Raw genomic sequence first — 57,671 nt, 5'->3', positions numbered from 1 at the left:
TCGATAATCTCCTTATAATTTTATTCATGATACAATGTCGGCGTATCCGGCAGGATACGCGGTGTCCCAATATGAGACTTTCTGAAAGCCAAGATGGCTGTAATATTGTTCCAGCTGCGTCTCAGCACAGTCAAGTACAGGGGTCTTGCCCTGAAGGTAGGCTTCCATACAAAGACGTGTTACCATCTTTCGGGCATAACCTTTGCCTCGGTGTTCAGTCAGGGTACAGATGTTAAAGATCAGTCCGTAATCTCCTTCATCGGGCAGCAGAATAGCTCCAACACATACCGGAGCTCCGTCCTCTCCCGGAATCTCGAAAAATTTTGCGCCGCCCCGCTTGGAAAACAGCATCCTTGCAGTGTATTCATCACGGCTCACCCGCTTGAGCATTTCTGGTTTTGCACTGGCAAGGATATCGTAGATGGAAAACAGGCTGGTGCTTTCCTGAACACTGTCTTCCTCCATCGCTTCGGGCAGGCGGGTGCTGATCATCCTTGGAAAAGGGATACTCTGATTTGGATGGGGCAGTTTACAGGCAGGGGAGGGGAAACGCTCCTGATATTGTGCAATCATCTGACTGTCGGCGATCAGTTTGGATTTTGGAGCCTGAATGGACAGAAAGGAGTACAGTTCCTCCCAGCGTTGTTTGGAATGTGGTTTTCCGACAATGTGGAAGGTTTGTCCCAGACGGCACAGGACGTACTGTGCATTTTTGTTCTGGGCATCGGAAGTCCCCATCCAGATATCACAGTACTGCCAATCAGCATTGTAAACATCAGCACATTTGGACTGGAATGCCGAGAGGATGGTTGTCCCGTCCCACGCATCTTTTTTACAGAGCCGGACGAGAGCAGATTGATCTTCGATGGTGGCAAGACGGATCATAGTTTTCCCTCCCTTTATAGTAGAGTAATTTAGTTTGCCGGAATAGGAAGTTCCGACCAATAACCGCAGGTGTAAAATCCAAAGCGGCTGTAATACCGTTCCAGCTGTTCAGAATCACAGTCCAGAATCGGTGTCTTTTGGGTAGCAAGCGCTTCTTTGCACAGTCGGGAAACGACCTGTGCTGCATAACCATGCCCCCGTTCATAAGGCATAGTATAGATGTCGGTAATCAAAGCGCAGGGGAATTCCTCAAAAAGAATCATGATTCCCTGAGTGACAGGCTTTTCATTCTTTCGAAGTTCAAATACCTGATTGTTGCCCAAAACAGAAAAGTTCATGACACGAATGTTTTCTTCTCTGCTGACGTGAGAGGCAAATCCCGGACTTTGTGCAGCACGCACATCGTAGGATTCCCCAAAATCAGTGCAGATTCCTACCTCATCCATACCTGATACCAAAACAGGATTTTCACAAACCATGCGGACATATTTGGAAAGCGGCTGCTGCATGGAAAAAATGCGGGAATACTCCTCTAAAACAGAATATTCTGCGGTTAGACAACCCTGCGGGAGAGTTGTAAGAAAGTTATGCAGCTCCTGCCAGGACTTTGACGAAGCTGGTTTTCCAATAAGTCTATAAAGAGCAGCATGGCGGCAGAGAAGATAGCAGGGAATTTCCAGATTGCTGTCTTCAAATCCCAGCCAGATATCACAGTATCCCCAGGTGTCAGCACCTTTTTGTTTTGCCGTGAAATCGGACCACACAGCAGTTCCATCCCAGGCATCTGTTTGGCAGAGAGATAGAACGGAGGCAGAATCATTTTCTTGTACAGGACGAATGATGGGAAGTTCCTCCTTTCTTGAAGTTGAAGCAGCAAAGCCGAACAGAAGTTTTTGGTAGTTGAAAACTTGTTTTCAACTTACTTTTCTACAAAAAGTTCGTGGAGGTACGGGGGGCAAAGCCCCTGTGACACTCAGTATAGAAAATAAAAATTGATCGGGGCATAGTCCCTGTTCGAGGCTGTCGCACGTCAGTTTACATCTGCACGCATCTGTGCAGATGTAAACCAGAGCTAGTTCCAGTCGTCAAAATCATCCACCGGATAATTTTTGAGATTGGCTACTACTATTAATCGGTTCTTGGAACCCTTTTCTCTTGCAAAAGGGTTCCAAACCTCCTCAAATGCGCCTGACGATAAAAGGTTTTCACACTCTGCGGAGTGCGCCCAAAGGCTCTGCCTTTGGAAACCGCCACCTTTTGGAAAAGGTGGACGAAAACTTCTATTTTTATGGCAGCCTACCTATATTTGTGCGAAGCGCTCCACCATAGCAGAAAGCAGTTTTGCCGAAGGCTCCAGATCCTTTGGATTAAATACAGAGGATGGGGAGTGGATGTAGCGGGTCGGTACCGCAACAGCCAAGGTACGGCATCCGGAAGCAGCCTTACCCATGCCTGCAGCATCGGTTGCACCGATGACCTGATTTTTGATCTGATATGGAATATCCTGCTCTTTGCAGATTTCCTTTGCAACGCAGAACAGTTCACGATCAGAGAATCCACCCTTGTCCTGGAAGGTGAGGACCGGACCTTTGCCCAGTGCGCAGACATTCTTGGAAGGGGAGACTCCCGGAACATCTGCAGCAGTGTTGGTGTCAACTGCAACAGCAATGTCCGGTTTTACTGCAAAGGCAGCATTGCCGGCAGCACCGCCAATCTCTTCCTGAACGGTGAATACTGCGGTGATATCATATGGCAGATCTTCGTTTAACAGTTCGAGCAGAAGCAGACAGCCGATACGGTTGTCCAGAGCTTTTGCACAGATACAGCTGCCCATCTGAGTAAACTGTGGACGGAAAGTTGCAAAGTCACCCAGAGATACAAACTGTTCTGCTTCTTCGCGGCTCTTGGTGCCGATGTCAATGTAAAGCTCAGAGTATTTCAGAGTAGCTTCACGCTCATCTGCACTTTGCAGATGGATCGGTTTTGCACCGACTACACCCTCTTTTCCGCTTTCGAGTCTTACCGGCTTGCCCACAACCACGCGGGTGTCAATTCCACCAACCGCGTCAAAGCGGATCAGACCACTTTCTTCAATATAGGTTACGATAAAGCCAACCTCATCCATGTGTGCAGCAAACATCAGCTTGTTTTTAGGAGTCTGTTTTCCCTTTTTCTCGCAGATGAGGTTTCCTCTTGCGTCTGTATATGCGGTGCAGTCAGCAGGAAGGTGAGATTTGATCCACTGAGCAACTTTTCCCTCACAGCCAGATACACCATCAATAGCACAAAGTTCTTTTAAAAGATTAAGTCTGTTTGTCTGTTCCATACCATCACGCCTCCTATCTTGCAAGTTCCGAAATTGCATAAGCAGCAATCAGTTTAGCGGTGTTGTCCACATCGACAGTGGAGATGGTTTCGATTGGGGTGTGCATATAGCGAAGCGGAACCGAAACACAGCAGGTCTCGATGCCGGCACCAACCTTGACAATACCGTCCGCATTGGTTCCGGTATGACCTCCGCCCATGACTTCAACCTGATATGGAATGTTCTGTTCTTTGCCGACCTCGATGAGTTTTCTTGCCATGCGGCGGCTTAAAGTAGCGCCCATACCGATCATAGCACCTTTGTTGAGGTCGCCGCAGTGTTTGTCAGCGATCTCCGGTGTGGTACCGAAGGTAACGTCCACTACGATTGCCTGGGTTGGGTCTGTTTCAAAGGAAGCGGTCTGTGCGCCAAGTCCGCCGGTTTCTTCCTGAGCGCTGAGCAGAACGGTGAGGCTGATCGGTTCCAGATGGTGTTCTTCCCAGTAAGCTTTGATCTGTTCTGCTGCCTTGATGATAGCAACACAGCAGCAGCGGTCATCGTGCGCTTTGCTGGATACCAGATTGTTTTCCATTTCGGTGAATGGGCCGACGAAGCTGATTTTATCGCCAAGTTCGATCTGTGCCTTTGCTTCTTCTCCGCTCATGCCGACATCAATCCAGATTTCGTCAATCTTTGGATTTTTCTTTTCTCCACTCTGGATATGCGGAGGAACACTGCCGATTACACCGGAGAGATCTCCTTTTGCGGTATGTACTACAACAGGGGAAGCCATTACCAGACGACGGTCAACTCCACCGCACTGAGCGACGCGAAGGAAACCGTTATCCTCAATGTGAGTGACAGTAAGGCCGATTTCATCAATATGAGCATCCAGCAGCAGGTGAGCTGCGCCTTCTTTTCCCTTCATTACCTCACAGATCAGCGAGTTGTGTACGGTGCGTCTGCATGGTCCAAGATCTTTGCAGATTGTTTCTGCCGCAGTCAGGGCACCATCTTCACATCCAGCGACGCCGTTTGCCTGACAAAGCGTTTTGAGCATCTGTATTGTTTCCATAAAAACCCTCTCTTTCTTTCGGTTTATGAAAAACCAGTTTTATATAAACCGGTTTGCCATAAAGCGGTTATTTTCCCGATAAATCCTATTCTATCACATTTTTTCTCATTTTTCACTTCCTTCCATGAAAAACCTTTTCAAATTGCAAATCCTTTGCAAAGTTGCTATAATGAGAAAAAATAACTGGGAGGGATTTTTACAGGATGCAGCTTTTAAATCTGTTGCAGCAGGTGCAGGCAGGGGAAGTTTCCCCCGAGAATGCACAGGAAATGTTAAAAAGTCTTCCGTATGAGGATTTGGGGTTTGCAAAACTTGACCATCACCGCAAGGTTCGCTCCGGATTTGGCGAGGTGATTTACTGCGCGGGAAAATCAGACGAGCACCTGGTTTCCATCTACCAGACCTTTGCAAAGGAAGGTACAGCTGTTATGGGGACTAGAGCCAGCAAGGAACAGGCGCAGGTGGTACAGGCAGCTGTACCGCAGGTAATTTATGATCCGGTGTCCCGTATCCTGCGGCTGGGAGAACATGAAAATCAGCCGGTTGGAAAGGTTGCAGTCTGCACCGCAGGAACTTCAGACATTGCAGTTGCGGAGGAAGCAGCACAGACAGCAGAATTTCTGGGAGCAAATGTTGAGCGCTTCTATGATGTGGGGGTAGCGGGCATCCATCGACTGTTTGCTCGTCTTCCTGATATTCAGTCAGCAAACTGCATTGTAGCTGCTGCCGGAATGGAAGGAGCGCTTGCCGGTGTGCTGGCAGGACTGGTGGACAAACCAGTCATCGCTCTGCCTACTTCGGTGGGATATGGGGCAAACTTTCACGGACTTTCTGCACTGCTCACCATGCTTAACTCCTGTGCGGAAGGAATTGCAGTGGTAAACATCGACAACGGTTTTGGCGCAGGCTATCTTGCAGCGCAGATCAACCGTCTTGTCTGCAAAAATAATGATTAGGAAGGGAATGTTTTTATGCCAAACAAACTTTATCTGGAATGTTACTCCGGCATCAGCGGAGATATGACCGTTGCAGCACTGCTTGACCTGGGGGCAGACCAGCAGGTGTTGCTGGAAGGACTGGAAAGTTTAAATCTGCCTGGTTACCAGCTGAAAATCGGTAGAGTAAAGAAAAATGGTATCGATGCCTGCGATTTTGACGTTATTCTGGATGAGCCGGAGCATCATCATGACCATGATCACGAGCACCATCACGACCATGATCATGAGCATCATCACGACCACGAACATGACCACGAACATGAGCATCATCATGACCATGATCACGAGCACCATCATGACCATGATCACGAGCATCATCACGACCACGATCATGAGCACCATCATCACCATGATCATGTACACCGGAATATTGGGGATATCTTTGCCATCATCGACCAGTCGAAAATCAGCGATCGGGCAAAACAGACAGCGAAAGATATTTTCCGAATCATTGCAGCTGCTGAATCCAAGGCACATGGAATTGCAGAGGATCAGGTTCACTTCCATGAAGTGGGTGCAGTTGACTCGATTGTAGATATTGTTTCGGCAGCTATTTGCTTGGATAATCTGGATATTACCGAGGCGGTTGTATCTGATCTGTATGAAGGCTGCGGCTATGTTCACTGCCAGCATGGATTGATGCCGGTACCGGTTCCTGCCGTAGTCAACATCGCAGCAGACAATGCACTGCGCCTGCGTCTTACTCAGACCCGCGGTGAGATGATTACCCCGACTGGAGCTGCTATCGCGGCATATCTGTCCAAAGGCGGCAAACTGCCAGAATCTTTTGTCATTGAAAAGATTGGCCTGGGAGCAGGCAAGAAAGATTTTGCCACCGCAAATATCCTCCGCGCTTTCCTCATCCGCGACTAGTCTGTAACAGGAGGAATCTTTTTGAAACCATTATCTATTTGTCAGCAATATCTTCTGTGCATTCTCAATGAAAAGGGAGTGCTCAAAGGCTACACCGCAGAGAAGAGAGTCTGCCTGCTTGCTGCCTGTGTTCTGGAAATGCGTCTGGATGGCTGCATCAAGGTGGAACAGAAACAAATCCGGGTGGTAAAACCATTGCCGGAAAGACTTTCTTACTTTAAGCCTCTATATGACTTTCTGTATGAAAAAAGCCCGATCAAAATCATCAAAATGCTTGATGCGTACAACATCTCTTTAACCGACAAAAAATTTCAGGAGCTTTTCTGTTCACTGGGTGATAGCCTTTGTGAAAAGGAAGTTGCTGAGCGCTGCAAAGCAGGACTGCTTTCCAAAAAAGGATATCGTCCGGATCGTGAAGCAGTGGATACCATCATAGAAAAGATGAAAAAAGAGTTTAACGGCAAGGGAAAACTCAGTGATAACTCCGCAGCGCTCCTGACCTTGCTTGACCGTAGTCATCATTTGGGAGAGTATGTGGAAAAGGAAGAACAAAAACGTATGCTGGATTACCTGAATACTGCAAGTGAGGCAGTTAATGGTCAGACACTGCGTCAGCAGATTGTTTATATCCAACAGGTTCTGTCCACACTTTCTCTGACATCCGCCGTTCCTAAAAAATAAGAATATAAAAAACTCCAGCCCTACTGACAGGGCTGGAGTTTTTTTATGCAGAAAAATTATTTTTCAATGTAAGTGTTAAAGGAAAATGCCAAGCAGTACAGAGAAAGGATGAATGCCAGCAGCACATCGAAGACAGGCAGGCTCATCGAAGAAAATGCGGCAATCTCGCCGGCAGTCATGGTAAGTCCGAACAGTGCAGCACACATGCCAAAAGCATTAATCCAGCGAACTCCCTTGATAAAGTCGACATCGCTCAAGATGCGGCTCTGACCCATCAGGAAGAGGGTAAAGCTCAGCAGACACAGCAGATAAAGGGTACGTTCTGGCATACCGGCAATCTGTGGATAGTCGCGGAACATCTCAACACAGGCAATGAGCGCCCAGACAAGTGGGAACAAAAAGGTAAGAGATCCGCGGTTGGAAATGTTTTCTTTAAAGTAGCAGATACCGAGATGCAAAAAAACAATTCCGCTCAGAGCCGCCATTACAATCTGAAGGGCAGTAATAATCAGGGTAGAGAACATGACAGCGGAGAAAGCGGATGAGAGCAGATTCATCAGATGAATCACACCGCTTGCAATCATCAAAGCGCCCATTAAAAGGGACAGGACACCGAGCATTCTGGAATTTGAGATGGAAAAAGCAAAACGTTTCTGGATTACAGTAGAAAGCAGAATAATCAGCACCGGAACTGCAATTAACACTCCGTAAAAGACAGTGGTGAGCAGGTTGCTGGAACTAAAAAATCCAGTGGTCGGGTCCAGATTGGTGATACACAAAAATCCATATAAAGGCAGGCAGACAATAGCGCCGATGACAAAAAGAATTTTGGAAATATTCAAAGCAGTAAAACCTCTTTCCGTTTGATATCAGTAATTGCCCTTTATAAAGCAGGACAACGCTTTTGTTATTTTACCATGTTTTTGATTTTTTGTATAGGGTGTTTTCGGGAGTGAAAGCAACCAAAAAGTAAAACAGGGAGCATAAAGAGAAGCAAGTGCCACATATACTGGATGCAGAGATTATAACGGAAAGGAGAATCCAAGATGCGAGGGAGGATTATCTGGATTGTTTTGGAAACTTTGTGCCTGATGTTTTGTCTGATTGTGCTGCCTGTTTTGTTTCATCGGGAGGAGCAGGATTATACACCGTCTGCGATGGAACAGTCGCAACAGATGCAGCCGGTTATACCTGAAGAAGAAAAAGAAGAGACAGAGCAGCAGGAAGCTGAGCAGACCGATTGGGAACCCTTTCGGATTTTAAATCGGACGACCGGTGAGATCGAGACGGTTCCGGTAAAAGAATATGTGACCGGAGCACTTTGCTCTGAGATGCCCGCAACCTTTGATTCAGAAGCACTCAAGGCACAGGCAGTCAGCGCACACACCTGGGCCCTCTACTGCCAGCAGGCAGCAAAACAGAGCGGACAGGCCTATGATTTTTCCGCTGATCCGCAAAACTGGCAGGGCTATGTGACCGAAGAACAGGCAAAAGAACGGTTTGGCGACTATTTTACCGAGTACTGGACGAAAATCAGCCGCGCTGCCGAAGAGGTGTGGCAGGAGATCATGGTGGATAGCCAAAATCAACCGATTGTGGCAGCCTATCATGCAATCAGTTCCGGCACCACCGAATCTGCGGAAAACGTCTGGGGAAATGAACTGTCCTATCTGGTTCCAGTGGACAGCTCCGGAGATATTCATGCCCAGGGTTATCAGAAAACAGTTACTTTTTCAAAAGATGAGCTTAAAAAGCTGCTGGAAACCTATCAGCCGACGCCAAATCTTTCGCAGGACCCTTCTGGATGGCTGAGTATTCTGGAACGCTCCGGCTCCGGATATGTGACTTTGATGCGGGTGGGAGATGCTCAAATGAGTGGGATTGAATTTCGGGAGTTGTTGGGGCTGCGTTCTTCTGATTTTGATTTTTCCTTTGATGGAGAAACCTTTACCTTCACGACGACAGGATATGGACACGGTGTTGGTTTGAGCCAGTACGGCGCAGATTATCTTGCACGTCAGGGAAAAACATATCAGGAGATTTTAGAGCACTATTACAGCGGTGCAACTTTAGTCGAGAGGGCATGATAAAAAGAGGCACAGGATAACTGTGCCTCTTTTTGTTAGGGAAGATGATGTTTTCTCAAAAAGCATATTGACAGGAAAGGGGAACTGTGCTATCCTGATACCAGAAACATATGAATAACTGTTCATATGTTAGCAGAAAGCGGACTCAACCACTTCAAAAGCAAAAAAACAGGAAAACATCTGGAAGAGATTGTGCAGAAATATCGATTGATTTTTTCTATAAAATAGGATATGATAGACTCAAACATATGAATGATTGCTCATATATTGAGCGGGATTTCCAGAACAGAAAGGAAAAAACAATGCGAAATATTTCTGAAAAACAATCGATAGAAGAAGTTGAAGTATGCGAAGGTAACCATCAGCACCAGTTGGAATATCTGAAAAATCGGATGCCGACCCAGCAGGAGATGGAAACCGCCGCAGAGCTGTTTAAAATGTTTGGAGACCCGACCCGTTTAAAGCTGCTGGCAGCTTTACTTGGTCAGGAAGTGTGTGTATGTGATCTCAGCGATCTGCTTGGCATTTCCCAGTCGGCGGTATCTCACCAGCTTCGCCTGCTTCGTGCAAGCCATCTGGTTAAAAACCGCAGGGAAGGAAAATCGGTTTTCTACTCGCTGGACGATGAACACGTTGCTACCATTTTAGCACAGGGTATGGAGCACGTTCGCCACCAGTAGGATTCTTTGGAGGGAATTGTGCGATGAAGGAGAACAATCGGGGAAACAAGAAAGAGGAAGGCTGCGGCTGTGCAATGTGCCAGCTGGAAGGCATATTAGGAGTAGGAAAAGAAAAAACAGAACACAGCGATAAAGAACATCATGAAGCTTGCGGTTGTGGACACGATCACGAGCATACCCACGAAGCTTGCGGCTGCGGGCACGACCACGAACATACCCGCGAAAACTGCGGTTGTGGACACGAAAACGACCACGAACATACCCACGAAGCTTGTAGCTGTGGACACGACCACGAACATACCCACGAAGCTTGTGGTTGTGGACATGACCATGAACACACCCACGAAGGCTGCGGTTGTGGACACGATCACGAGCATACCCACGAAGCTTGTAGCTGTGGACACGACCACGAACATACCCACGAAGCTTGTGGTTGTGGACATGACCATGAACACACCCACGAAGGCTGCGGTTGTGGACATGATCACGAACACACCCACGAAGGTTGTGGTTGTGGACATAACCATGAACACACCCACGAAGGTTGCGGCTGTGGACACGATCACGAGCATACTCACGAAAACTGCGCTTGTGGACATGAGCATGAGCATACCCACGAAGGCTGTGGTTGTGGACATAACCATGAACATACCCACGAAGCTTGCAGCTGTGGGCACGACCATGGTCATGAAAAACACCATCATCACGATGGAGAAAGCTGCGGCTGTGCAATGTGTCAGCTGGAAGATGTTTTGGGTGGACATTCTCACAAAGGTGGACATGAGCATGGGGAGCATCATCACCATGATGGAGAAAGTTGTGGCTGCGCAATGTGCCAGCTGGAAAATCCATCGGCTTCCCATCATGAAGAGGAAGAAGAGCCGACAGAAGAAAAGAGCGGAAAATGGAAAACTGTTGGTAAAATTGTTCTGGCAGCAGCGGCATTGCTCTCCTCTGAGTTGCTCGAAGTTCCGATGTGGGCAGCATTTTGTATCAGTCTCATTACCATTCTGGCATGGGGCTGGGATCTGATCTGCAAAGCCGGTAAGAGTTTAAAGAGAAAGAGTCTGGATGAAAATGTCCTGATGGCGATTGCAGTAGTAGCGGCATTTTTACTGGGTGAATATTTTGAAGCAGTAATGGTTGTTGTCCTGTATTCTCTGGGTGAGATTCTGGAAGAAAAAGCAGTCAAGAAGAGCCGTCACGATATTGCAGAAGTTGTGAACATCCGTCCGCAGAAGGCAAATCTCCTCATGGAAGACGGAAGCACCAAGGAAATTCCTTCTTCCCGCATCCGTCCGGGCAATCTGCTTCTGGTACGTGTGGGTGATCGTATTCCAGTCGATGGTATCATTGAAGATGGCGAAAGCTCGATGGACCAGTCTGCTTTGACCGGTGAGGCAATTGCAGTTGGTGTTCGTCCAGGTGATACCGTTCTTTCCGGTTCGGTAAACCTGTCTGCAGTGCTGAAGATTCGCGCAAAATCTGCCTTTGAGGACTCTACTGCCAGCCGTATGATCCGTCTGGTGGAAGAATCCTCTGCACAAAAAGGTCACACTGAAAAACTGATTACCCGATTTGCAAAGGTTTATACTCCTTTAGTGGTAGTGTGTGCAGTTCTGGTTGCTTTTTTGCCTCCAATTCTGGGAGTTGGTACTCTGAAGGAATGGATTATGCGTTCTCTGGTATTTCTGGTTGCGTCCTGTCCATGTGCGCTGGTCATCTCGGTTCCTCTGGGGCTGTATTCTGGTGTAGGGGCAATTTCCAAACAGGGTGTTTTGGTAAAAGGAACCAAGTTCTTGGAGCCCCTTGCAAAGGCAAAAGCAGTTGTACTGGATAAAACCGGAACACTGACAACCGGAGAGCTGGAAGTTTCCAGTGCACAGGCATTGATTCCAGAAGAACAGCAGCAGTTTGAGCAGCTTACCGCTCTTGCGGAAGGTTACAGTGCACATCCGATTGCACAGGCTGTTTTAAAAGCGCTTCCAAAAGTTTCTCAAACAGAGCAGGCAGCAGACGTGAAGGAGATTGCAGGAAAGGGAATCCGGATGACCTATCAGGAAAAGACCTTGCTTTGCGGTTCCCTGCGTCTGTTGGAAGAAGATGGAATTGATACTTCCAATCTGCCAAAAGCAAACGTTTATACCGCATATGACGGAAAAGTTCTTGGCTATGTTATTTTGTCTGACCGTCCAAGAGAGGAAGCAGCAAAAGCAATTGCGCAGTGGAAACAGTCCGGTATCGAAAAAACAGTTATGCTTACCGGAGACAGCGCTCTGTCTGCCCAGAGAGTGAAAGAAAAATGTGGCGTAGACGAGATGCGCACCGATCTGCTTCCTCAGGATAAGCTGACCGAATTGCAGAAGCTCAAAGCACAAGGCAATAAGGTAATTTTTGTTGGTGATGGAATCAACGATGCACCGGTTCTTGCAGCCGCAGATGTCGGTATTGCGATGGGAATGGGAACTGATGCAGCCATCGAAGCAGCAGACGCCGTTTTGATGGGCGAAAAGCTTACTTCTCTGACCAGTGCAATCAAGATCAGCCGAAGAGCATTGTCGGTAGTTCACTTCAACATCTGGTTTATTCTGATTATCAAGCTGGCAGTATTTGCACTTGGTATCGCAGGATTTGCCAATATGTGGATGGCAGTGTTTGCAGATGTCGGTGTATCCATTATTACCGTACTCAACGCTGTACGTATTTTAAGATTTAAAGATTAGTTTGTAAAAATCTCTCCGGAATTTTATCCGGAGGGATTTTTTATTATTTTTTGAAAAAACATATTGACTTTTTTTAGAAGCTGTGGTAAAATAATTTTCGTTGCTAGATGGAGAGGTGTCCGAGTGGTTTAAGGAGCTAGTCTTGAAAACTAGTGACTCGCAAGAGCCGTGGGTTCGAATCCCACCCTCTCCGCCAAAGTTTTCTTTAGCGGGTGAGAGTGAGAGGATTTAGCACAAAACCGCTCTAAAAATAGAATAAGCGTAAGCCGCTTACCAATCTGGAGAAGTACTCAAGTTGGTGACGAGGCGCCCCTGCTAAGGGCGTAGGCCGGCCTAAAACTGGCGCGAGGGTTCGAGTCCCTCCTTCTCCGCCAAAAAACGATCCTGTGAAAACAGGGTCGTTTTTTTTATTTTAATCGGAGAAGAGGGAGTCGATTGAGCCGCCATAAAAATTTTAATTTTTATGGAAAAACAGTCCGGGGGACTGTTTTTAGGCGAGGGGTAACGGAGTGAGTCCCTCCTTCTCCGCCCAAAAGACAGTTCCGAATTTCGGAGCTGTCTTTTTTTGTCTTCGAAGCCGATTTGTTCGTCGCCAAAGGCTCGAACAAACCGTCGAGGGACACTCGCAGGCAAAGTCTGCCACTGGCAGACTTTGTTTTTCCTGCTCGACTCCTTCTCCGCCAAAAAGATTTTGGGGAGATGTAAGGTCTTTATGAAACGAGTGAGTGTGCTAACACGAACGATTGTCGTGTGCTGAAAGTATCAGTTTGCAGGAAAGCGAAGCGCGAAACAGTGTGCAGGCTCAGCCTGCCTGCCACTGGCAGACTTTGTTTTTTCTGCTCGACTCCTTCTCCGCCAAAAAACTTTGGGGAGATGTAAGGTCTTTATGAAACAAGTGAGTGTGCTAACACGAACAATTGTCGTGTGCTGAAAGCATCAGTTTGCAGGAAACCAAAGCGCGAAACAGGGTGCAGATTCAATCTGCCGAGAAACAGTGTCTAGTCTCAAGCTGATTTTTGCTTTGATGCAGGGATATCCTTGGAGTGATCTATTGGGGATATTCATATTCGAAAGAAGCGGACATTGTTTCAAATGAGAAAAGAGTATGATGATTCTGTTTAAAGCAGTAGGATGCCCGACAGCAGGCACTTTCGTGTATGGTCCGTTTCATAGCGCCGCTGACAGGTGCAAGAAGAGGATGATGATTTTGTTCAAGCAATTTAACGGATAGAGTGAGGCTGCCTTGCCGGATTATCAGTTCGCCGTTTTTTATTTTTATCACTTTTGCCCCAAGGTAGGTAGCAAGACGATATTCTCTGCCATGATAATGAATAATACCGATGATGCCAGTAAAGGAAAATAATCCGAATGGAATATCTGCTACACACAAAACAAGAGATCCACCCTCGAAGAAACACTGTGTCCAGGCATATTCTTTGGGAAAAGAATATCCTCGGTCTCCTTCCAGATATCCGTTTGCATTGGAGAAAGAATAATCCACACCATTTATACATATATTTCCGGTAACACTGTGTTTCATGCTTAAAATACTGTGTCGACACTGCAAAAAGGGGATAAATTGGAAGGGTCCCATAATGTCATAGCGAATGGGAGAGAAAGCACCAAACAGAAGTGACCCCTCAACCGAACAGTCTTTTGTATGCAGGGACAGCTTCATGCCATCCTTGCTGAAGTGGTTATTGCCAAGCGTAATCTGAAATTTATTTTTATCTTGGAAAAACTGGTGATAGGAAAAAGGAATATTCCAAGCATTATGATTCGTAATGAATTGAATGGAAGCAGATGATCCTTCTTTTGATTGGTGAAAAGCAGGGATAACGGCCAGTGTTTGTGTATTGGACTGACATTTAAAATACCAGCCACAAAAGTAGTTGTGCATAAAGATCCTCCTGTCCAAAATCAGATAATGTTATTTTGGAAAAATAGAGATCGAATTATGCTTTAACAGTGTATTTTTGCCAGCAAATACCTTTTGATTTTTTCATACTCAGTCAAAAAAGTATGACAAAAAGAAAACAATATGATATTTTTAAAAGTAATTGCTTTTATTTTAGCTTCCTGCTATAATATGGGCAGAACAGAGCATACGGAAAAATAACCGAATGCTCTTAGAAGAACGGAGAAAAAGTGAGGGAAAAATGATGAAAAAGCCACTGATTGGAATTGCTGCAAATCTTTCTTATGTTGATATGGGAAACAGAGGCAGCTCGGCACGTAACTATGTTGGTACAACTTATGTAAAGAGCGTGGAAATGGCTGGTGGTGTACCGGTGATCCTGCCAAATCTTCAGGATGCAGCATTGCTGGAACGTCAGGTTGAAATGCTCGACGGCGTTATTTTGTCCGGAGGAGCAGACTTGGACCCACGCTTATATGGAGAACAGCCAATCGATGAACTTGGCTTTGTTAATCTGGAAGTAGACCAGTTCTATCTGGATCTGATCCACACCTGTGAAAAACTGGGTAAACCGGTTCTGGGTATCTGCAAAGGCTGTCAGGCAGTCAATGTAGCATACGGCGGAACCCTTTATCAGGACCTGAAAGCACAGGGAGCAACCAAATTTAAACATGTTGGAGATGCTCCAGGCAGATATCCATGTCATATGGCAAAAATCAGCGAGGAAAGCAAATTCCTTTCTTTCCTGCCTCAGCAGGTAGATGTTAACAGCTTCCATCATCAGGCAGTAAAACAGGTTGCAGACGGATTTACTGTTGCAGCAACTGCACATGATGGTGTCATCGAAGCAATTGAAAGAATGGAACCAACACCAGTGATCGGAATTCAGTGGCATCCAGAAGCAATGACAGCTGGCGGCAACGAGCAGATGAAGAGTCTGTTTGAACATTTCTTTGCTCTGTGCAGCAAATAAACTAAGAATGAAAAAGGTGGAAAATCTGATCTTCAGATTTTCCACCTTTTTTGTGTGAAATATTTATCCATACGAAGTGCTGTGCTATAATAAAAATATCGGGAGGGTGATGGAAAGTGGAATGGTTTGAGGAAGTAAAAGCAAAACAAAAGCGGAAAAATAAAGTTTTGTTTTCAAAGGAAAGCTCCTGTTTGCAGGAATTGAGCTGGCTTCTAACCCGGCAAAACCGCAGGGTAGTGGTTTTGTGGGGAATGGAGCTTGCTTCTCAGGGAGTACAGGTTTTGACCAATCGCTATCCAGAAGACCTCCGCCCAGAACAGATGATAGAGCTGTGCAGTCTGTGGTCAGAGGGGAAGATCAAAATGCCGCAGGCAAAACAGGCAATCCTGCAGGTGCATGCGATGGCGAAGGAGCTGAACAGCCCGGAAGAGATCGCTTTGTGTCATGCAGCAGCACAGGGATGTTCGGTGATTCATACGCCAGGACATGCGCTGGGATATCCCATTTATGAACTGACGGCATTGGTACATCGATATGGTATCGAACATTGTATTCAGCCGGTGGAAAAGCGTTGTGCAGAATATGTCCAGCGGCTGTTATTCTGGGAACAGCAGGAACCAACCCTCCAGAGAGAGTGGGCATCCTTTTTAAAATAAGGAGGAAAAAAGATGAGACGGGTATTTTCTATAATCACAGCGGCTATCGTCCTTGCAGGTGTGGCCGGATGTTTTTCAGGATGTGGACAATCGGTGCAGGGAACAGATGAAAAGGTTGTTGTCGCCCAAAGCAATCAGGAAAATAATACAGTGCTTTCTTTCCCAGCTTATGATGAGGAAACATATCAGGAAAAGTTTGGTATCGAGCCGTTTGAGATTTCCCTTGCTTTGCCTGAAGGCTGGGAGATAAAAAATCCGGAAGATAAGGAAAAGAGAGAACAGGAAAGTTATGGCATGCTGATTTCGACAGTGGAGCTGTACGCAGATGGGCAATATGCAGGTGTGATTGCCTGCAATACCTATGAACCAATGGAGAATGTACCGGAAGAGGATTATTACAAGGTAGTTTATTCCGGAATCCGTTTGGGCAGTCTTTACGCATGGGAGATGGACCCATATACTCCGATTGCTTCCGGAGAAACATGGGAAACCGCCCTTGCAACGGTGCGATATAAAGATCCAGAGCAGATGAATAGTGGAAAATCTGCTGCCGAAATCCCGGATATCGAAGTGCCGGGCATTGTTTCCTATGACGACAGCCGTCATGTTTATATTGCCATCCAGTTTGCAGAAAACAGTGCTTCCTCAGAGGAAATAGAAGAAATTGCAAAAAGTATTGTATTTGAGTAAATAAGAAAAGGGATTTCACCAGTTCGGTGAAATCCCTTTTGCATTACAGGATAATATTTTTCTGATTTCCAGAAAGGAAAGCTTCAATGTTGTCGAACACAATATCAGCTCTTGCAATCATCGACTCAGCAGAAGCAAAAGCAACGTGTGGGGTAACAATGGTGTTTTTGCTGTGCAGCAGAGGATGATCGGTATCGAGTGGTGGTTCTTTTTCGAATACATCGATTCCGGCACCGGAGAGATAACCGTTGTTCAATGCATCTGCCAGAGCCTGAGAATCTACGACTGGTCCGCGGGCTGTGTTGATCAAATATGCACCTTTCTTCATCTTGGAGATGGTCTGCGCATTGACGAGGTGTTTGGAGTCTTCGTTGATTGGACAGTGAAGGGATACGATGTCCGAGCGGGAAAGCAGCTCATCCAAGGAAACAAATTCGATAAAGGAAGGTTCGTCCCCTTTTACATGGCGTTTGTATCCCAGTACCTTGCAGCCGAAAGCATGGCAAAGTTCAGCAGTGCGGCATCCGATAGCACCGGCACCTACAATTCCAACCGTTTTGCCGCGAAGCTCACAGCCGACCAGACCATCTTTGGTTTTGCCTTCCCGGCATCTTTCTTCCACCTGCGGAATGTTGCGCAGCAGAGAAAGCATCATACACAGTGCAATTTCGGCAACTGCCTGAGTGGAATATCCGGCAGCATTGCTTACCTTAACTCCCATTTCCTTGGCAGCAGCAAGGTCGACGTGGTCAACACCAGTAAAGGCGACATCGATGAATTTTAAGTTTTTGCAGGCGCGGATGACTTCTCCGGACAGAGGCATATTTGCGATCATCAGGATGTCGGCATCTTTGGCGTGCTCAATCTGCACCTTAGGGTCGGTATCCTTAGGATAATTTTCAAAGGTATGACCCTTTGCTTTAAGCTTCTGAGCATATTGATCGAGTATTTCCTGGGAAATACCCAGAGATTCCAGCAGAACAATTTTCATTGAGATCCCTCCGTAACATTGATATAAAAGCTGTTGATTGTTTTCATTATAGTTCGTTTTGTATGGAATGTAAATATGAAGCAGAAAAAAGGGGATTGACTTCCAAGGATTTTTCTGTTACAATCAACAGGCATTATCAGGATGCTTCGTTTGGTACATTATCGCTAACAAGTGTATAACTTGTTGGCGATTTTTTTATGCCAAAATTGAAGGAAATAGAAGATTAGGAGGATTTTTTGTTTATGTCAAAACAGGAAAGATATCAGGAAAACAGTTTTCTTTCCGGTCCGATTGCGGCCCCACTCATCTATTTTGCACTTCCACTGATGCTTTCACTGCTGCTGCAGGCTTTGTACGGCGGGGTGGATCTGGCAGTAGTAGGACGTTTTTCTCCGACCGAAAGTGTTTCGGCGGTTGCAACCGGAAGTCAGGTGATGCAGTCGGCAACAGTAATTGTAACGGGCTTAACTATGGGTGTTACAGTACTTCTGGGAAAAGCAATGGGAGCACAGAAGCCAGAAGAAGCCGGTGATATCGTAGCAGGACAGATTAAATTGTTTGCGCTGCTTGCAATTTTTATGACAGCGTTTATGATTTTGTTTGCTCCGCAGGCTACAAAGTTGATGAATGTTCCGGCAGAAGCAGTGGATGAAACAGTTCGCTATATCCGTATCTGTTCAGGCGGAATGATCTTTATCACAGCCTACAATGGAATCAGCGGTATTTTCCGTGGAATCGGAAATTCCCGCTCGCCATTTTTGTTTGTACTGATTGCATGTATTGTCAATATTGTTCTCGATTTGCTGTTTGTCGGTGTATTTGACATGAAGGCATCGGGAGCAGCATTTGCGACGGTAATTGCACAGGCAGTCAGTGTAGCGTTTTCGATTGCCTTTATCCGAAAAAATCCGCTGCCATTTACAGTAGAGAAGGAAAATTTCCAGAGAGAACACAAAATCAAATCCATTTTGAAGGTCGGAAGCCCGATTGCTTTACAGGACTTTCTAGTCAATATTTCCTTTTTGATCATTACCAGCATTGTAAATTCTCTGGGGCTGGTTGCTTCCGCTGGAATCGGCGTGTCGGAGAAGCTGTATGTCTTTTTGTCTATCGTACCGATGGCATTTATGTCGGCGCTCTCTGCCTTTGTTGCACAAAATATCGGTGCAGAACAGCCAGAACGAGCAACACGTTCACTGTTTATCGCACAGAGAATTTCGCTGCTCTTTGGTGTGGGAATGTTCCTGCTGACCTTCTTCCAGGGAGGACTTTTAGGTTCCTTGTTTGCAGATGATCCAGCAGTTATAGCGGCAACCGCAGAGTATCTGCATGGAAGCTCCTTTGAGTATCTGATGATCCCGCTGACCTTCTGCTTCCTGGGTTATTTTAACGGCAGGGAACACACCACCTTTGTTATGGCACAGGGACTGGCAGCGGCATTTCTAGTTCGAGTTCCGTTATCCTATCTTTTCAGCCGTTTGCCGAATACCGGAATGTTTTTAATCAGCCTTGCAGTTCCGATTTCTGCAGTGGCAAATCTGCTGTTGTGTGTTGGATATTTCCTGATATTAAAAAGGCAGGATGCTCGTAAGGAAAAATTAACCTGATAAAAATTGAAAAAGAAGCACTGCCTTTTTGGCAGTGCTTCTTTTGTTAGGCTTTATTTAAAAACCGTACAGCGAGAGGACAAATCGTAAGGTACATAATCAGGGAAAACATATCGGGAAGTATGCCAAGGTAGGGAAAAGGAAGCAGAGAAAATATAACACGACTCAGCCACAGAACAGGAATAGGAAGCAGAAGCCACATATTTTTTGCAAACCATCGGCGAAGCATCCGATTTTTGCTCTGAGAAAGATCGAAGCAATGCCAAACCCCTACTGCAAGTACAAGGGCAAGAAGCTGAAGAATTAATCCGGGAAGGAGCATGATGTACCTTTGATACTCTTTCCATAATAATGCAGAGAGGAGAAGTCCCACAGCATCCAGAAAGGTTGCAAGGAGAAAAAATTCTGTGATGTGACGGCTTTCTTTCTTTTTAGGATTGTTTTCAAAAGAAGTTTTGCCACAAGAAACAGGTGAAGCAATCTCCGTTACAGAATCATCGATCAGATAATCGGTCGTCACTGAAAATATTTTTGCAAGTTTTAGTATTTTATCAAGTTCCGGTTGAGATTCATCCCGCTCCCAAAGGGAAACTGCCTGGCGGGAAACGGAGAGCTTTTCTGCCAGTGTTTCCTGTGACCAGTTTTGCTTTTTTCGCAGCAGCTGTATTTTTTCGCCCATTGTCATAAAGAACACCTCTTGTCTTTTGGTTTAAGCAGAGTATATCAAACCTATCACCTAAAAACAACAAAGAGTTCCTTCCTTTTACCGCAAGCATTGCTTGCAGCGTAAAAAATCGCAGGATAAAGCCGATTTTATTAGTTTAATACCCAAATACCGAGATTTAAATATCCGGCAAAAACCAGCCATAAAAGATAGGGAATCTGCAAGTAGGCAGCGGTGTGACTGATCCGTTCAAAGGAGCGAATCATTTTGTATACAAGAAAGATTAACAGGAGCAGCCAGAAAAAAGCAAACAGATACCAGGCAAAGCGGAAAAACAGAATGGACCAGAAGAAGTTTACCAAAAGCTGAGCAAAATAAAGCAAAAGCGGAGTGGAGAGCAAAGCTCCTTTAATCGAAAAGGTCTGAGTCAGTTCTTTTAAGATAAGCCAGGACGAAATTGCCATCAAAAAGAACAGGATTCCCCACACAATTGGAAAGACAATTCCGGGAGGAGCAAGCGGCGGCTTTGCCAGATTGGGATAACTTTCCATGCCGTTTTTGGAAAGCAGGGAAGAAAGTCCGCTGGTCAAAAAGACCAGAGCAAGGCTTGCAATCAACGAAATAATGGATTGTTTTTTAGTCATAATCTTCACCTCGAATAAAATTTAAAAAGGACTCAAAGAAATCTTTGGCTTTTCTTGCAGTATTATTTATAGTATAATAAAGGAAATTTATGACAGAGGTGAAAGTATGGCAAGAGAAGATTTTTTAAAGCGCCAGATGGAAGGCTTGATTCGGGTTTATGCAAAATTGCTTTTCAATAAAGAGTATAAGGGTGAGGAGTGGGAAGAACTAGTTCCAACCACGCCGCAGGGGGAACCGATTTCTTTGCAGGATGATCTGGACCGGATGCTCTCGTTAGGGGAGATCGGTCAGGCGGAAGACCTGCTGTTTGAGGTGTTGGAAGAAGCGGTTGAAGAAAAGGTCAGCCGCAGAGAATGTGAGGAGCTGGTCACCTGGTTTTATGAACAGCTGACCAGAATGAGTGACGAGGAGCTGCATCGTGGAGACTTTAGCAGAGAGGAAATCATCGACGGACAGGCGCAGGCACTCTTCCTGTGTATCCAGACGGAGTATTGATCGTCCGATTTTATATAGCTGCATCTCCTTTTTAGGATTTACGGCGTTGTTTCTGCCGCTGTATGACAGATTGCTGAAAAACATTCCTTTGGCACAGACGCGCTGTCTTGTTGTAGGGGGTATCCTGCTTGGAATTTTGCTTTTGATACAGCTGGTACGATTTGTCTTTCGGAAAAAAAGAAAGATCATGGCTGTTTTGTCATTGAGCCTTTTGACCGGATGTGTCTCCATTTTGTGTCATTTTGCTTCTCTGGAACAGCTCCTTCCAAACATTCAACCATTTGATGGGCAGAAGGTGGAAATCTGTGCCGAGGTGCTGGAATGGGATGTTACAGACTATGGAAGCAAATATCTGATCCGGACAAGGGAAGGAAGTGCTGTTCCAAAGGGAGTCAAAGCAAGGCTGTACAGCTTTCTGGAACCGGTTGCGGATGAAGGGGATGTTGTCCGGTTTTGTGTGCCGCTTGAAACCGAAATAAAGAATTATGATCGAAGCCGGGGAATTTTCTTTTATGCCTTTGGTGGAGCAGAGCCAATTGAACGAATACAGGAACGGGAAACGATACGCGGAAAGATTATCAGCAAGACAGAACAGCTTTATCAAAGTCCAGTGTTGGGTGTTGTGGAAGGCGTTTTGTTTGGAGAAAAACAAAATCTGGAGGAACCAATCCGCCAGATGATGGAAGGGGCAGGTTTGGTTCATATTCTCGCAGTTTCCGGTATCCATATCAGTCTGATGGCACTGTCCTGTACCAAGTTTTTGGAAATTTTTCGTTTGCCCAAAAGATACATTAAAATCTTGGTTCTGCTTCCAGTCTGGGGATATGTCGCATTGGCACAGTTTTCTCCTTCTGCGGTTCGTGCCGGCATCATGGCCTCCATTGCATCACTGGGGTGGCTTTTACAGCGGGATTCGGACAACCTCTGTGCTCTGGCAGCGGCAGCTATGGGAATTGTTGCAGTGTCTCCGTTTGCGCTTTACTCGGTTTCGTATCAGCTTTCCTTTGTGGTAACGCTGGGAATCATCCTGTGCACCTCACCGCTGTCTTTTATGTTACAGCAAACAAAAATCATGAGCTTTCTGCTGGGACGCTCTGCCAAACGAATGGAGCGGTTCTGGATGGGAGTCTGTTCGACGCTGGCAGCGTCAACAGCTGCAACCGTATTTGCCATGCCGGTTATGCTGTGGTATTTCCACTACACCGCAATTTGGGGAATTTTTGGATCATTATTTGCTTTATGGGCAGTTTCCCCCTTGATGATTTTGTCGATGCTTTCTATCCTGTTTGGAATGCTAGGGGATATAAGCGTTTTTGTGCTTGTTTCCAAAGTGACGGCGGGATTGGCAGGATTGTTTGCACGGTGGATTTTGCTGGTCAGTAAGGGAATTTCCCTGTTGCCGGGTGCATTGTTTTATTCCCATGCAGTCGAGCTTTTTCTGTGCGGCATTGTGGTGGCAGTGCTGTTTACCATGATGGCATATCGATTTGATGCTCTGTCATTTTTAAGAAAAAAGCAAAGGATGAAAAGCTTTTTTGTATGTGCAGTATTTTGTCTGTGCAGTGTAGGAGCAGTTTTGAAGCTCTCTTCCTATCATCAGCTTACTGTTTTCCGAACGGATCATGCCATGATTTTAACTAGAAATAATCAGGCTGCAGTTGTAGGGGATATTTGCAGCAGTTATGAAGCGGATGAAATCGAAACTATTCTGCGCTGTGAAGGTATTGGCCAACTGGAACTAATGTTGTGTGACAGCAAAGATACGGATGAAAGTCAGGGAATTGACCTTCTGCTGCAAAAGTTTCCGGTGAAAGTAGCGGCAATTCCGTCAGAAGGCAGTTTTAGCGCCCACATTGAAAAAGCACTGGGAAAACAGCCCATTGATCCGCAGAATCTGCAGGCGACTTTGCTGGGGAATGTCCAGATTTACAGCGGAGAAAATGGTGTGGAGATTGTTGCCGGAGAGAAAAAGCTGTTAAAACAGACAGGAAAATATGATATAATAAAACAGGATGCTCAAAATAGAGCAGATGTTGTGATGGAACAAGAGAATTGGCTGCTGTTGAGCCCAGAAGATAAAAATCTTGGAATTTTCAAGACACTGGAAGAATATCCGGTTGTAAAAATCAGAGTGCAGTAAGGAAAGGCAGGGATGCAGGATGATATTAAAAGAGGAAAGCCAGCTTTTACAAAATATTAAACTGGGACACCTTTATCGGGTATACCTGCTTTATGGGGAGGAAAAATATCTCAAGGAGATGTACCGGAAAAAGCTGGTTAAGCTTGCCTCTCCAGAAAACTTTGAGGAATTTAACTTTCACCAGTTTGACGGAAACGAACTTTCTGTGGACAGCCTGATTGAATCATGTGAAGCCATGCCGTTTTTGGCAGAGCAAAAGTGTGTTGTGGTTGATTCCTTTGATTTTGAGGGATTGAGTGCATCGGACAAAGAGAAGATTACGGCACTTTTGGAAGACCCTGTACCTACAACCGTATTGATTTTAGTGGTGGATAAGGAAGAATTTCTGCCGAAAAAGAGCGCAGGTGCAAAAAAACTGGTTGCATTGTGCGACAAAGCTGGCGCTGTGCTGGAATTAAAAAAGAGAGAGACCTCGGATCTGGTTCGATTTGTCCGTTCAAAACTGGAATCCAGAGGATGCACCATCACCAAGGATTGCTGTGACCTGCTGATTGAGCGCTGCGAAAAGGATATGCTTACCTTAAATGCGGAGATTGAAAAACTGGGTGCTTATGCAAGAGGAAGTGTGCAGCAGGATGATGGACAGCCAGTCGCAATTACTGTACAGATGATTGAAACGGTGACTTGCAAAACGGTCAGCGGATCGGTGTACGACCTTGCAAAGGCCATCCTTGCGGACCGATTTGAAAAGGCGATGCGAATTGTGGAGGATTTACTCTATCTTCGTTATCAGCCAACGGTTATTCTGGCGGCACTTTCCGGTGCTTATCTGGATCTTTATATTGCAAAGACAGCAAAAGCATCGGGAGCAGGTGAAGCGGAAATCAAGCAGAACTTTTCCTATAAGGGAAGAGATTTTGTAGTGCGAAACAGTCTTCGCGACTGTGGAAAGTACCCGCTTTCGACATTAAGGGAATCGGTGATTTATCTTGCCCAAACCGATCATAGAATGAAGAGCAGCCGTGCAGACAATGGGCTGCTTTTGGAACAGGCAGTGACCGAGCTGTTTTCGATTGCATCAAAGCATCGGAGCTAAAAAGAACAAAAGGAAGAGAAATTTATGATACATACCGACCGCGCAATAGTGGTGGAAGGAAAATATGATAAAATAAAGCTTAGTTCAATGGTGGATGGGGTTATCATCTGTACCGGAGGATTTCGGGTATACAAGGATAAAGAGATGCAGGCAATGCTTCGGGCACTGGCAAAAAAACAGGGCCTTGCGGTCCTGACCGATTCGGATACTGCTGGCTTTAAGATCAGAGGATTTCTGCGCAGTATCTGCGGAAAAGAAAATATTGTGGATGTTTATATCCCTGATCTTTATGGAAAAGAAAAACGCAAGGATCATCCTTCAAAAGAGGGAAAACTCGGCGTAGAAGGAGTTCCAGAAGAGGTTTTGCAGAAAGCATTTGCTGATGCTGGAATTGGTGCAGAACTTGTTTTGCAAAAGAAAGACCCCATTACCAAGATGGATCTGTTCGAGCTGGGACTCAGCGGCAGAGCAGAAAGTGCTCTGCGAAGAAAGCGGCTGATGAAGCACTTAACACTGCCGGAACACCTGACAACCAATGCTCTGGTGACAGTACTGGATGCGTTGATGAGCCGGGAAGAACTATTTTTAACTTGTGGGGAACTTTTTGAGGAAGAATAAAGACCATACTTTAAAGAGATCAAAGAAAGGGGAAGGTGCTGTTGGGACTTGATACGCTGACCTTTCTGTTTTTGTTTTTACCGGCATCCATGCTGGTATTTTATCTTTGTCCGTCTAAATATAAAAACGCCTCTCTGGCGGTTATGTCCTTATTGTTTTACGCTTCAAACGATTGGAAGAACCTTCCAATCCTTCTTTTATCCCTGCTTTTTGATTATCTGGTCTGCTCAAAGCTGGTTCGGTTTGGCAGTAACCAAAAAGGACGCAGGACAATTTTCTGGTCCAGTATCCTCAAAAATATTCTGCTGATGGTACTGGCAATGGCGATGATGGAGCTTGGCTGGATCACAATGCCGCTGGGATTATTGGTTTATACCGTTACTTCTATGGGATATGTCATCGATGTCTATAACGGAGACGAACGCTTTGACGGAAAGATCATGGATTACCTGCTGTTTACCTGTTTTTTTGCAAAGCTGTATGCAGGTCCGATTGTACAGTATTCTCAGCTTCGTGAGCAGTGGGAAAATCGGGATCTCAGCCTGGAAAGAATCAATACCGGGATGAAGCTGTCTGTTTCGGGGCTTGCAAAGCTTGTGATTCTGGCAGGAGGAAATATTCAGATACAAACTGCAATTCAGGAGATTACCCCAGGAGAAGAATCGGTTCTTTCCGTTTGGTTTTTGATTATTACCTCGACTTTTGCTCTTTATTATACATTGACCGGCTATTGTGATATGGCAAGAGGGCTTGGAAACCTTTTTGGAATGCAGCTGCCGGAAAACTTCCATTATCCATTCCAGTCCAGAACCGTTTCTGATTTTTTTAACCGTTTTAATATTACAGTAACCCAATTTATCAACCGGTATGTCTATGTATTTCTGGGAGGAGATACCAACGGTGTACTCTCAACCACTGTCAATACCTTGCTGACTACCATGCTGATGGGATTGTGGTTTGGAATCCGTTTAAACTATCTGGTTTGGGGAATTTATTTTGCCGGATTTATTCTTCTGGAAAAATATTTTTTGATGAAGTACCTTCAGAAGATACCACCGATCTTTGACCGGATGTATACCTTTGTGGTTGTTATGTTTTCCTTTACTATTTTTTCGGGAGACAGCTTAAAAACAACAGGCTACTTTTTGAAGAGCATGTTTGGATTAAATTCGCTTCCGATTTTTAACAACGCCATTCTCTACATCCTGTCTACAAATTATCTGGTTATCTTGCTGAGCTTTTTCTTTGCGACAAGTCTGCTTTCGCTGATTGGCAAGATGATCCGAAATAAGGTTTCTCACATTACAGAAATTGGAGGAACTGTTTTATATCTTGGCGTTTTTGTCGCCACTATTTCGTTTATGATTTAGGAAAGGAGAACAAACCCGATGAAGAGAAAAATCCTGCCCGGGATTATACTGGCATTGGCATTAGGTTCGGTTGGTGTTTGGGCATTGATAACAAACACAGGAAGCTTTCCAAAGTTTAACCGCTATTATCATCTGGACGACTATCTGGATGATCTTGAGGCAGCTTTGTCCCGAAGCATTCCTTTTTCTGACAACCTGTCCTCGTTGGCCATTGATCTGAAGATGAAGGGCGGAGCCAGAGAATTTGACAATATTTTTATCGGGGATGATATCCTGGTGGAAGATATCGGTTATCCGGATGAGGCGAAAACCGAGCAAAATATTCAGGCACTCACTCGGTTTTCGGAGAACAGTCGTATCCCAACCTACGTCATGTTGATTCCGACCAAATGCGCGATCAAGCAAAACGAGGTTCCACAGGCAGCTCCGCTTTTTAACCAGAAGCAATTTGTCGAGCAAAGCTATAATCGCCTGCTAGGAAAAGCAACAGTAGTGGACGTTTACCCCACTTTGTTTTCAAAACTGGATCAGGATTTGTATTATAAAACAGCTCCTGATCTGACCGCGCTGGGCGGATATTATGTCTATGAGGTACTTGCCCAAAGATTGGACAACACCCCAAAACCGCAGGAAGATTTTGATATTCAATATATTACCCACAGCTATTACGGAAAAACCTACCAGAAATCGGCATATAAGGATATCTCTCCGGATATTATCGCTTTGTATCGGTATCAGAAAAATAACCGTAACTATATTGTCACCCATAATGAAGAGTATCAGTATACCTACAATACCCTCTATCCGGAGCAGATGATGGAAGTGGGGGAGGATGACCTGAGCGTACTTTTGGGTGGGGATACTGGAGACATCACCATCCGCAGCAATCTGAAAAATGAAAACACACTGCTGATTGTGGGAGATGACAGCATCCTTCCGGTGATTCCGTTTCTGGCAGCACATTATTCTCAGATTCGTTTTATTGATCTGGAGCAGATGAGTGCGGAAGAAATCGAAAAAATCGATTGTTCCGATTACCAGAGAATGCTGATTTCCTATTCTGTGGATACCTTTATCCATCAGGATGTTGTACAGAAGGTTGTTTATTTAAATACCCAAGATCAGGAAGAGATGAAGACTATACAACAGGCGGTACAGCCATAGGATTATACGAATGAGACCTATGGCTGTACACGGGAAAATATTCGGACCTGTGAGTCAATCTCAAGATAGAGGTTGTTGTCTTCAAAAAAGAACAGTCCTCCCAGCACGCCCATGCTTCCTGCATCCAGCACAAATGCCTGAGGTTGCTGCCGGGTTGGAGAAGAAACAAGGGGAAGAGAAAGTTCATAAGGAAAGGAAAGCCCGTTCATGCAGATGAGGTTTTCTTTTATTTCCATCTGAATTTCAGGCTGATCCAAACAGATCCAGGTTCCGGGAAGAGTTGTTTCGGAGTCAGAGGAACTGTTAAAGATCACCACGATGATCATACAGATCAAAACAGCCAGACAAAGAATGAGCGCGGGAATATATTTTTTTCGATCTAAAATAAGCAGATTCATACGACACCTCCATTATTAAAAGTCAGGATAGTTTCATTTTATGCTTTGTACAGAGGTGTTTAGAAGGAGCAGAAGCATGGAAGAGCACAGAGAAAAGATTCTTCAGAGCAGAACACTGAAAAGAAAAGTCGTCAAACTGATTCTTTCTGTGTTGGGACAGGGAATTCGTGTTTGCAGAAATTTTGATGAGGAAGTTCGGGCAGAATTCGATTTACTACCCGAAAATTTTGTGCTGATTATCGGTATCTGGGGAAGCCGCCATCCGCTCATTTTGCAGAGCAGGAAGGACGGTGTTCACCGGATTCATGAATCTGTTTCCTCGCTGGTTAAAAAACTCTCTGTGCCGCAGGTTATCAGCCGCAGAGTTTCTCTGGAGCAGCCGCAGGAAACAAGAATGCTGGAAATTCGCTGTAAAAGTGTGGAGGCTGCCTGGAGGATGGTTACGGCAAAAGTTTCTTCCTCACAGGCATATGCGCGTCATGATCTGCTCATCAAGGGGGAAATTACCAAAGCGATGCAGATGCTTCGCTGTATTGAACGGGTAGAAAGTTATCTGTTTCCCAAAAGTATCGCAAAGCGTGTGTTGCCTCCTCAGCTAAAAATACCGCAAAAACGATGGAGGATGTGGATTCGGATGCTGCATGTAGGAAAGATAAAGCCGCAAAGGAGGAAACGTGCGTTATGATGCCAGAATACTTTGAGTTTTATAATCCAGTAAAGATTATGTGTGGGGAAGCAGCGCTGGAAAATATTCCCTATGAGCTGACCCGCCTGGGAGCCCACAAGATTTTTGTACTGATCAGCAGAACCATGCTCAACGACGGCATTTTGGAGCGGATTGGCGGGTTAGGAAAGGCTTTAATCGAAACAGATATCCCAAAAGATTCTTCCTTTGCGGTGGTCAAAAAACTTGCACAAAAGGCACTTGCTGCAGAATGTGATGGGGTGCTGGCTGTTGGAGGAGGTTCTGTCCTGGATACAGCGAAGGTGGTTCGTGCGCTGATTAGTCAGAGAAAAACAAATCCCAGAGAGCTGCTTGGAAACGAGTGGGTACAGAAAAGCAGCCGAATCATAGAAAGAATTCCTTTTATCATGGTGCCGACGACCTCGGGAACCGGTTCGGAATGTACATCGGTAGCGGTGGTGCAGGACGAACAGACTCACATCAAGCATGAGATTATCTCAGATCAGTTTTTGCCTGATGCAGCAGTACTTGACCCAAGATGTACAGAAAAGCTCCCACCGAGGCTGACAGCCTCCTGTGGGATGGATGCATTGTGTCACGCAATTGAAGCATATACAGGTCTGCAGAAAAATCCTCTGTCAGATGCTTATGCCGTCAGTGCAGTCAAACTGATCGGCAAAAATCTGATTGCGGCGGTTCGGGAGCCGCAAAGTGAGGAGTACCGTATGTCGATGGCATGTGCTTCCACGATGGCAGGAGCATCCTTTTCCAATTCGATGGTGGGACTGTGCCACGCCATTGCCCACGCAATGGGAGCGGTCTGCGGTGTCCCTCATGGAGAGGCTGTTGGGATGATGCTTCCCAAAGTTATGCGGTGGCAATTGGATGCAGTCAAAGAAGAGTATGGGGAGCTTCTGTGCGCCTTCTGCGGTGTAGAGTACTATGCGGAGATTCCTTACCGCCAGAGGGGAGAAAAGCTGATAGAAGCGATTGAGGACACACTCAATCACCTCCATCAAAAATGTGGAATCCCGGTTTCGTTCAAAGATGCGGGAATTGGGCGCAAAGATCTGCGTCAGATTCTTGCAGTAACCATCAACGATGGTGCATCGCTGACAAACCCGAAACCAGCCGGACGGGAAGATATATGGAACATCCTGCAAAGTGCATTATAAAAAGAAAAACAAAGAGCTTTCCAGAAATGGAAAGCTCTTTGTTTTATGGGGTATTTTCAGATGAGAGAGGACTTAAGAGAGATCACAAATCCTCAAAACAGGGGAATCTGAAAAGGAGAAATCAAAAATAAAATTATGCCAGCTGTTTGCCAAGTTCACGGCACTGTTCTAATCCAGACTCGTCCGGGGTCTCATTGAGGATCAAGCCTTCGCCGGAAATGATCTCGGCACCAGCAAGAGAAGTACGTTCCTGCCAGTCACGCATCCACTGTCCGTCTCCCCAGCCATAGGAGCCAAAAAGGGCTACCTTTTTTCCGGAGAGTTTTGATTCCAACTCGGTGAAGAATGGTTCAAATTCCATTTCTTCCAACACTTCTCCACCCATAGCAGGGCATCCGAGCGCGAGGACATCAAAAGAAGCAGCTTCTGCTGCGCTGGTTTCTGATACGTTCAGAAGTGAAACGTCTGCGCCGGCATTTTTAGCACCTTCACTGACTGCTTCTGCCATCATTTTGGTGTTTCCAGTACCGGACCAATAAATAACTGCAACTTTACTCATAAAATAGACCTCCTAAAAGGAAACTGTATATGGGATTTTTTTACCAAATTGTGATAAGTAAGAGATTATGCTGCCTGTGGAACATTGCAGACCAGCTGTGGAAAAGGAGTACCTGCCATAAAGTTAGAAAACAAGATGGCACGGCACCGGTCAAACATGGCAAAGCATCGTTTGGCAGATTCCACATCATGGTATACCTTCCAGTATCCGCAAAGTTTGCATCCTTCTCCTTTATAGCGGCGAAAATCGATCACGTCCTCCAGTGGATAACCAAGGAAGATACCGATCTCGTGAGGGAAACCATCTGAGGAAAGCAAGCGTTTTCTTAAATGTGCAATCATCTCATTAAGATAGAACCTGCCCTCTAAAGGATAACCTTCTTCGGAGAGAAGGGAATGAACTGCAGGATTTTGCAGTTGCTTTGCAAGCATTGCAGGACGATAGACCAGCAGAAGCCAGCGGTGTCCGCATTCACAGACGATATCAAGCGAAACTCCCTTCGGTGCAAGGATGTCAGAATAGGATTCAATCAACATCGGAAGATCGGGATAATCTGCTTTTGAAAGAGAAAGCAGATTGGCGGGTTTAAGCCCACTTAATGTTGGGGAACAATGACAAATCAGCGCTTTTTCAAAAGCAAACATAAAACCACTCCTTTTTTGATTAGCATAAGCTAACTTTACTTGAAAAAGAAAAGAAGAAGTTGTCTTCTTCCATGCAGATCATAAATTCCATAAAGGTTAGCAGTAACTAACTTGCATATATAATATACCATTTTTGTTTTGTTATGTCAAGCATTATTGGTTAGCGATAGCTAATTTATTTTATATAAAAAGGTTCTCCGGGATTTCCCGGAGAACCTTGGAAGAGATCAGGAACTGTATGTGTTGGTACTGTTCTGGCGTTTTGCTTCCATCGCCTGTTCCACCATCATATCCTTAATCTTCATCAGACGAGCCAGGTTACCACGTTCGTTTTCATCCAGCTTCATCTTGATGTATTTAATTGTTTCCTGCAAGTCTGGGATCTGAACATACTCCAGAGCGTTTACACGACGGCGGGTACGTTCGATTTCCTCAGCGATCATCTGTGCGCTTTTTTCAATCTGCGCCAGTTCCAGAAGATGCGGGAGAACATTTTTGACAGCAGCTACCGAGTCGTCCAACTCACCGGAGGTGGAAACGAAACCGTAGGAGTAAATGTCGCTGTCAGAATTTTCAGAAGCGATAAACTCAAAGGAAGGAACAGTAACGCTCATAACGTTGCGTTCACCAACTTCAAGGTCAATGCTCTGTTTTGGAAGCATCAAAGCTTCTTCCAGCATCTGTGGGCTCATGACCGCACTTGCAACCACAAAACCGCCGTAGATGTCGCTGATTTCTTTTTCAACCTGTTCGCGAAGTTCCTTGTTCTTGCGGACAAGATCCAGGAATTTCTTCATCAGGTCATCTCGTTTGTCCTTCAGCAGCTTGTGGCCGCGGATGGAGGTTGCGAGACGTTTTTTCAGACGAGTCATCTCCATACGGGTAGGGTTGACGTTAATCAATGCCATTCTTTACCCCTCCTTATTTGTCTTTTTTCGGAAGGTATTTTTCAATCATCTCTGGCTTGATACGTTTGAGCTCGGTTACCGGCAGGATGGAAAGCAGTTCCCAGCCGATGTCGAGGGTTTCCTCGATGGAACGGTTGGTGTAATAACCCTGGGAAACATAGCGTTTTTCAAATTCATCCGCAAATTTTGCGTACAGAAGGTCGGTTTCGGAAAGAGCAGCTTCACCCAGAATGCTCATCAGCTCTTTTGCGTCTTTACCACGGGAGTAAGCAGCAAACAGCTGGTTGAGGGTGCCGGAATGGTCTTCACGGGTCTTGCCAACGCCGATACCTTTATCCTTCAGACGGGACAGAGAAGGCAGTACGTCGATTGGTGGAGTGATATTCTTGCGGTACAGTTCACGGGACAGAATGATCTGACCTTCGGTGATGTATCCGGTCAAGTCAGGGATTGGATGGGTCTTATCATCTTCCGGCATGGAGAGGATTGGAATCATGGTGATGGAACCTTCAGAGCCCATCTTTCTTCCAGCTCTTTCATACAGGGTAGCAAGGTCAGTGTAAAGGTAACCTGGGTAACCACGACGGCCAGGAACCTCTTTACGAGCAGCGGAAACCTCACGGAGAGCCTCTGCGTAGTTGGTAATATCGGTCAGGATAACCAGAACGTGCATGTCCTTCTCGAATGCCAGGTACTCAGCAGCAGTCAGAGCCATACGAGGAGTGGAAATACGCTCGATCGCAGGGTCGTTTGCAAGGTTCATGAACATAACGGTACGGTCGATAGCGCCGGTCTTGGTAAAGTCCTTGATGAAGAAGTCAGCTTCTTCGAAGGTGATACCGATAGCAGCGAATACTACAGCGAACTTATCGTTTGCATTGAGTACCTTTGCCTGACGAGCGATCTGTGCAGCCAGTTTTGCATGCGGCAGACCGGAACCGGAGAAGATAGGAAGCTTCTGACCACGAACCAGTGTGTTCAGACCGTCGATAGCGGAAATACCAGTCTGAATGAACTCGTTAGGATATACACGAGCAGCAGGGTTCATTGGAACACCGTTGATATCGATTCTCTTGTCAGGAATGATTTCCGGACCGCCATCGATTGGACGTCCCATACCGGAGAATACACGTCCGAGCATATCTTCGGATACTGGCAGCTGAAGACCATGACCGAAGAAACGAACCTTACTGTCACGCAGGTTGATACCTGCGGAGTTTTCGAACAGCTGAACAACAGCGTTGCCGCCGTCTACTTCCAGAACTTTACAACGACGGATATCGCCGCTTGGAAGTTCGATTTCACCCAGCTCATCGTAGGTGACACCTTCTACGCCGGATACCATCATCAGAGGACCTGCGACTTCTCTTATGGTGCGGTATTCTTTTAACATTATGCAGATACCTCCTCAGAAACGACTTTTGCAACGGACGATTCAATCTCAGCTAATACGTCGTTGAAGTAAGCATTGAACTGATCTTCTGGAACATATTTAGCACGAGCGATCTTCTCGGATACTGGCAGCGAGAACAGTTTTTCAACTTTTACGCCGCTGTTGAGGGCATTTTTGCACTCTTTGGAGAAGGTCAGAATCATCTTGAGCATCTTGTACTGCTTGTCATTGGAGGTATAGGTATCAGCATCGTCGAATGCGTTCTGCTGTAAGTAGTCCTCACGAACGGAACGAGCAGCTTCCAGAGTCAAACGGTCAGGAGCGGACAGAGAATCGTAACCAACCAGTTTAACGATTTCTTCCAGTTCGGATTCCTGCTGCAGCAGAAGCATTGCATCATGATGCAGGCTGGACCATTCGTCGGAAATATTTTTGTCCATCCACTCGCCGATCTGATCCTGATACAGAGAATAGGAAGTCAGCCAGTTGATAGCAGGGAAGTGACGTTTGTAAGCAAGCGAGGAATCCAGACCCCAGAATACTTTAACGATACGCAGAGTAGCCTGTACAACAGGGTCGGAGTTATCGCCGCCTGCAGGGGATACAGCACCGATAGCGGTCAGGGAACCTTCACGGCCATCGGAACCTTTACAGATAACGCGGCCAGCACGTTCATAGAACTGTGCCAGACGGGATGTCAGGTAAGCAGGGTAACCTTCTTCACCAGGCATCTCTTCGAGTCGGCCGGACATCTCACGGAGAGCCTCAGCCCAACGGGAAGTGGAGTCAGCCATGATAGCAACGGAGTAACCCATGTCGCGGTAGTACTCAGCGATGGTAATACCGGTGTAGATAGAAGCCTCACGAGCAGCTACTGGCATATCCGAAGTGTTTGCGATCAAAACGGTACGGAACATCAGGGATTCGCCAGATTTAGGGTCTTTCAGTTCTGGGAACTCGTTCAGTACGTCGGTCATCTCGTTACCACGTTCGCCGCAGCCGATGTAAACTACGATATCTACGTCGGACCATTTTGCAAGCTGATGCTGTACAACAGTTTTACCGGAACCGAATGGTCCAGGAACTGCAGCAGTACCGCCTTTTGTGATTGGGAACAGGGTATCAATAACACGCTGACCGGTAATCATCGGGATGTCTGGAGAAAGTTTTTCAGCATATGGACGCTGTACACGAACAGGCCATCTCTGAAGCATGCAGACATCATGAATGTTGCCGTCTTTATCTTTTACTTTTGCGATGGTTTCGGTGATGTTGTAGCTGCCGGAGGTAATCTCAACGATTTCACCTTCAACATCTTTTGGAACCATGATCTTGTGGGTAACGATGGAGGTTTCCTGTACGGTACCAAGTACATCGCCCATTACAACATGGTCGCCAACTTTAGCAGTTGCAACAAAATCCCATTTCTTTTCATGGTCCAGAGAAGTAACATCGATACCTCTGGTGATGTTGCTTCCGGTCATTTCTCTGATCTTGGTCAGAGGACGCTGGATACCGTCAAAGATACTGGTCAGTACACCTGGAGCCAGCTCAACAGACATAGGGAAACCGGTGGTTTCTACCAGGTCGCCAGGACCGATACCGGCAGTTTCCTCGTAAACCTGAATGGATGCCTTGTCATCTCTCATTTCGATGATTTCGCCGATGAGCTTCTGCTTACCAACACGAACTACGTCACCCATATTGGCGTCACGCATGTTTTCTGCAACGATCAGCGGACCGGCAACCTTAACAATTTTGCCTTGGCTCAATATTTTCACCTACTTTAAAATCAGTCTCCGCAAAACACCGTTTGCGGCTTCCACCAAAACGTGGAAGAAGTGTTAAAATTAATCTTCATTAAAGAGAATGTCTGCGCCAACAGCTCTCTCGACGTTCTTCTTGACATTTTTGATGCCAATTCCAAGGCTGCCGTCCTTGCCCGGGATCGGGATGATCGCCGGTGTTGGGCTTTCCTTGTACTCGTCAATAATTTCTGGAATCTGGACATAAGCCTGCTCGGTGATAAAGATGATGCCATAATCACCTTTGCACAGAGTGTGCATTACGTCCTGGATTTCCTGCTGTGTGGTGGCCATGAAAACTTCAAAACCTACCGACTTGAAGCCGAGGACGCTGCCTTTGTCGCCGACAACTGCAATCTTTTTACGCATATGTATCCCTCAGCCTTTCCGTAATTTTGTCCGGATCTACGCCGGCGATCTTGGAAGCCATGACAATACGGATTGCCTGCGACTCGTTTTCCTTTGCAACCAGGTAGGAAAGAACCGGCTCAATGCCAAATGGAATAAAGCGGGATTCTTTCAGGACGCTGACCATGAAGTTGTCGCACAGTTTTTCGAAATTGGAAAGTGTGCCCTTGTTCTTGACAGCGTCGTATGCACCGGAGAGTGCTGGTCCGTATGGGGTGGAATCGAGCATCTCAAAGAAATCGTCAAAGCTCTTTAAGAAGAGATCAAAATAACGTTCTGTCGGGATGCTGCCGCCCTGTGCGAGGACTTCTTTCAAGAAGTGAAGATCCTGTCCGATTCGTTTAATACGAATAAAGGAACGGATGTTCGCGATATCGATATTTGCGTCAACCAGACGGGTCAGGAATTTGCTTTTGTACTGTTTTGCAAGAGCGGACATGCTCTCCAGAACAGCGCGGTCAATGATAACATCCACAAGCTGTGGGTCATTGAGTTTTGCCAGGGAATCTCTTGCCTGGATGGCAGCTTCTGCCAGTTTTGGTTCCAGTGCACCAAAGTCCCCGTCACGAAGTCCGTTGACCAATGTTTTTGCATCAACGGTACCCAGTGGGATCATCAGGTCTTCCGGCTGATCCTGAACGGAACTTTGGGAAGCGTGTGCCTTAATCAGTGTTTTCAGATTATGGCCGTCGTATTTGTAACGGAAAATTTTGAACATTTCCGGGTTCGGAGATGCTTTTTCCAGACGCTCATAGGTAGCAGAAAGCTCCTGAGTCAGCGCAGATTCGAAATCCCTGTAATCATAGTCTACACCGATTCCGGCATCAGTTACCGTTTTGTAGGCTTCCTCAGCAGTTGCAGCAGAGATCATCTTGTGCAGTGCCTGAGTGCCGATCATGCGGGTTTCCTGTGCACGAATGTTGGCAGACAGATAAAGATACTCAGTATCCTTTGTTTTTTTCAAACCGTGCACCTCCTTACGCATGCTTCTTGTGTGATAAAAATTATTCGGTCAGGACCTTGGCAACTTCGCCTTCCAGTTCATCGCGGATATTTTTTACAAGAATTTCGTAAGAAAGGTTTGTTTCGATGCTTCCTTCTGCCAGGATCATGCCGCCCTGCATCGAGCCAGCATCAGCAGAAAGGGAAACGGAGTAGTTTTTGTTTGCAGCCTGGAGTTTGCGGGAGATTTCGCTCACCAGTTTTTCTCCAAAAGCAGCTTTATCTTTTTCATTGAGGATTACTTTTGCGTCCGCAGACAGATATTTAACCGCTGCATCAGAAAGCAGTGTGACCTGTTTGTCAGCATCCTGTGCGCAAAGAACCTCAAGAGATTTCTGGAAAGCCTGTTCGATTGCTTCCCGTTTATACTGCAGCATCAGGTTTCTGCGGATCAGTCCCGACTGGGATTCCACACGTTCTGCGATGACAGAAGCCTGTTTCTGAGCCTGTGCCTGCGCGTCCTGCATGATTTTGTCCGCCTGTGCCTGATAATCGCTTACGATCTGCTGTGCTTCCTGCTGTGCTTCAGCAATCTTCTGCTCAGCGCTGAGCTTTGCATCATCAGCGATTTTCTTTACAATGCTTTCAATATTGTTCAACCGGTTTCACCTCGATTTCAAAGTTTTCCGGAAGGAATTAAGCGATGCTGCCAACGTTGATAACCAGCAGGATCGAGATCAGAAGACCAAGAATAGCGTATGTTTCTACCATAGCAGCGTAGATCATTGCTTTGGAAACTTCGCTTGGTCTCTTAGCAACAACGTTGATACCAGCAGCGGAAACGCGGCCCTGATGAATACCGGAGATCAGACCGGTCAGAGCACATGGCAGACAAGCAGCCAGAACGTACAGACCCTGGGAAGAAGTAAGAGGAGCAGTCTGACCACCCAGGAAGCCGCAGTTGAGCATTACCATGATACCAACCAGGAAGCCGTAAATACCCTGTGTACCTGGAAGAGCCTGAAGAATCAGGGTCTGACCGAATTTATCAGGGTCTTCTGCGATCAGTCCTGCAGCAGCCTCACCGGCAATACCTACACCTTTAGCGGAACCGATACCGCCAAGACCTACAGCGAGAGCTGCACCTAAAACTGCTAAAAAGTTACCAGAGAAAAAGAACTGAGCAAATGTTGTTGCTTCCATGACTATTTGTCCTCCTTATCAGAAATAAGAGTATATTTTGTATTAGCTTTAAATGGTTTAAATGGTCTGCCGCCGGCTTCGTAGAATTTTCCGAAGAATTCGACGTACTGCAGACGGGATGTGTGTACATAAGCACCCAGACCGCTGATTGCAAGGTTGAAAGCGTGTCCGATTGCAAAAATAGCAACAAAGACAACGACACCGATGATATTCAGTCCAGGCATAGTACCCATGATGTTCATGACATTTGCGATAACACCGCCGGCAAGTCCCAGAGCCAGGATACGGGCATAGGACAGAACGTCGGACAGGTAGCTGGTAATGTCATACAGGCTCATGACACCTTTAATCAGCTTCATGAAAATGTTTTTTTCATGACGGCCCTGAGTCAGGATCAAACCTACTGCACCAACGATGGAAAGAACTTTACCGATACCAGCAGTTACAGGTAATGCAAGCATTGGCAAGCCGATCAAAAGGACATACCATAAACCGATATCCATAAGACCGTCCAGAAGGTGTCCGCGTTTTGCCAGCATATAGATCTTGACGCCCATACCGGCAAAGAGGTGAATTGCACCCAGAATCAGGGAAAGCAGCATAACCGACATAGGATCGTTTAACGGATCGAATACTGCCGGAACTGTAACGGTAACACCAAACCAGCTTTCAGCAACCTGAGTTACCAGGTTTCCGAAATATCCACCGTACATGACGCCCCAGAAAATAGTGGAGAGTCCGCACGCTACACCGATGTTCATGGCATTTTTAAGGAAACCTTCATCTGGTTTGAGTTTTTTCAGACCGATAAAGCAAAGCAGGAACAGAATCAGTCCATAGCCTGCATCGGCTAACATCATACCAAAGAAAAGAATGAAAAATGGCGTGAGAACCGGTGTTGGATCGATGCCGTCCGGAGTTGGGAGAGAGTACATTTCTGTAATCATCTCGTAAGGCTCAACAAACTTGTTGTTCTTGAGCTTGATCGGAGGATCGTCTCCTTCTTCTGGCTGAACCATGGTGTAATAACATGGATATTTGTCCAAAATCTTTTTGACTTTGTCCATGTCGTTTTCGGTCAGCCATCCTGTCAGAGCAAAAACGCTTTGAGTCTGGAAAATATTTTCGCGGACTTTCTGGTCATCGATCTGCAGGGTAACCATATCGAAGCCTTTTTTTAGGAGTTTGGAGGAGGTTGCAGCCACTTTCAGCTGTTCGGTCAGGCGCTGAGCCTCCTTGCTGCAGGTTTCGATTTTGTTTTTGAGCGAAGAGATGTTTTCTGCCGCATTTCCTTTCAGAGAAGCAAAATCCGGACGATTTGTGTTGAATCCCTTCACTACATTCATAACAGCATCCTGTGCATCTTTGTGGTAAATAAGAAGCAGGCAGGATAATTCGGAAGAGGAGCTTACTTTATGTACATAGCACAGAGGTGTTGCTTCCTGAAGCTTTGCCTCAAACTCTTCCAGGTTGACGTCTGCTGCTGCGGTTAAATAAAGCAGCGCAGTTGATTTTGTCTGTGTTACGGACAAATCAAGGTCCAGATCGGTCCACGGTTCCAGTGAGGTGATCTGGAGCTGAGAGCGGGAAATGATGTTCTTCTGTTCCGCGATCTGTTTTACGATGGAATTGATTTCATCGCGCAAAGAAGCGGCCTCGCTGTAGATTTCCTTGTCCAGCATCGAAGAAAAATCAGAGATTTCCTTTTTGGAAAATGCACTGCTTTTTTCCTCATAAGGAGCAACAGCGCGGATCGCAGAGGTGAACTTTGTCAGTTCCTGTTCCAGTTCGTAGGTCTGAGCCACACCGGGCACTGCCAACTGAGCAATGCTTTCGTAGTCCTGGATGTTTTCAGGTCCGTTGATCTGCACGCACTTCTTCTTCATCAGGTCCCGCAGGATGGATTCCTTGTCTGCGAGAAAACCGATGAGAGTCAGTTTCTGCATTTTCAAAATCATAGTGTGTTCACAATCCTCTCTGCAATGAGGTTTGCCGCTGCGGTCAGTTTTTCTTGGGATCTCTCAGCCATGGCCTTGCACTCACTCTCGGAAGCCGATTTTGAGTTTTCAAGCCAGGTCTTTGCGTCGTTCTGGGCGCGGGAGACGATTTCCTCGGAGATTCTGGCAGCATCGGATTTGGCATTGTCAAGGATTGTTTTGCCCTGGCGCTGAGCGTCTGCACGGATTGCAACCGCTTTTTGCTGGGCGTCGCCGATCAGCTGTTGTGCAGCTTCTTCGGCTTGCTTGACTTTGCTGAGTACATCTAACAAGTTTTGTCACCACCCTTTTCATAATGACCTGCGAAAAGAAGAGATGTATGCAAAATGGCTTACTATCGCCCTTTTCGCGAAATGTTTGTGGAAAAAATAACGAATTGAAACCCCTCACAAACCTTATTCTTTCCGGTTGTAATCAGCAAAATATGTTATAAATTGTTATACTTTGCTAATTGCAAAAAGAAATAAAATTTCTTCTACTATATCATAATCGAAATGATTGTACATTGTCAATAAGAAACTTGGAAAAAATAATGGATTTCTTTATGCGAAAACATGACGAAATGACTACTAGTCATAATTTCTACACAAAAATCTTTCAACCGTTTTTCTGTTCTAACATCCGATGATATCCCTGCTTTTTCGAGGAAAACGGCGTATTTGGGAGCATTTCCGTTATTTTTTGATAAGAGAATTGATATATTCTCACAACTATCATACAACTTTTTCAAGAAAAAAGATAGACTAAAAGCTGAATTTGCACTATAATATTTCTACGAAACTGACAATGAAGGGGAGAGAACAGTGAAAAAAGATCCAATTATTCGCATGATGTCGCTGTTTGCACTGGTTAGTGTGCTGGGATTGATTGTCCTTAGTGTACATAATTCGCTACAATCTCCCTATCCATTGACAGTGGTTCGCTTGGAAAAGGTTTTAGGGGAACAAAATACTGTCAAATATGAAAATAACAGTCAATCTATGAAAGAATATGTTAAAACAGGGAACAATTTTTCACAGCTGACCGATTTAAAGCAGATGAAAAAGACGAATTCTTCCAAAACAGAGAATACTTTACAAAAAGAAACATCTTCCCAGGCCCAATTTCCAATGAATATTAATCAGGCAGATGCAGAAGATCTGATGCAGGTGGAAGGAATTGGAGAAAAGCGTGCACAAAGCATTCTGGACTATCGAAATCAGAAAGGAAGGATTTCCTCTATGGAAGAACTTTTGGAAATCGATGGAATCGGGGAAGTCCTTTTAAGCCGCTTATCTGAAAAATTTTATGCGGAGTAATCTAAAATTATGTAAATAGAGCGCGCCTGCGAAACGGACGCGCTCTATTTTTATAGCTGAATGGAATTTAAATCTTTTTCATCGAGCTTTTGCTCAAAATGCGCAATGGGAAGTTGCTTCATAGTATTGTAGTGGTCGATTTCATTACTCAAAGAGTTAGTGTACATAGGGGAAGATGGGGGGAGAGGATCAATTCGTGCAAACACAGAAGAAAGGTCAGGCGGAAAAACAGATCGGGAACGAGAAAATTTATCTTTTGGATTACAGTCGGGGTGTGGATTTTTGCAGCGAAACTTTGACATAAAAAATCTCCTTTCGCAAAAAATAATTTTAAAATTGGCTTTGTTTTTTTTATTATTACCTGCAAAAAAGCCTGTATTCATGGGCTTTTTTGACAAAAAACGATTTTTTTAAAAAAAGTCAAAAAAACTATTGACATTTCGAAAAACACATAGTATAATAATCTACGTTGTCACGGCAACGGCGACAAACAAAACGCCGAAGCCGATAACAAAAAATGTGGGAGCTTAGCTCAGCTGGGAGAGCATCTGCCTTACAAGCAGAGGGTCACAGGTTCGAGCCCTGTAGTTCCCACCATATGGCCTGGTAGTTCAGTTGGTTAGAACGCTAGCCTGTCACGCTAGAGGTCGTGGGTTCGAACCCCATCCAGGTCGCCACTTTTTTATTGTCCATCGCTTTCCTGCTGGGCAAAACAAATGCCTTTGTAGCTCAGTTGGTAGAGCAGAGGACTGAAAATCCTCGTGTCGTTGGTTCGATTCCGACCGAAGGCACCATTTGCGGGTTTAGCTCATCTGGTAGAGCGCCACCTTGCCAAGGTGGAGGTAGCGAGTTCGAGCCTCGTAACCCGCTCCAAAATCCATCCAAACTTTTTTGGGTGGATTTTTTCAATCATTTGCCCTGTAACAGCGGTCAGGATAATAAAAAAATATCTGCGGGTTTAGCTCATCTGGTAGAGCGCCACCTTGCCAAGGTGGAGGTAGCGAGTTCGAGCCTCGTAACCCGCTCCAAAAAGGATCAGCCCAAGAGGGTTGGTCTTTTTTAACATATTGGACTTTGTCGAATTTTTGTGGGTTTAGCTCATCCGGTAGAGCGCCATCTTCCCAAGGTGGATGTGGCGAGTTCAAGTCTCGTAACCCGCTCCACCAGGCTGAGTCTGGATGCAGTATCGCGCACCTGCTAAAGAGTAGATGCGTTTCTTTTTTGCCCGCGAATAAGGTTTTAAGAATAAAAAAGTTTACCTATAGGCTGAGCCTGGATGCAGTATCGCGCACCTGCTAAAGAGTAGATGTGTTTGTTTTTTTATCCGCGAATAGGTCTTAAGAATAAAAAAGTTTACCTATTGGGCTGAGCCTGGATGCAGTATCATACATCTGCCAAAGAGTAGGATATATTTCTTTTTTGTTCGTGAATAGATTTTAAGAAGGAAATAGCTTTGCATGTAACTGAATATAAACGTATGATCACGCACCTGCCAAAGAACAGGTGCGTTTCTTTTTTATCTGAGGATTTATATATAGATTAAACCAGATATCATATCGCCTTCATGTTGTACAGATATAGTTTTGTATAAAAAGGACAGGCAAGCATATAAGAAGAAATAGAAGCGATTTTTCGTACAAATTGTTTAAATAAAAGGTAAAATTTCCCTCTTTGATTGTAATAGAGGTTGCTTTTTGCTATAATTAAGTGCGGAAACCATGTATGGAATCCAAGATAATACAGATGATAATGATGTATAATCAGATTGAAAGCATAGAATTTTATTTACATAGGGGGAAAATACAATGAATATGAATTACGAACAAAGACGTCAAAAACTGTTGGAAGACAAAAGTGGACCTTGTATGGTACTGATTTTTTCCGGCAGAGCACCGATGCGTTCTGCAGATGAAAGTTATTCTTTCTCGGTAGACCGCAATTTTTACTATTTAACTGGAATTGAACGAGAAAACATGATTCTTGTGATGACAAAAGATATGGCTGGCAACTGTGCTGAGATGCTCTACATTGAGCCGTTTGATGAAGTAAAAGCAAAATGGGTCGGTGCAAGAATGAGAGCGCATGAAGCTACTGAAATCAGCGGAATTAAAGATATTCGCTATCTGGAAGATTTTGATAGTGCAGTCAATTCCTTTGTAGAAAGAACCCGTGGAGAAGGTAAAATGACCTTCTATCTTGATCTGTGGAAATATACTTCTACACAGGCTCCAACACCAGCACATGAATTTGCACATAAAGTACAGAAAGATTATCCTGCTGCTGCAATCGAAGAAATCTTTGGAGAGATTGCAAAGATGCGCGCTATCAAGTCCGATGCAGAGATCGAAAAAATGAGAGTAGCTCAGGAAACCACCCGTCAGGCAATTGAGGCTATGATGAAGTATGCTTATCCAGGCGTCAATGAATGCGCTCTGGAAGGTGCATTCGACTTTGAGTTGAGCAAACATGGTGTAAGAGAACATGCCTTCCCAAGCATTGTTGCAGGTGGAAAGCGTGCAACAACCTTGCATTACAATACCAATAATCAGGATGTTCAGGACGGCGAATTGGTTCTGATCGACCTTGGAAGCGCAAACGAACATTACTGTGCCGATATTTCCAGAACATTCCCGGTTAACGGCAAATTTACCGAGCGTCAGAAAGAAGTATACAACATCGTTCTGGGTGCACAGCAGCTGGTAATTGACAATGCTCGTCCGGGTATGACCTATCTGGATTTAAACAATATGGTCATCAAATACTACGAGGAAGAGCTTCCTAAGATTGGTTTACTCAAAGATGGAAAGACAGTTCGTGATTATTATTATCACAGCGTCAGCCACAGCCTGGGATTGGATTGCCACGATGTTACTACACCAAGCCTCAAGACCCTTCGTCCAGGCATGGTTATCACAGTAGAGCCGGGACTGTATATCGAGGAAGAAGGAATTGGAGTCCGCATTGAAGATGATATCATTATCACCGAGGAAAAGGCAATCAATCTTTCTTCCAATATCCTCAAGACAGTAGAGGATATCGAAGCTCTGATGAAAAAATAAGTCAATTTTGGGAGGAACGATAAAATGGAAAAAACAGCGTGTTTAATCGTGGACGTACAGCAGTCGGTAGTTGCTGCTTTGCCGGATGGCGGGGAAGAGCTGACCGAAAAATTGTCCAGATTGATCACATGGTGTCGTCAGCAGATGGTGCCGCTGGTTTATGTCCGCCACGATGATGGAGAAGATCGCATTTCGGAGATTGATTCCCGTATCAAACCGAAAGAATCAGAAATTGTAATAGACAAATCCTATCCAAGTGCTTTTCTGGAAACAGATCTGGAAAGCTGGTGCAGTGAACAGGGAATTACCCAGCTGATTGTGGCAGGAATGATGACCGAGTTCTGCATTGATGCAACGATCAAATCTGCTTTTGAGCGGGGATATCAGGTACTGGTACCGCAGGGATGCTGTGCTACAGTTGATAATGAATATCTCACTGCGCAGCAGACAGAGGAGTTTTTCGAAAAGAGAATCTGGCAGGGAAGATATGCGCAGATTTTTTCTTTGGAAAGTCTGCTCAGCCAACCGGTGAAAAAATAAGAAAATACAAAAAGAGCGTGTGGAATTTTCCACACGCTCTTTTTGTACATAATAGTTTGCTTTGATATGGGAAGATAAATTGCCTGAAAAGAAAAATGCCTCCTGTTTTCAGGAGGCATTTTTTATCTGCACGGGAATTATTCGTTTACTTCAGTGGTTTCTTCGGAAGCCTCTACAGCTTCTTCCTGAGCGTTGTCTTCCAGCAGAGCTTTCATGGACAGGCTGACACGTTTCTTTTCGAAGTCAATGTCAGTGATCTGAACCTGAACTTCCTGACCGATGGTCAGAACGTCCTGAGGTTTGTTGATTCTCTCGTTGGAGATCTGAGAAATGTGGATCAGACCGTCAACGCCTGGGATGATCTGAGCGAATGCACCGAAAGCAGTCATGGAAACAACTTTAGCGGTAACTACGCTGCCAACTTCGTAATCTCTCTTGAGAACTTCCCAAGGATTGTCCTCGGTTTTCTTGTAGCCCAGGGAGATCTTTTTGTTTTCAACGTCGATGTCTTTTACGTATACATCCAGAACGTCGCCAACTTTAACAACATCGGAAGGATGTTTGATTCTCAGCCAGGACAGTTCAGAGATGTGAACCATGCCGTCTACGCCGCCCAGATCAACGAATGCGCCGTAGCTGGTGATGGATTTAACAACACCCTGATAACGTTTGCCAACTTCAACTTCGCTCCAGAATTTGTCTTCCAGAACTTTCTTCTGCTCTTTGAGAACGTCTTTGATGGAGCCAACAGCTCTGTGACGTTTTTCGTTTACTTCGCGGATTACGAAATCAACTTTCTGTTTGAGCAACTGTTCGAGTGGTTCGTTCTTGGAAACACCAGACAGGGAAGCTGGGATGAATACTTTAACGCCTTCAGTAACAGCCAGGATGCCGCCTTTTACAACGTCAGTAACAGTACCGGAGAGAACTTCGCCGGTGCCAGCAGCAGCCATAACCTTTTCAAAGCCAGCCTGAGCATCCAGACGTTTTTTGGACAGCATAACTGTACCTTCAACGTCGTTTACGCGCAGAACAACCAGTTCGATTTCATCGCCTTTTTTCACGATGTCTTCGGTGGAAAGGCTTGGATCGTTTGTCAGCTCGGAAAGTGGAACATAACCTGTGTGTTTGGTACCGATGTCAACGGTGATCTCGTTTGGAGCAATACCGGTAACGATACCTTTCACCTTCTCCCCTGTATATGTACTCTTGAAGGACTGATTCAGCATCTCTTCAAAGGACATTTCCTCTTCTTTTAAAATCTCACTCATGGTTTTTTGTACCTCCTTAATTATACGAACCGGTGTTGAAGCACCGGCAGTAACACCGACTCGACTGCCTGCATCAATCTGGCAGACAACATCTGCTTGACCGCTCAAAAGTTCCCGTGCTGTCTCGACCCAAATGGTCTTTGTAAACCGACTGCAAATATCCGACAATTTTTGGGTGTTGGAGCTATGCCTGCCGCCGATTACAATCATGATATCCGAAACTTCTGCCAATTGTGCAGCTTCTGTTTGTCGCATCAGTGTAGCCTTACATATTGTATCAAATATTTTTAGATTTGTATACAGGTTTTTCGCAGTTTCTACGCATTTTTGCCACTCCGACGTGTTAAAAGTGGTTTGAGCGACCATTACGCTGTTCATTTTGGACAGATTTGCATGATTTTCGGTGAATTCAGCAAGCTCTTTTGCAGATGTAAATGTAACGCAAGTTACATTGCAATGACCGATGATTCCCTGAATTTCAGGATGGACAGCATCACCGGCGATCAGGACCAAGGTTCCTTCCGGCTGCTCTTCCACAATTTTCTGGATTCGTTTTACATTGGGACAGGTAGCATCGATATAGGGAATAGATCGGCTATCCAGCGCTTCATATACCTTTTTAGGCACACCATGTGAACGGATGATGACCGGAATATAGGGACGGTTCTGCTGAGAAAGTTGCTCTTCCAGTTCCAGAAGTTTTTCCAGAGAATCGACAGCAACTGCCCCCAGAGAATCCAGTTCTTCGACAACCTGCGCGTTATGGATAATCTCTCCCAAGGTAAACAGTTTTGGTGAAGAGGTGGAAGGAATGCGTTCCAGCTGCTCATAGACAGTATCGACTGCGCGGCGCACTCCAAAGCAGAAGCCGGCAGTTTTGGCAACGGTAAGCGGCATAAAATAGTTCCTTTCTTGTGTGCTTTATATGATTTACAGGTTTTGCTGTTTCAGTTCTTCCATCACAGAATGAATTTTGCGGGTAGCTTCCTTTAATTCTCTTGCATGGGAAAGGTCTGCCGCAGCGCCATTGTTTTCGGATGGATGGATGCCCAGTTCCTCGCAGGTCATCAGTTTTCCGTAATTTACCACGACACGGGAACGGAATTTTTTCTTGGGATCACAGTAGGTGATAGTGACCGGAAGAACAGGAGCACCGGTTTGCTGTGCAATCAGGGCAAGACCGGATTTAAAGCGGAGCAGGTTTCCGTCTTTGGAACGCGTACCTTCCGGGAAGATACCGAGGATTTCTTTGTCCTGAATTACCTGAATAGAGGTGTTGATCGGGGTTAAATCTCCGCTTCCACGGGAAACAGGGAAAGCATTGAGCCAACGGATAACATGCTTGAGTACAGGAATATCAAATAATTCCGCTTTTGCCATGAAGTGAATCTCAGAATGTCGGATACCCTGGCAGACGATCATTGGATCGATTGCGGAACAATGGTTGCTGGCAAGGATATATCCACCCTCTTTTGGTTCATTTTCGCGGCCATGAAGCTCCAGATGGAACCAGAAATGCCACAGGAGTCCTACGGCACGAATCGCAATTTGGTAAAACAATACGGTTCTTCCTTTCAAATTAAATTTAGATGGAAAGTGAAAGCTCTGCGGCTTTTTTGAGGATCATTTCCTTGATGATCGAAACGGTATCCTCAAAGTTAATTTCTGTGGTATCCAGCTTGACAGCATCCGGAGCCTGACACAGAGGAGCTGCCGCACGGGTGGAATCCTGATGATCGCGCAGAATAACATCGCGCAGAATATCGTCGTATACTGGCTGCTGTCCCTTCTGAACATATTCCAGATAGCGGCGTCTTGCGCGGGATTCCGGAGAAGCGGTCAGGAAGATTTTGAGCTCAGCGTCCGGGATAACCACTGTGCCGATATCTCTGCCATCCATGACAAGGCTTTGTTTCTTTGCCATATCCCGCTGAAGATCGAGCAGAAATGCGCGGACCTGCGGGATGGCGGATACATTGGATGCTGCCATCGAAGCGTCTGGTGTACGGATTGCTTCGGAGACATCCTCTCCGTTTAAGAAGATGCGCTGACCATTTTGTACATCATAGCTGGTTTCCAGATGGATCTGTTCCAGACAGGAGGAAACCTGCTGGCTATCTTTGGTGTCCAGCCCCTGGCGCAGGGCATAAAGACCAATACAGCGGTACATAGCACCGGTGTCTACATAGATAATCGAAAGATCTTTTGCAATTCTTTTGGCTACGGTGCTTTTTCCGGCACCGGAAGGTCCGTCAATGGCAACACGAATCATGGAAAAATCCTCCTGTATGTAATTTGTTTTACTTTTTAACTCTAGCGTTCAGAGCTAGGAATGTAAGCGTAGTTGTGGTCGATGGTGATAACACAGAAATAGTTTCCGAGTTTTTTTGCTTTTTCCGAAATGTTCTGGATAATCTGGCTGTCGGTCAGCTCGAATGCCGGCGGAACGACAACGTCAAACACCAGGTTAGTGTGGGTAGGGCCGAACACGGCACGAAAATCATGCATGCTCAGATCGGTGTCAATGCTTTTGACAATCTGATCAATCTCAGCTTTCAGTCGATTGATTTTTTCATTGTCGGTAACGACAGGGTCCATGTGGATGACAAGATTGATTCCCATTTCTGCACCGACCTCACGTTCGATATTATCAATGATATCATGGCTGACCAGAATGTCAACATTGGCAGGAACTTCTGCGTGAACCGATGCAAAGGTGCGTCCAGGGCCATAGCTGTGAACCTGGAGGTCATGCATTCCGATAACGCCGTCATAAGAGGTAATACGCTGACCGATTTCACGAATGAGCTGAGGGTCTGGAGCCTGACCGAGCAGAGGATCACCTGTTTCGATGACAAGTTTGATGCCCGAAATAGTGATGAAGATAGCAACAGCCATACCCATCCATCCATCAATTGGAATGGAGGTGAAGTGATAAACAATTGCGCTGATTAAGACAGCGGAAGTAGCAAAAACGTCGTTAAGGCTGTCGGCCGCAGTTGCCTGAAGAGCATCCGAGTCGATGCGTTTGCCGACGGTTCGGTTAAAGATGCCCTGCCAGAGCTTGGTAAGGATGGAGATGATCAGGACTGCATAAGTCAGGTAGGAAACGGTGACAGTTTCCGGATGCAGGATTTTTTCAAATGAGCTGCCAATCAGCTGCAATCCAAGCAGAATAATGATAAAGGAAACCGCCATACCGGAAATGTATTCCATGCGGGCATGACCATATGGGTGTTCCGGGTCAGCAGGTTTGCCGGCAATCTTAAAAGCCAGCAGGGTGATGACCGAAGAACCGGCATCCGAGAGGTTGTTTACAGCGTCAGCGGTGATGGCAATACTGTTAAAGATCAGACCAGTCAGGATTTTAATGATAAAAAGAAAAATGTTGGATAAAATTCCCACCGAAGCGGCGAGGATACCGTATCTCTCCCGGACAGTGGAGTTTTGCGTGTTTTGCCAGTTGGGAACAAAGCGTTCGATAAGAAACTGAATCATAAAATCATGCCTTCCTGTAAAGAGTTTTTTGATGTAAAAAAAGAAAACCTCAAACTTATTTATTGTAACGTAATTTGGGGATAATTTCAATCAAAACCGGTATTTTTTTCTCAAAAACAAAGATTGTGAAACCGGGGAAAATATGATAAACTGAAAGAAATTTATCACGAAAACAGGGGGCGAGAGGGTGAACGAAAGCAGAAAGGTGCTGGAACTGACAACCCGAATCGGTGAAGTGCTGCTGAAAAACGGAGGAGAGATCTTCCGTGTACAGGAAACGATGCAGCGAATTGCAAAAGCGTACGGCGTGGAAGGTTTCCATGTTTATGTGTTGGCAAACGGTATTTTTGCCTCGATAGAAGAGGATGGACGGCAGATCTGCCAGCAGCTTCAGGTGGGAAATGGAGAAAAAGATTCTGATGATCTGGTTGTTGCAAGCCAGATTCGCTATATTCCGCTTTCCTCCATTCATCTTGGACGTGTAGCGGCAGTAAACAATCTTTCCCGCGAAATCGTGGCAAAAAAATATACGATGGAAGAAGCAAGAAAGAAAATAGAGGAAATTGATAAAATCCCATTCACCAATAATCTCCTGCAGATATTTGTTTCTGGATTGGGTTCCGGTGCTTTCTGTTATCTGCTGGGAGGCAGTCTGATTGACAGCTTGGCTTCTTTTTTATCGGGAATTTTGTTGTGGTGCTTTGTGCTTTATCTGAGCAAAAAAGGTGCCAACAAGATTATGCTCAACATCCTCAGCAGTGCGCTGGTAACGCTGACCGGTATTTTAATGTTCCGTTATGTCTTTGGTGAAAACATGGATAAAATCATTATCGGTTCAATTATCCCACTGCTTCCGGGTGTACCTCTTACCAACTCAATCCGCGACTTTCTAAATGGAGATTATCTTTCGGGAACGATTCGCATGATTGATGCGGTGCTGGTTGCCTGCTGTATTGCACTGGGTGTTGGTGTGGTGCTGCGCGTTTTCCAGATTGTGACAGGCATGCCGGTATAAGGAGGGGATGAGAAGATGCTGACAATGATCATTCAGATTGCAGTTGCTTTTGTGGCGACCGTATCGTTTGCAGTGTTGTTTCAGGTACCGAAGGAGCAATATGTCTATTCGGGAATCTGTGGAGCTGCCGGTTGGTGGTGCTACCTTCTGGTTATGGCAAATTACCCTTCCCCAACAGTTTCCTCTTTTGCCGCAGTTGTGGTGTTGACCATCATGGCGAGAGTCTTTGCGGTTTATCGGAAAACACCGGTTACAGTATTTTTGATCTGTGGATTGTTTCCACTGGTTCCCGGTGCAGGAATTTACTACACAGCCTATAACTTTATCATGGGATACAATGATTTGGCAGTTGCCAAGGGAATCGAAACAATTAAGATCGCAGTAGCAATAGCACTGGCAATTGTATTTGCTTTCTCGATGCCAAAACTTCTGTTTACCTTTGCAAGCAAGCGAGATCGCAGATAATAGAAAAAGAAACAGGGCTTAGAAAACATGCTTCTTACCGCTGTTTATGCGAAAAAAGAAACCTCATCGAGGTTTCTTTTTCGCATAAGGGGATATCAAAAGCCTTTGGCATTGTAAAATATTCCACCTTATTATGGTAAATATTATGATAAACAACAGAAAAAATCGGTAGTTTGTATAAGATTTTTTTATAAAAAGATTTAAAAAAAGGACAAAAGATAGAAAGGCATCATCTTTTGTACAAAAAACATTGCACCGGATAGGGTGAAATGATAAAATAAGATAGATATTGTTGCCCTGCGGTTTGTAGCTTTTTGAAAAAAGGACAGTCAAACCGCCGTTTTGTGTTGTCCAAAAGTTTGATGCTGAATCAGGATGGCAAAGATAAAAGTATGTGAGTGAGAAAAGGAAGCTTTTGGGCAAACTAAATTTAAAGCGGAATGGAGAACTGAATCGTGAAAGAGAATAAGGGATTGAGCAGATATCGAAAACAGATTGTGTTTTTGATGGATCTGGTCATCGCAAACATCGTTTACTTTGCAATGATTTATTGGGTTCCGATTCGAAACGGCACAGAGCTGCATCAGATTTTTGCCTGGATGCCAAACTTTGGACTGATGGTATTGTGTCTGTGCGGATTTTTGTGGGCATCCAAATCCTATGACAGCCTTTGGAGATATGCAGAAACGGACGAGTATATCTCGATGATTTTCATGGGAGCTTTGGCGTATGTGGTCTACTTTGTGATCCAGAAGATTTTGCCGATCCCAAAGATTCCAAGCGTTCTTTCGATGTGTATTTACTCGATGTCGCTGCTGTTGATGATGACAGCGCGATTTATCTATCGAAAATACCGCATGAAGGTGACAACGCGCAATCAGGAAAAGAAGGTTCGCTGTGCCATCATCGGAGCAGGCAACGCCGGTGTTGGTTTGTTAAATGAAATTAAAAATAATTCCAAAAACCATTATCAGCCAGTATGCTTTTTTGATGATGATCCGGAAAAGATCGGAAAATTTATCCATGGTATTGAAGTAAAGGGCAAGATCGACATGATGCCGCTGCTCCTGCGAAATACCATGGTAACCGAGATCATTTTTGCAATTCCTTCGGCTGATCCGATTCGACGCAAGGAAATCCTGGAAATGTGCTCGGGACTGCACTGCCATGTCAAGGTTTTACCGGACACCTTTGCGGCAGTTCAGAGCGGAAGCTTGAGCCAAAATGTAAGAAACGTCAAGATCGATGACCTTCTGGGCAGAGAAAGAATTGTTTTTAACAATCAGGAAGTATTCGATTTTCTTCGTGATAAGGTGGTTATGGTTACCGGTGGCGGTGGTTCGATCGGTTCGGAACTGTGCCGTCAGATCGCAAAACGTTCCCCAAAGGAACTGATTGTGGTCGATATCTATGAAAACAATGCCTATGACCTGCAGCAGGAGCTGAAAATGGAATACGGCGATAAACTGAACTTAAAAGTAGAAATTGCATCTGTCCGTGACCGTGAGAAGGTACGCAAGCTGGTAGGCGGCTATCGTCCGCAGATCATCTTCCATGCAGCAGCGCACAAACATGTTCCGCTGATGGAGGAATGTCCGGAGGAAGCAGTTAAGAACAATGTATTTGGTACCTACAATGTGGTTCATGCAGCGGATGAATTTGGCGTGGACAAGTTTGTTCTGATTTCTACGGATAAGGCAGTTAACCCAACCAATGTTATGGGTGCAACCAAACGTTTCTGCGAAATGATCCTGCAGAGCATGAAGGGAATCAGCCATACAGAATATGTAGCGGTACGCTTTGGAAACGTTCTGGGTTCCAACGGATCGGTTATTCCGCTGTTCCGCCGTCAGATTGAGGCAGGCGGCCCGGTAACCGTTACCGATAAACGCATTATTCGTTATTTCATGACCATTCCGGAAGCAGCTCAGCTGGTTCTGGAAGCGGGAGCAATGGCAGCAAGCTCAGAGGTCTTTGTACTGGATATGGGCCAGCCAGTTAAGATTCTGGATCTGGCAGAAAACCTGATTAAATTGTCCGGTTATATCCCTTATGTGGATATTGATATTGTGGAAACCGGTCTGCGTCCAGGCGAAAAACTGTATGAAGAGCTTTTGATGAAGAGCGATGGTTTGATGAAGACAACCAGCAGCAAGATCTTTATTGAGCGTCAGACAGAGATTTCTCAGACCGAGATGAATCATAAGCTTGAGATTCTTCACGAGGCTTTGGAACAGGGCGGACGGGAAGCAGTACGTCTTGCAATGAAGCAGGTTGTGCCAACCTTCCGTGATCCGGATGAGGTCAACCGGGAAGTAACTGCCCTCGAAAACAGTGAGAGCGAGAAGAAGTAGAAAGGAGACCACAGGATGCACCAGGGAATTCAGGGAAAAGAAGTAACCTTTAAGGATGTATTGATCCTTTTTTTCAAACGATTTGAACGAATCTTTATTGTCGCGCTGGCATTTGCAGTTGTGTTTGCAGCCTATGGAGCGATGCGCGGTTATCGTGCCATCAGCAGCGAAAACCGCCAGAAACAGCTGGACGATTATCAGATCAAGCTGGATGAATATAATGATTCCACTCAGAAACTGCGTGACACCATCGATGACAGCCAGAAACAGCTGGACGATTTGGTACAATATACCGAAGACAGCATCTACTATAATCTGGATCCTTATAATGAAGCAGTCAGCGAACTGGTGTTTTATGTAGATACCGGTTATCAGATTGCGCCAAGTCAGTATTATCAGAACCCAAACAAGACCGGTGAAATTGTAAGTGCATATTGTGATGCTTATCGCAGTGCCGGATTGTATGAAGAAGTCAGCAGCCTGCTTGGAGAAGATGTGGATGTCAAATACATCGACGAGCTATTGACCATTGAGCGTGCGGGTGACACCCAGATTAAGGACAGTGTCGGCAATGTAACAGTAAAACACAGCGATGGCAATGCCGGCGTTGTGGTAATCCGTGCACGTGCACAGGATGAGCAAACAGCTTCAAACATTACAAGCTATGTTTTTAACTACTTAAAGGAAAATCTGGGCAATGTGATTGCAGAACACACCACCACCGTTCTTTCCGATTCCACCATGGTTGTTGTGGATGAGGAGCTGGAAAATCTGCACAAAGAAACCAGAGAAGAAATGGCTGAGCTGGAAGAAACCATTAAAACAAATCAGGCAGAGCTTGCAACCCTCGAACGCGATATGCCGGTTGAGCCAACCTTCTCGATGATGAGTGTGGTGAAAAAAGCAATTCTGTTTGGAATTATCGGCGGTATTCTGGGCGGTATCATTATCTGCCTGTGGGTTCTGCTTGCTTACCTTGCAGACAATCGTCTGGAAGGAGCTTATCAGACAGCAAAACTGTATAATTTGGAACTGTTTGCTGTTGTGAACGGCACCAAGAAAAAACGCCGTCCACTCTTTTATAAGCTGATCGATAATTTGGAAGGAAACGCTCTGCGTCAGAATTTTGAAAGTGCTGACAAGGCAGCTGAATATACTGCAGTTTCGGTCAAAGCACTTGCAGAAGGACAGAAGGTTCCGATGACGGTTGCAGTTGTCAGCACCAGAAAAGACGAAGAAATCACTGCTCTTTGCGGCAGAATGGAACAGTGCTCAGATGCAGATGTAAGCTATCAGGCATGTCCGGCAATGCTGGAAGAGACAGAGTCGATGAAGAAAGTGCTGGATGCAGATGCTGTAATTCTGGTAGAGCATAGCGGCGTTTCCTTGATCAGCGAAATTAACCGCCAGATTATCCGTCTGGAAAAATCGGGCAAAAAGATTCTTGGAATTTTACTTGCAGAATAATGAAAGGAAATCTTTCCTTAAAGTAAATAGAAATGATCGGACAATAACGAAAGGAATGAATCGGTTATGAAGATTCCGTTTTCTCCACCAGACATCGGGGAAGCTGAGATTGAAGAGGTTGTTGCTGCATTAAAATCCGGTTGGATTACCACCGGACCAAAGACCAAAGAACTGGAGCGTCAGGTGGCACAGTTCTGCCACACTTCCAAAGCGGTTTGCTTAAATTCCGCAACCGCAGCATTGGAACTGACCCTGCATCAACTAGGAATAGGTTCTGGGGATGAGGTTATCACCTGTGCGTACACCTATACTGCATCTGCAAGCGTTGTCTGCCATGTTGGAGCAAAACTGGTACTGGTCGATTGTCAGAAAGACGGCTATCAGATGGATTACGATGCACTGGAAGCAGCAATCACCGAAAAGACAAAGGCAGTGATTCCGGTTGATATTGCCGGTGTTATCTGTGATTATGACCGAATTTTCGAGATTGTCGAAAAGAAAAAAGCACTGTTCACTCCATCCGACAATAAAATCCAGCAGGCTCTGGGAAGAGTTGCAGTCGTAGCGGATGCAGCACATGCATTTGGTGCAAGACGTCACGGAAAAATGTGCGGCGAAATCGCTGACTTTACTGCATTTTCCTTCCATGCTGTTAAGAACTTTACCACAGCAGAAGGCGGAGCAGTTGTCTGGAGAGATATCGACGGAATTGATAACGAGGAAATCTATAAAAATTACATGCTCCTTTCCCTGCATGGACAGTCCAAGGATGCTTTGGCAAAAACACAGCTGGGTGCATGGGAATATGATATCGTAATGCCGGGATATAAATGCAATATGACCGACATTATGGCAGGAATCGGCCTTGCACAGATGCGTCGTTATCCAAAGCTTCTGATGCGCCGTTGCAATATCATCGGACAGTATGATGCAGTGATGGAAAACCTGCCGGTTCAGGTGCTTCAGCATTACGGTGAAGACTTTGCTTCCAGCGGTCATCTGTATCTGGTACGTCTGGAAGGGAAAGACGAAGCATACCGAAACGAATTTATCCGCAAAATGGCAGAGCTGGAAGTAGCAACCAATGTTCACTACAAACCGCTGCCAATGCACACCGCATACAAGAAACTTGGTTTTGATATCAAGGATTATCCAAATGCATACCAGATGTATCACAATGAGATTACTTTGCCGCTTCATACCTGCCTGAGCGATGAAGAGGTTGAGTATGTACTGGATTGCTTTGCAAAAGTATTGAGAGGGTAGGTGAACACCTTGCTGAAACCGTGGGGACAGCTTCCCAGAGAATTTCGGACCGAGGCGGTTCGCCCATACTATGAAGCGCTGTGCAGAAAAAAAGCGCAGTTGATTATAAAGCGGATGTTTGACCTGATTTTATCCTGTGTGCTCATCGTCCTGCTTTCGCCGGTAATGTTGATTCTGGCAGTTGCAATCAAGCTTGATTCGCCCGGAACAGTAATGTTTCGTCAGGTACGCGTTACCCAGTACGGAAAAGAGTTTCGCATCTTCAAATTCCGGACGATGGTACAAAATGCCCAGCAGCTGGGAACCCAGGTTACAGTAAAGGGAGACAGCCGCATTACACGAATGGGTCATCTCCTGCGCAAATGTCGTCTGGACGAGCTGCCGCAGCTGTTTAATATCCTGCTGGGAGAAATGAGCTTTGTGGGCACCCGTCCCGAAGTTCCAAAGTACGTTTCCCGGTATACGCCGGAAATGATGGCGACCCTGCTCTTGCCGGCTGGGGTTACCTCACAGGCATCCATCCAGTACAAGGATGAGGACCGTTTGCTGGAAAATGCACAGGATGCCGACAAAACCTACGTGGAGCAGGTGCTGCCGGGCAAGATGGAATATAACCTGAAAAGTATTCTGGAGTTTTCGCTCTGGAAGGATTTTAAGACAATGATCGATACCGTTGTTGCGGTAGTTCGATAACTTTTGATAAAAACAAGTAAAAGAGGTCAGAGAGATTTATGCGGGTTTGGATTATCAACCACTATGCGATTCCACCGTCCATGGGAGGACTCGTGCGCCATTATTATTTCTCCAAGTTTCTCAGACAGATGGGCCATCAGGTGAGAATCTTTACCGCAAGTGAGATTCACAACACCAACATCAATATGATTCGGGATGGTTCGCTGTACAAGGAAGAAGAGATGGACGGTGTGCCATATACCTTCCTGAAAACAAGAGATTACAGTGGAAACGGTCTTTCCAGAATCTATAACATGTTGGAGTTCCCTGTCAGAATTCAACAAGCAGTAAAACATTTTGCGAAAAACGGAGAGAAACCGGATGTAATCTACACCTCTGCACCGACAATTTTTGCAGCAGGTTCTGCTTTGATTGCAGCAAAAAGGCTGAAGGTTCCATGTGTGGTGGAAATTCGCGATATCTGGCCGGAATCCATTGTCGAATATAAAGGTATGTCCCGGAAAAATCCGATTATTCTGGCTTTGTATCAGCTGGAAAAATGGCTGTACAAAAATGCTGACCGTCTGATCTTTACAATGGAAGGCGGAAAGGATTACATTCGGGAAAAAGGCTGGGAGAAAAAAGTCAGCCTTGATAAGATTGATAATCTCAATAACGGCGTGGATTTGGAAGAATTTGACCGAAACCGTGAAACTTTCCGATTAGATGATCCAGATTTGCTGGATGACGAAACCTTTAAGGTAGTCTATACCGGTTCCATCCGCCTGGTAAATAACCTTGGCAAGATTGTCGAGATGGCGGAATACATGAAGAAACATGGTGAAGATAAGATTAAATTCCTGCTTTATGGAGATGGAACCGAGCGAGAAGAACTGATCAAGCTTTGTCAGGAAAAGGGACTTGATAATATCAAATTCCCAGGCAAGGTGGAGAAAAAATATATTCCGTTTATTTTGTCTCGTTCTGACCTCAACATCAACCATGTTAAACAGACCGGTATCATGCGGTTTGGGTGCAGTTTGAACAAGCAGTTTGATTATTTTGCAAGCGGTCGGCCGGTATTGTCTGACCTGACAGTCAGCTACGACCTGATTGAACGCTATCAGGCAGGAATTACTCTACCAACACAGGATACCGAAACGCTGTGCAAAGAGGTTCTTCGTTTTGCCAACATGCCAAAAGAAGAATATGAACAGATCTGCAAAAATGCAAGAACTGCAGCAGAACATTATGATTACAGGGAATTGACCAATCATCTTCTTGCGATTCTTGAGAACGCGGTTGGTCAAAATCA

54 protein-coding genes and 8 tRNA genes (1 of these 62 cut by a window edge) are annotated in these 57,671 nt (G+C 45.4%); 36 read left to right on the top strand and 26 right to left on the bottom strand.

What is annotated here, in order from left to right:
* Window positions 1-24: 24 nt before the first annotated feature.
* The 4 genes from BQ5375_RS13920 to BQ5375_RS13905 all read right to left on the bottom strand — a co-directional run bounded on the left by BQ5375_RS13920 (window position 25) and on the right by BQ5375_RS13905 (window position 4,265).
* Window positions 25-885, bottom strand: coding sequence for a GNAT family N-acetyltransferase (locus BQ5375_RS13920; protein WP_076918087.1), 861 nt, complete (start codon window positions 883-885; stop codon window positions 25-27).
* Between the two features lie 29 nt (window positions 886-914).
* Window positions 915-1,649 (bottom strand): GNAT family N-acetyltransferase, encoded by a 735-nt coding sequence (locus tag BQ5375_RS13915; RefSeq protein ID WP_022133264.1) that lies wholly within the window; start codon window positions 1,647-1,649, stop codon window positions 915-917.
* Between the two features lie 536 nt (window positions 1,650-2,185).
* On the bottom strand, window positions 2,186-3,211 hold the full coding sequence (locus BQ5375_RS13910; protein ID WP_076918086.1) for a M42 family metallopeptidase: 1,026 nt from the start codon (window positions 3,209-3,211) through the stop codon (window positions 2,186-2,188).
* Between the two features lie 13 nt (window positions 3,212-3,224).
* Window positions 3,225-4,265, bottom strand: coding sequence for a M42 family metallopeptidase (locus BQ5375_RS13905; protein WP_022133265.1), 1,041 nt, complete (start codon window positions 4,263-4,265; stop codon window positions 3,225-3,227).
* A 203-nt stretch (window positions 4,266-4,468) separates the two neighbouring features.
* Between BQ5375_RS13905 and larB the strand changes: the two genes are divergently transcribed.
* The 3 genes from larB to BQ5375_RS13890 are packed head-to-tail and all read left to right on the top strand — an operon-like array spanning window position 4,469 to window position 6,817.
* The gene (gene larB, locus BQ5375_RS13900; RefSeq protein ID WP_022133266.1) at window positions 4,469-5,221 is read left to right on the top strand and encodes a nickel pincer cofactor biosynthesis protein LarB; all 753 of its coding nucleotides are present in this window, start codon (window positions 4,469-4,471) and stop codon (window positions 5,219-5,221) included.
* A 15-nt stretch (window positions 5,222-5,236) separates the two neighbouring features.
* Entirely contained in the window at window positions 5,237-6,136 is a 900-nt protein-coding gene (gene larC / locus BQ5375_RS13895; protein WP_076918085.1) for a nickel pincer cofactor biosynthesis protein LarC, read from the top strand.
* A 21-nt stretch (window positions 6,137-6,157) separates the two neighbouring features.
* Window positions 6,158-6,817 (top strand): GOLPH3/VPS74 family protein, encoded by a 660-nt coding sequence (locus BQ5375_RS13890; protein WP_022133268.1) that lies wholly within the window; start codon window positions 6,158-6,160, stop codon window positions 6,815-6,817.
* Between the two features lie 56 nt (window positions 6,818-6,873).
* Here the strand turns inward: BQ5375_RS13890 and BQ5375_RS13885 are convergent, their stop codons facing one another.
* Window positions 6,874-7,659 carry a hypothetical protein gene (locus tag BQ5375_RS13885; RefSeq protein WP_022133269.1) on the bottom strand — a complete coding sequence of 262 codons (786 nt, stop codon included), beginning with the start codon at window positions 7,657-7,659 and terminating at the stop codon, window positions 6,874-6,876.
* Window positions 7,660-7,863: 204 nt separating this feature from the next.
* On the opposite strand from BQ5375_RS13885, the gene spoIID reads away from it, so the two are divergent.
* The 5 genes from spoIID to BQ5375_RS13860 all read left to right on the top strand — a co-directional run bounded on the left by spoIID (window position 7,864) and on the right by BQ5375_RS13860 (window position 12,681).
* A complete protein-coding gene (spoIID, locus tag BQ5375_RS13880; RefSeq protein WP_022133270.1) occupies window positions 7,864-8,904 on the top strand; it encodes a stage II sporulation protein D in 1,041 nt (346 codons plus the stop codon).
* A 302-nt stretch (window positions 8,905-9,206) separates the two neighbouring features.
* The gene (locus BQ5375_RS13875; protein WP_022133271.1) at window positions 9,207-9,584 is read left to right on the top strand and encodes an ArsR/SmtB family transcription factor; all 378 of its coding nucleotides are present in this window, start codon (window positions 9,207-9,209) and stop codon (window positions 9,582-9,584) included.
* 23 nt (window positions 9,585-9,607) lie between these two features.
* The gene (locus tag BQ5375_RS13870) at window positions 9,608-12,307 is read left to right on the top strand and encodes a heavy metal translocating P-type ATPase (protein ID WP_083687641.1); all 2,700 of its coding nucleotides are present in this window, start codon (window positions 9,608-9,610) and stop codon (window positions 12,305-12,307) included.
* A gap of 109 nt (window positions 12,308-12,416) precedes the next feature.
* Window positions 12,417-12,503, top strand: a tRNA-Ser gene (locus BQ5375_RS13865).
* Window positions 12,504-12,587: 84 nt separating this feature from the next.
* Window positions 12,588-12,681 (top strand) — tRNA-Ser (locus BQ5375_RS13860).
* Window positions 12,682-13,355: 674 nt separating this feature from the next.
* On the opposite strand, the gene BQ5375_RS13855 is transcribed toward BQ5375_RS13860, so the two are convergent.
* Complete coding sequence (locus BQ5375_RS13855) at window positions 13,356-14,207, bottom strand: tocopherol cyclase family protein (protein ID WP_022133273.1); 852 nt, start codon at window positions 14,205-14,207, stop codon at window positions 13,356-13,358.
* Window positions 14,208-14,466: 259 nt separating this feature from the next.
* Between BQ5375_RS13855 and BQ5375_RS13850 the strand changes: the two genes are divergently transcribed.
* The 3 genes from BQ5375_RS13850 (at window position 14,467) to BQ5375_RS13840 (ending at window position 16,544) form a co-directional block, all read left to right on the top strand.
* Entirely contained in the window at window positions 14,467-15,198 is a 732-nt protein-coding gene (locus tag BQ5375_RS13850) for a gamma-glutamyl-gamma-aminobutyrate hydrolase family protein (protein WP_022133274.1), read from the top strand.
* A gap of 116 nt (window positions 15,199-15,314) precedes the next feature.
* Window positions 15,315-15,854: a putative immunity protein gene (locus BQ5375_RS13845; RefSeq protein ID WP_022133275.1), complete on the top strand. Its 540-nt coding sequence runs from the start codon at window positions 15,315-15,317 to the stop codon at window positions 15,852-15,854.
* 12 nt (window positions 15,855-15,866) lie between these two features.
* A complete protein-coding gene (locus BQ5375_RS13840; RefSeq protein WP_022133276.1) occupies window positions 15,867-16,544 on the top strand; it encodes a hypothetical protein in 678 nt (225 codons plus the stop codon).
* 43 nt (window positions 16,545-16,587) lie between these two features.
* On the opposite strand, the gene BQ5375_RS13835 is transcribed toward BQ5375_RS13840, so the two are convergent.
* A complete protein-coding gene (locus tag BQ5375_RS13835) occupies window positions 16,588-17,535 on the bottom strand; it encodes a 2-hydroxyacid dehydrogenase (protein ID WP_022133277.1) in 948 nt (315 codons plus the stop codon).
* Window positions 17,536-17,777: 242 nt separating this feature from the next.
* On the opposite strand from BQ5375_RS13835, the gene BQ5375_RS13830 reads away from it, so the two are divergent.
* Window positions 17,778-19,142 (top strand): MATE family efflux transporter, encoded by a 1,365-nt coding sequence (locus BQ5375_RS13830; protein ID WP_022133278.1) that lies wholly within the window; start codon window positions 17,778-17,780, stop codon window positions 19,140-19,142.
* Between the two features lie 46 nt (window positions 19,143-19,188).
* Here BQ5375_RS13830 and BQ5375_RS13825 read toward each other — a convergent pair whose 3' ends face one another.
* Complete coding sequence (locus tag BQ5375_RS13825; RefSeq protein WP_076918084.1) at window positions 19,189-19,827, bottom strand: helix-turn-helix domain-containing protein; 639 nt, start codon at window positions 19,825-19,827, stop codon at window positions 19,189-19,191.
* Between the two features lie 131 nt (window positions 19,828-19,958).
* Window positions 19,959-20,450 (bottom strand): TspO/MBR family protein, encoded by a 492-nt coding sequence (locus BQ5375_RS13820; RefSeq protein ID WP_022132766.1) that lies wholly within the window; start codon window positions 20,448-20,450, stop codon window positions 19,959-19,961.
* Between the two features lie 106 nt (window positions 20,451-20,556).
* On the opposite strand from BQ5375_RS13820, the gene BQ5375_RS13815 reads away from it, so the two are divergent.
* From BQ5375_RS13815 to BQ5375_RS13790, 6 genes are read left to right on the top strand one after another with little or no spacing between them, the layout of a single operon-like run.
* Window positions 20,557-20,946 (top strand): DUF6483 family protein, encoded by a 390-nt coding sequence (locus tag BQ5375_RS13815; protein WP_022132767.1) that lies wholly within the window; start codon window positions 20,557-20,559, stop codon window positions 20,944-20,946.
* Window positions 20,870-23,086: a ComEC/Rec2 family competence protein gene (locus BQ5375_RS13810; protein WP_159438044.1), complete on the top strand. Its 2,217-nt coding sequence runs from the start codon at window positions 20,870-20,872 to the stop codon at window positions 23,084-23,086. Before BQ5375_RS13815 ends, BQ5375_RS13810 begins: the two co-directional genes overlap by 77 nt.
* 19 nt (window positions 23,087-23,105) lie before the next feature.
* Entirely contained in the window at window positions 23,106-24,182 is a 1,077-nt protein-coding gene (gene holA / locus BQ5375_RS13805) for a DNA polymerase III subunit delta (protein WP_022132769.1), read from the top strand.
* Between the two features lie 24 nt (window positions 24,183-24,206).
* Window positions 24,207-24,800, top strand: coding sequence for a ribonuclease M5 (locus BQ5375_RS13800; RefSeq protein ID WP_022132770.1), 594 nt, complete (start codon window positions 24,207-24,209; stop codon window positions 24,798-24,800).
* 41 nt (window positions 24,801-24,841) lie between these two features.
* A complete protein-coding gene (locus BQ5375_RS13795) occupies window positions 24,842-26,170 on the top strand; it encodes an MBOAT family O-acyltransferase (protein ID WP_076918083.1) in 1,329 nt (442 codons plus the stop codon).
* Window positions 26,171-26,188: 18 nt separating this feature from the next.
* Window positions 26,189-27,334, top strand: a complete 1,146-nt coding sequence (locus BQ5375_RS13790; RefSeq protein WP_076918082.1) for a DHHW family protein — start codon at window positions 26,189-26,191, stop codon at window positions 27,332-27,334.
* Between the two features lie 17 nt (window positions 27,335-27,351).
* On the opposite strand, the gene BQ5375_RS13785 is transcribed toward BQ5375_RS13790, so the two are convergent.
* Complete coding sequence (locus BQ5375_RS13785) at window positions 27,352-27,732, bottom strand: hypothetical protein (RefSeq protein WP_022132773.1); 381 nt, start codon at window positions 27,730-27,732, stop codon at window positions 27,352-27,354.
* 76 nt (window positions 27,733-27,808) lie between these two features.
* Here BQ5375_RS13785 and BQ5375_RS13780 point away from each other — a divergent pair, with 76 nt between their 5' ends.
* Window positions 27,809-28,417 carry a hypothetical protein gene (locus BQ5375_RS13780; RefSeq protein WP_022132774.1) on the top strand — a complete coding sequence of 203 codons (609 nt, stop codon included), beginning with the start codon at window positions 27,809-27,811 and terminating at the stop codon, window positions 28,415-28,417.
* A complete protein-coding gene (locus tag BQ5375_RS13775; protein WP_022132775.1) occupies window positions 28,414-29,592 on the top strand; it encodes an iron-containing alcohol dehydrogenase in 1,179 nt (392 codons plus the stop codon). Before BQ5375_RS13780 ends, BQ5375_RS13775 begins: the two co-directional genes overlap by 4 nt.
* Window positions 29,593-29,725: 133 nt before the next feature.
* Here the strand turns inward: BQ5375_RS13775 and BQ5375_RS13770 are convergent, their stop codons facing one another.
* From BQ5375_RS13770 to BQ5375_RS13720, 11 genes are all read right to left on the bottom strand, one after another.
* The gene (locus tag BQ5375_RS13770) at window positions 29,726-30,151 is read right to left on the bottom strand and encodes a flavodoxin (protein ID WP_022132776.1); all 426 of its coding nucleotides are present in this window, start codon (window positions 30,149-30,151) and stop codon (window positions 29,726-29,728) included.
* A 65-nt stretch (window positions 30,152-30,216) separates the two neighbouring features.
* Complete coding sequence (locus BQ5375_RS13765) at window positions 30,217-30,795, bottom strand: DUF3793 family protein (protein WP_022132777.1); 579 nt, start codon at window positions 30,793-30,795, stop codon at window positions 30,217-30,219.
* Window positions 30,796-31,022: 227 nt separating this feature from the next.
* The gene (locus tag BQ5375_RS13760) at window positions 31,023-31,703 is read right to left on the bottom strand and encodes a V-type ATP synthase subunit D (protein ID WP_022132778.1); all 681 of its coding nucleotides are present in this window, start codon (window positions 31,701-31,703) and stop codon (window positions 31,023-31,025) included.
* Between the two features lie 13 nt (window positions 31,704-31,716).
* Entirely contained in the window at window positions 31,717-33,096 is a 1,380-nt protein-coding gene (locus BQ5375_RS13755; protein ID WP_022132779.1) for a V-type ATP synthase subunit B, read from the bottom strand.
* The gene (locus tag BQ5375_RS13750) at window positions 33,096-34,868 is read right to left on the bottom strand and encodes a V-type ATP synthase subunit A (RefSeq protein WP_022132780.1); all 1,773 of its coding nucleotides are present in this window, start codon (window positions 34,866-34,868) and stop codon (window positions 33,096-33,098) included. The genes BQ5375_RS13755 and BQ5375_RS13750 overlap by 1 nt, the downstream gene beginning before the upstream one ends.
* A 78-nt stretch (window positions 34,869-34,946) precedes the next feature.
* Window positions 34,947-35,270, bottom strand: a complete 324-nt coding sequence (locus tag BQ5375_RS13745; protein WP_022132781.1) for a V-type ATP synthase subunit F — start codon at window positions 35,268-35,270, stop codon at window positions 34,947-34,949.
* Window positions 35,263-36,273 carry a V-type ATP synthase subunit C gene (locus BQ5375_RS13740; protein ID WP_022132782.1) on the bottom strand — a complete coding sequence of 337 codons (1,011 nt, stop codon included), beginning with the start codon at window positions 36,271-36,273 and terminating at the stop codon, window positions 35,263-35,265. The genes BQ5375_RS13745 and BQ5375_RS13740 overlap by 8 nt, the downstream gene beginning before the upstream one ends.
* Before the next feature lie 40 nt (window positions 36,274-36,313).
* Complete coding sequence (locus BQ5375_RS13735; protein WP_022132783.1) at window positions 36,314-36,910, bottom strand: V-type ATP synthase subunit E; 597 nt, start codon at window positions 36,908-36,910, stop codon at window positions 36,314-36,316.
* A 37-nt stretch (window positions 36,911-36,947) separates the two neighbouring features.
* Window positions 36,948-37,454 carry a V-type ATP synthase subunit K gene (locus BQ5375_RS13730; RefSeq protein ID WP_022132784.1) on the bottom strand — a complete coding sequence of 169 codons (507 nt, stop codon included), beginning with the start codon at window positions 37,452-37,454 and terminating at the stop codon, window positions 36,948-36,950.
* Between the two features lie 2 nt (window positions 37,455-37,456).
* Window positions 37,457-39,412 (bottom strand): V-type ATP synthase subunit I, encoded by a 1,956-nt coding sequence (locus BQ5375_RS13725; RefSeq protein ID WP_076918081.1) that lies wholly within the window; start codon window positions 39,410-39,412, stop codon window positions 37,457-37,459.
* Entirely contained in the window at window positions 39,409-39,723 is a 315-nt protein-coding gene (locus BQ5375_RS13720) for an ATP synthase subunit B family protein (protein ID WP_022132786.1), read from the bottom strand. The genes BQ5375_RS13725 and BQ5375_RS13720 overlap by 4 nt, the downstream gene beginning before the upstream one ends.
* Window positions 39,724-40,254: 531 nt before the next feature.
* Between BQ5375_RS13720 and BQ5375_RS13715 the strand changes: the two genes are divergently transcribed.
* Window positions 40,255-40,749, top strand: a complete 495-nt coding sequence (locus BQ5375_RS13715) for a ComEA family DNA-binding protein (RefSeq protein ID WP_076918080.1) — start codon at window positions 40,255-40,257, stop codon at window positions 40,747-40,749.
* Between the two features lie 50 nt (window positions 40,750-40,799).
* Here the strand turns inward: BQ5375_RS13715 and BQ5375_RS14270 are convergent, their stop codons facing one another.
* Window positions 40,800-41,051 carry a hypothetical protein gene (locus BQ5375_RS14270; protein WP_022132788.1) on the bottom strand — a complete coding sequence of 84 codons (252 nt, stop codon included), beginning with the start codon at window positions 41,049-41,051 and terminating at the stop codon, window positions 40,800-40,802.
* Between the two features lie 219 nt (window positions 41,052-41,270).
* Here BQ5375_RS14270 and BQ5375_RS13710 point away from each other — a divergent pair.
* From BQ5375_RS13710 to BQ5375_RS13675, 8 genes are all read left to right on the top strand, one after another.
* Window positions 41,271-41,346 (top strand) — tRNA-Val (locus BQ5375_RS13710).
* Window positions 41,347-41,349: 3 nt separating this feature from the next.
* Window positions 41,350-41,426: transfer RNA gene (locus BQ5375_RS13705), tRNA-Asp, on the top strand.
* 41 nt (window positions 41,427-41,467) lie between these two features.
* Window positions 41,468-41,543, top strand: a tRNA-Phe gene (locus tag BQ5375_RS13700).
* A gap of 3 nt (window positions 41,544-41,546) precedes the next feature.
* Window positions 41,547-41,622 (top strand) — tRNA-Gly (locus BQ5375_RS13695).
* A gap of 79 nt (window positions 41,623-41,701) precedes the next feature.
* Window positions 41,702-41,777: transfer RNA gene (locus BQ5375_RS13690), tRNA-Gly, on the top strand.
* A 59-nt stretch (window positions 41,778-41,836) separates the two neighbouring features.
* Window positions 41,837-41,912: transfer RNA gene (locus BQ5375_RS13685), tRNA-Gly, on the top strand.
* Between the two features lie 642 nt (window positions 41,913-42,554).
* A complete protein-coding gene (locus tag BQ5375_RS13680) occupies window positions 42,555-43,808 on the top strand; it encodes an aminopeptidase P family protein (protein WP_022133642.1) in 1,254 nt (417 codons plus the stop codon).
* A gap of 24 nt (window positions 43,809-43,832) precedes the next feature.
* Window positions 43,833-44,348 carry a cysteine hydrolase family protein gene (locus tag BQ5375_RS13675; RefSeq protein WP_022133643.1) on the top strand — a complete coding sequence of 172 codons (516 nt, stop codon included), beginning with the start codon at window positions 43,833-43,835 and terminating at the stop codon, window positions 44,346-44,348.
* A gap of 137 nt (window positions 44,349-44,485) precedes the next feature.
* On the opposite strand, the gene BQ5375_RS13670 is transcribed toward BQ5375_RS13675, so the two are convergent.
* From BQ5375_RS13670 to BQ5375_RS13655, 4 genes are read right to left on the bottom strand one after another with little or no spacing between them, the layout of a single operon-like run.
* Entirely contained in the window at window positions 44,486-46,516 is a 2,031-nt protein-coding gene (locus BQ5375_RS13670) for a bifunctional 4-hydroxy-3-methylbut-2-enyl diphosphate reductase/30S ribosomal protein S1 (RefSeq protein ID WP_022133644.1), read from the bottom strand.
* A gap of 33 nt (window positions 46,517-46,549) precedes the next feature.
* Complete coding sequence (locus BQ5375_RS13665) at window positions 46,550-47,179, bottom strand: lysophospholipid acyltransferase family protein (protein WP_022133645.1); 630 nt, start codon at window positions 47,177-47,179, stop codon at window positions 46,550-46,552.
* Window positions 47,180-47,204: 25 nt separating this feature from the next.
* Window positions 47,205-47,891 carry a (d)CMP kinase gene (cmk, locus tag BQ5375_RS13660; protein ID WP_076918079.1) on the bottom strand — a complete coding sequence of 229 codons (687 nt, stop codon included), beginning with the start codon at window positions 47,889-47,891 and terminating at the stop codon, window positions 47,205-47,207.
* A 41-nt stretch (window positions 47,892-47,932) separates the two neighbouring features.
* The gene (locus BQ5375_RS13655) at window positions 47,933-49,117 is read right to left on the bottom strand and encodes a cation diffusion facilitator family transporter (RefSeq protein ID WP_076918078.1); all 1,185 of its coding nucleotides are present in this window, start codon (window positions 49,115-49,117) and stop codon (window positions 47,933-47,935) included.
* Between the two features lie 187 nt (window positions 49,118-49,304).
* On the opposite strand from BQ5375_RS13655, the gene BQ5375_RS13650 reads away from it, so the two are divergent.
* The 7 genes from BQ5375_RS13650 to BQ5375_RS13620 form a co-directional block, all read left to right on the top strand.
* Window positions 49,305-50,132: a threonine/serine exporter family protein gene (locus BQ5375_RS13650; RefSeq protein WP_076918077.1), complete on the top strand. Its 828-nt coding sequence runs from the start codon at window positions 49,305-49,307 to the stop codon at window positions 50,130-50,132.
* A gap of 15 nt (window positions 50,133-50,147) precedes the next feature.
* Window positions 50,148-50,597, top strand: coding sequence for a threonine/serine exporter family protein (locus BQ5375_RS13645; RefSeq protein WP_235850005.1), 450 nt, complete (start codon window positions 50,148-50,150; stop codon window positions 50,595-50,597).
* A 455-nt stretch (window positions 50,598-51,052) separates the two neighbouring features.
* Window positions 51,053-52,951 (top strand): polysaccharide biosynthesis protein, encoded by a 1,899-nt coding sequence (locus BQ5375_RS13640; protein WP_022133650.1) that lies wholly within the window; start codon window positions 51,053-51,055, stop codon window positions 52,949-52,951.
* 15 nt (window positions 52,952-52,966) lie between these two features.
* Window positions 52,967-54,418, top strand: coding sequence for a hypothetical protein (locus tag BQ5375_RS13635; protein WP_022133651.1), 1,452 nt, complete (start codon window positions 52,967-52,969; stop codon window positions 54,416-54,418).
* A gap of 66 nt (window positions 54,419-54,484) precedes the next feature.
* On the top strand, window positions 54,485-55,684 hold the full coding sequence (locus BQ5375_RS13630; protein WP_022133652.1) for a DegT/DnrJ/EryC1/StrS family aminotransferase: 1,200 nt from the start codon (window positions 54,485-54,487) through the stop codon (window positions 55,682-55,684).
* A 9-nt stretch (window positions 55,685-55,693) separates the two neighbouring features.
* Window positions 55,694-56,377 (top strand): sugar transferase, encoded by a 684-nt coding sequence (locus BQ5375_RS13625; protein ID WP_235850019.1) that lies wholly within the window; start codon window positions 55,694-55,696, stop codon window positions 56,375-56,377.
* 38 nt (window positions 56,378-56,415) lie between these two features.
* Window positions 56,416-57,671 carry the 5' portion of a glycosyltransferase family 4 protein gene (locus BQ5375_RS13620; protein ID WP_076918076.1) on the top strand. 10 nt of this gene lie beyond the right edge of the window, so the window shows 1,256 of its 1,266 coding nt (coding positions 1-1,256); the start codon lies at window positions 56,416-56,418; the stop codon falls past the right edge of the window.

This window comes from Negativibacillus massiliensis, assembly GCF_900148495.1.
GTDB lineage: Bacteria > Bacillota > Clostridia > Oscillospirales > Ruminococcaceae > Negativibacillus > Negativibacillus massiliensis.
Note: the sequence above shows the minus strand (reverse complement) of the source record. Positions and strands in the feature narration are given on the sequence as shown.

Coding starts and splice junctions, on each gene's coding strand:
- BQ5375_RS13920 (WP_076918087.1), bottom strand. CDS start 885: ATGATCCGTCTTGCCACCATCGAAGATCAATCTGCTCTCGTCCGGCTC.
- BQ5375_RS13910 (WP_076918086.1), bottom strand. CDS start 3,211: ATGGAACAGACAAACAGACTTAATCTTTTAAAAGAACTTTGTGCTATT.
- BQ5375_RS13905 (WP_022133265.1), bottom strand. CDS start 4,265: ATGGAAACAATACAGATGCTCAAAACGCTTTGTCAGGCAAACGGCGTC.
- larB (WP_022133266.1), top strand. CDS start 4,469: ATGCAGCTTTTAAATCTGTTGCAGCAGGTGCAGGCAGGGGAAGTTTCC.
- larC (WP_076918085.1), top strand. CDS start 5,237: ATGCCAAACAAACTTTATCTGGAATGTTACTCCGGCATCAGCGGAGAT.
- spoIID (WP_022133270.1), top strand. CDS start 7,864: ATGCGAGGGAGGATTATCTGGATTGTTTTGGAAACTTTGTGCCTGATG.
- BQ5375_RS13875 (WP_022133271.1), top strand. CDS start 9,207: ATGCGAAATATTTCTGAAAAACAATCGATAGAAGAAGTTGAAGTATGC.
- BQ5375_RS13870 (WP_083687641.1), top strand. CDS start 9,608: ATGAAGGAGAACAATCGGGGAAACAAGAAAGAGGAAGGCTGCGGCTGT.
- BQ5375_RS13855 (WP_022133273.1), bottom strand. CDS start 14,207: ATGCACAACTACTTTTGTGGCTGGTATTTTAAATGTCAGTCCAATACA.
- BQ5375_RS13850 (WP_022133274.1), top strand. CDS start 14,467: ATGATGAAAAAGCCACTGATTGGAATTGCTGCAAATCTTTCTTATGTT.
- BQ5375_RS13840 (WP_022133276.1), top strand. CDS start 15,867: ATGAGACGGGTATTTTCTATAATCACAGCGGCTATCGTCCTTGCAGGT.
- BQ5375_RS13835 (WP_022133277.1), bottom strand. CDS start 17,535: ATGAAAATTGTTCTGCTGGAATCTCTGGGTATTTCCCAGGAAATACTC.
- BQ5375_RS13830 (WP_022133278.1), top strand. CDS start 17,778: ATGTCAAAACAGGAAAGATATCAGGAAAACAGTTTTCTTTCCGGTCCG.
- BQ5375_RS13825 (WP_076918084.1), bottom strand. CDS start 19,827: ATGACAATGGGCGAAAAAATACAGCTGCTGCGAAAAAAGCAAAACTGG.
- BQ5375_RS13820 (WP_022132766.1), bottom strand. CDS start 20,450: ATGACTAAAAAACAATCCATTATTTCGTTGATTGCAAGCCTTGCTCTG.
- BQ5375_RS13815 (WP_022132767.1), top strand. CDS start 20,557: ATGGCAAGAGAAGATTTTTTAAAGCGCCAGATGGAAGGCTTGATTCGG.
- holA (WP_022132769.1), top strand. CDS start 23,106: ATGATATTAAAAGAGGAAAGCCAGCTTTTACAAAATATTAAACTGGGA.
- BQ5375_RS13800 (WP_022132770.1), top strand. CDS start 24,207: ATGATACATACCGACCGCGCAATAGTGGTGGAAGGAAAATATGATAAA.
- BQ5375_RS13790 (WP_076918082.1), top strand. CDS start 26,189: ATGAAGAGAAAAATCCTGCCCGGGATTATACTGGCATTGGCATTAGGT.
- BQ5375_RS13785 (WP_022132773.1), bottom strand. CDS start 27,732: ATGAATCTGCTTATTTTAGATCGAAAAAAATATATTCCCGCGCTCATT.
- BQ5375_RS13780 (WP_022132774.1), top strand. CDS start 27,809: ATGGAAGAGCACAGAGAAAAGATTCTTCAGAGCAGAACACTGAAAAGA.
- BQ5375_RS13775 (WP_022132775.1), top strand. CDS start 28,414: ATGATGCCAGAATACTTTGAGTTTTATAATCCAGTAAAGATTATGTGT.
- BQ5375_RS13770 (WP_022132776.1), bottom strand. CDS start 30,151: ATGAGTAAAGTTGCAGTTATTTATTGGTCCGGTACTGGAAACACCAAA.
- BQ5375_RS13765 (WP_022132777.1), bottom strand. CDS start 30,795: ATGTTTGCTTTTGAAAAAGCGCTGATTTGTCATTGTTCCCCAACATTA.
- BQ5375_RS13760 (WP_022132778.1), bottom strand. CDS start 31,703: ATGGCATTGATTAACGTCAACCCTACCCGTATGGAGATGACTCGTCTG.
- BQ5375_RS13755 (WP_022132779.1), bottom strand. CDS start 33,096: ATGTTAAAAGAATACCGCACCATAAGAGAAGTCGCAGGTCCTCTGATG.
- BQ5375_RS13745 (WP_022132781.1), bottom strand. CDS start 35,270: ATGCGTAAAAAGATTGCAGTTGTCGGCGACAAAGGCAGCGTCCTCGGC.
- BQ5375_RS13730 (WP_022132784.1), bottom strand. CDS start 37,454: ATGGAAGCAACAACATTTGCTCAGTTCTTTTTCTCTGGTAACTTTTTA.
- BQ5375_RS13725 (WP_076918081.1), bottom strand. CDS start 39,412: ATGATTTTGAAAATGCAGAAACTGACTCTCATCGGTTTTCTCGCAGAC.
- BQ5375_RS14270 (WP_022132788.1), bottom strand. CDS start 41,051: ATGTCAAAGTTTCGCTGCAAAAATCCACACCCCGACTGTAATCCAAAA.
- BQ5375_RS13680 (WP_022133642.1), top strand. CDS start 42,555: ATGAATATGAATTACGAACAAAGACGTCAAAAACTGTTGGAAGACAAA.
- BQ5375_RS13675 (WP_022133643.1), top strand. CDS start 43,833: ATGGAAAAAACAGCGTGTTTAATCGTGGACGTACAGCAGTCGGTAGTT.
- BQ5375_RS13670 (WP_022133644.1), bottom strand. CDS start 46,516: ATGCCGCTTACCGTTGCCAAAACTGCCGGCTTCTGCTTTGGAGTGCGC.
- cmk (WP_076918079.1), bottom strand. CDS start 47,891: ATGATTCGTGTTGCCATTGACGGACCTTCCGGTGCCGGAAAAAGCACC.
- BQ5375_RS13655 (WP_076918078.1), bottom strand. CDS start 49,117: ATGATTCAGTTTCTTATCGAACGCTTTGTTCCCAACTGGCAAAACACG.
- BQ5375_RS13645 (WP_235850005.1), top strand. CDS start 50,148: ATGCTGACAATGATCATTCAGATTGCAGTTGCTTTTGTGGCGACCGTA.
- BQ5375_RS13635 (WP_022133651.1), top strand. CDS start 52,967: ATGCACCAGGGAATTCAGGGAAAAGAAGTAACCTTTAAGGATGTATTG.
- BQ5375_RS13630 (WP_022133652.1), top strand. CDS start 54,485: ATGAAGATTCCGTTTTCTCCACCAGACATCGGGGAAGCTGAGATTGAA.